This is a genomic window from Enterococcus sp. AZ035 (genome assembly GCF_050548325.1).
GTDB lineage: Bacteria > Bacillota > Bacilli > Lactobacillales > Enterococcaceae > Enterococcus > Enterococcus faecalis.
On the sequence record NZ_CP172958.1, the window covers coordinates 2,350,172 to 2,407,842 of the forward strand.

A 57,671-nucleotide genomic window follows, 5' to 3' on the forward strand; every position below is an offset into this window, starting at 1 on the left:
CTGGTGTTACCACAGAAGCATTCGGCGCATTAATGATTGAGTTAGAGCTTACATTTGCACGTTGAAAAAAATCTGCTCTCACTGTTTGTGGAACTTGTCCGCCTTCTTGCCCTTGAACCATCATTGGCATTGCCATGACTGCTAAAATGATTGTTGTTGCTAATCCTTGAATAATCGTTGTTTTCTTCAAAATATTTCCTCTTTTCATTATTATTTTTTTGTATAAAAAATAGCCACAGAATAATTTCTATCGCTTCATCACAGATTCATTCAATTAAATATATTAAGGTGCACGTTCTGTTTTCAACAAAACACCTAGCATTTGAAAAATTTAAAGCATCTCTTTTACTTTACCTTCCACAATTTCTCCTTCAAACCATTCTGCAAAGTCTTGTTTAAATCCATCTACACTATACACTTCTTGTAATCCAACTTCTTCTCCATCCGTTGGATCTAAATAAGTTGGTTTATCCTTTGGTCTAGCGTAAACCCCAATCCATCTTTCAAAATCACCTTCAAATGGACTGTCAACAATATACCCTTTCTTTTCTAACAATACTCGAGCTTGTTGTTTTAATTCTTCACTGTTTTTAGGTTCAAAATATTTATATTTCTCTTTAAAACTAGAAAATTCTGAAAGCTCTTTATCATATATTTTTTTTACACTAAAAAATTCTTCCCAAATTGCTTTCTCTTTAACCGTCATTAATTCTTCATAAGCTACATAAGTATAACTATATCTTGAAATTTCTTTTAAAAGCTCTTCATTAGATTCTAAAAGCTTTTCAAAGACTGTTTTTAAATAAGGAATAATCAATTCTCCTTGTTTATCTAATTGAATTATTTTTTCTTTTGTTTTTTGTATGTCATTTCTAGTTTGTTTCATTTTCCCAGTAATAGTAATTGCTACTTTAGTGTTTTGTTTAATACATTCTCTGCCCATATACATAAACTCCTTTCAACTACAATATTATCTATTAATAAAGAATCAGCATCAGAACGTTTTCTAAATTCTTCATCAACATTATTTAGCTTTTTTCTCTTTCTCATCGAATAGAGTGAAAAAATAAATATCTCAAAATTAAGTACTACTAAAACAAAAGTAATTAGCAATAAATCAATTGTATCCATATATCCCCCCTTAATCTTTAAAATGGATATGCTTCTTCTAAATCAAATTCTTGTTCCATATAAGACCGAACACTATTATTTTGATTAGTATCAAACAATAAATCTTTCGCATCAACACACACCATTTCAATAATTTCCTCGTGTTTCTCCTTTAGTTCTGCTAAATCGATACGTTCCATCAGCTCATTTGTTCCTAACAGATTATCAATCTCTTTAATCATCTTTAATGAAGGGGCTAAATAATTTGATAACCACCGAAGTGTTTTTTCAATAGACGGTTTTTCACCTTGAATAGATAATTTTAAGCCTTCCAATTTATCAACAACATCATACCAAGATTTACAATAGACCTTCATATCATCTTCAATGTCATATACAGTCAAAGATTGATTAATAATTTCTTTCACTAACCAGTCTAACGACTCACCGCTTGATAGAAAATATTCTACAAACAAAAACGCCTTTTCATCTGAAAGGCGAATTTCATATCGATTTTTAATTTCATATTTTTCTCTTGCTTCCTCAACACTTACACTTTCTTTTCTTGCTAACTCGTAATCTTTTTGGTAAAAGTTAAAATATAATGGCGATTGACGACTGCCAAAATAAAGAGACAAACCTTTATTTACCATTTTTTTATTTTCATAAGCAAAGCCCCCACTAAAATCAAAATTCTTAAATGTAGTATCTACAAGCCCTTGCTCCATTTTTTCTTTCAAAACATATAAATCAAAATTTTCTTGTCCTTTCACAATCAATTCATCAAGAGCAATATCAATTCGTGTAATTTTTGTATCTACCAAAATACCTTGACCGAAAATATCGTCATCATAAAGAGAGCGAAAAAATTCTGTCCACGATCTATTGTTATCCTCTTCAAAAATTTCTTCTAGTTGCCGACAACCTTCACCAGACAAGTCCAACATAATTCCCATATTAACGTTTTCTGGATTCCGAAAAATCCGAATAGAGCTATATGAAAATGTTTCTGTATAATGATAAAACCCTCTAGGTTCATAAGTAAACCAGTTCATATCCATGTGCAACAACTTCTCAATAACTGTCCGAACATCTAATGTTTTAAATCGTATTCTTAAAAAGTCAATTTTTGCTTCTACCGAAGCGTGCCCACCATCTAAGTTCAACACATCAATAATCTTTTGTTCTAACTCTTTAGAAATAACACGTTTTCCAGATTCTATTTTTGAAATTAACGAACGCTCAATTCCTAATTTACTTGCCAATTCTTGCTGTTTTAATTTTAGCTCTTTTCTATACCGCTTTAAATCAACACCTCTCACTGCTTTAAACCTACTTCCAAAAAATGTGACAACTTTAGTCGAAAAATGTGACAAAATTATAATCGCTCAATCCCTTGTGGGACATAGCGTTTAAGTAACTTTTTTATATGGTATATTAAATTCTACCCCCATGTTATAAAACGGGGGTAGAAACTTTCGAAGTGGGTCAAGCCCACCTCACGACTAGAAGTATTTGGGATATACGTTGCTACTTTTGTTAACGATAGAATAGGGGCGGGCGCCTTGGGGCGCCGCCCCTATTCTATCTACAAAGCACGCAACAATCCCTAGCAACTTCTAGTCTACTCTCCTACCATTCCTTGCTTCATTTCTAAAACTTTCAAGCGTTTTTTTATCTCTGCATTATCTGATAGTACATCCTTTACTAAATCGATTAGTTCTTTCACTGTTGCTTGATTTTCTCGAAAATCTGCTTTTGTCATTGAAATAGTTTCATTCTTCTTTTTCTCTTCTTCTGACATAAAAACATCTGAAATAGCTATATCTAAAGGAACATTTTTACTTCTTAGATCAATTAATTTAAAAAAAGATTCAACATCATTAGAACTGAAAACTTTAAACGAATAGGTATAACCTTTAGAATTTTTCGTATATTTCCTTTCAAATTTTTTATCTGTTAATCTCTCTATTTTATTCGCCCAGCTTTTTAATGTTTTTAGTGCAATCTTATTTTCAAGTTGTAAAATCACTTCCTCAAACGAAAACATACTTCACACCTACTTACCAAACATTTCTTTCCAAGCAGAATTCATATACTCCTTAAATCTTGTTTCTAAATACTTATCAACTTCTTGTGATGTTGAGAATTTCTTTTCCTCAACTGGTCTATCTTCATCATAAACCGCTTCTGCTTCTAAAATAGAAGTCACTAAAGACTTATAATCAAGCAATCTATTATCATCTGAAACTCCTTCTTTTTCTGCTCTTCGGTCAATTTCTTTAATTATTTTTTGTTCCTTCTCTTTTACATAACTTAGCATTTGTCCTTGCGATTTAAATTTCACTTTCTTTTTCCTCCTTTTTATTCAAAGCAAAGATTACTTCTTCAACAATTTTAGTTCCCTTATTTTCTATAAATTTTTCAAACTCAACAGGATCAGTTAATTTTTTTATTCGCTTTCCATTAGAAAATCGAACTAATTTTGCATAGCTTTCTGATTGTTCATAGAGAATGTCACGAATACGTGTATCTAAATCAGGCTTTTTATATCGTTTCTTGACTTCAACATATACTCGTTCTCTAACGTGTTTGATTATTTCATTAGAATCCAATAAAAAGCTCCTTTCTTATTATCCAAATTTTTCACTTAACTTTGCTAACTTTGCTTGCCCCGCTTCTAACTCTTCATCAATTTCAGCAAGGGCTTCTTTATCCACATGTTTTGATATTTTTTGAGATACTTCTTCTTGAACTTCTTTTGAAATATCTTCATATCCTAGTTCTTTAGAAATCTTGATAAATTCCTGAATGAAGTCAAAATCTTGTGGTACTTGCGGGCTATAAAATTCTCTTGCTACTGAACCTCCTTGTGCAACATAACCACGACCATAGACTTTTTGACCGTCAACTTTTTCAACATATTTAAAGTTTTTATTTTTATTTTCATCACCAAAAATCATCAAAATACCTGTTTCTGAAAGACGGCCAACTGACATTCGAAACATAAAATTATCACGTAAAGCCGTTTTGATAAATTCACCATCTGGACGTTGCATTGCAACGATAAAGAAAATCCCTGCTTGACGAGCTTTTAAAATAAGTTGGGTTAAATATTCATCTACATCGCCATCAAGCGCATAGTCATTCGCTAATTCTGCTTTAAATGCTGCAAATTCATCAATCACAATAAACTTAGGCTTTAAACCATAGTACGCATAATTTTTACCCATTTTGTAATCAGGGCTATTATTCATCATTTCAAAACGTGCATTCATTAATTCAACTGCATTTTTCAAGCAATTAACAATATCTATTTTTCCTGTATGCACTTTTCCTGCAAACATTGGTAACTTACCTAGTGCCATCAAGTCAGAATTTTTTGGATCACAAATTTCCATTTCACCCACACGGCAAAGTGCATAAATTAGAGATAAAATGGTAAAAGTTTTACCTCCGCCAGTTCCACCACCTAATAATAAATGTGGGTCTTTATCAAAGTACCAATACAACCCTTTCATTAATTGAACCTTTCCTTTATCAGCTTGCATATCCTTTATCCAAATACGCTTATTGTAAACATCAGAAGCTAGTTCATAGGTAATAAAGCCTTTTTCATCAATTTTATTTAAATTGTCCGCATGAAACGCTGTTTCCAAAAAACCACCAATGGTTTCAAATTTTTCCTGAAATTTATTACCTGCTGTTTCAAATGAAACGAAAATACTATTTTTTGCAGACTTATAATAAATTTTTGGGAACTTTATTTTTTCTTTTGTTTTACCATCACTACCTTTAACTTGCTTCTTCGTATAATAGCCATTGTCGATAATCATACGAGCTAACACTTGACGTTGTTCTACTTTAGAAAAATAGCCCGAATTGATAATTGAAGCCTTAACAAGCAATGTAATTAACACGATTGAGCCTATCGAGACACCTATAATGATTAACGCTGGTACAATATATATTTTCCAATCAGCTGGATTTGAAAGATATAAAGGATACATCCATTTATAGCCCACAAAATAGCCTAAACAAGCAAAAATTGGCATAAAAAATAACACTCTATAGAGTGCCAACAAATTTCTTGAAGAATAACGAATTCTTCTACCTCTATATCTAAATAATTTTTTTACCATTTACCTACCTTCTTTTTTTAACCGTGCTAATTCTTGTCTACAAAATTCTTTATACACTGGAATATATTCTGTAGCCATTCGAAAAATCTGACGTTCATTCATTGTGCTATACGAATGTGCAAACATATTCCTCATATTCCTAAGTCTTTTCCAATCAACTTTACCACTATTTTTCTCTTTAAATTCTTCTGAAAAGCCACTGTTCCCAACAGTATATTCACCAATTTGCATTAAACACATACTGATTGCATTAAAAAACACTCTATCATGATAGAAGGTTTCATAATCCCTTCCAAAACGATTGAGTGTCTGTTCTATATCTTCAATGTAGATCAGCGTTCCTCTTAACAAACGTAAATCCTTTGCTGTACTATCTCTCAAATACCTTTACACCTTCCTTTAAAATGGTAGCTAACAATTCTCTTCTTTCAGGTTTATCTTGTGTATCAACAAGAGTTTCTAGCTCCACTAAATCAATATCATGCGCTACAGCTTCTTTTAATTCTTCAAAGAAATCTCCATACAAATTCCAATAGGCTTCTTCCGATTGTCCTGTAATATCTACAGCAAAATCAATATCACTGGTTTCTTTCGCTTCATTACGTGCATAAGAACCAAAGACATAAACGACTGGTACATTGTGTTTTTCTGCTACAGGTTTCACACGCTCTTTAATTTCATTCATTGTCATCACCATTTTTCTCACCTCTTCTAACGTCTATTCTAAAGCCATTATAAAGCATTCAAATTTTACAATCAATTCACTTTACTTGTGTATTCCTCAAAGAAAACACCCTTATCAAAATCTTCATGCAGTTTATTATTATATGCTTTAACTAATTGTTCTAAAAAATTATCTAACAAGTTTAAAACAGCTTCATCACATTCAAAAAATAAATCATCTAACAATAAAAACTGGATAAGATACTCACTAGTTTCGTTATAAAGTTTTAAATACAATGTACTATAATAACTAAAACTTTGCCACATACGATAGACTCTAATTTTTCTCTCTAAAAACCTCCTATATTTTTCTTGTTTTACACCCATTCTTTCCGCCAAGTCTAACACTACTTCTCCGCCACCCCCTTTCAATAATAAATTTCCTTCAAATTACCACTTTCTTTATGAAGAAAAATCACACTACTCTTCAACCGTCTTTCTACTAACCAATTTGTTGGATTCAATCGGCAACTTTTCAACAACTCTTTTTCTTTCCTAACTAGGCGTTTCCCTTGTTTCATTTAACCTCTCCTTTTCTTTATTATTAATGTCTATTAACAAATCTTGTTAACACAAATTAATAGTAAAAAGGGCACTCGTTAGAATGCCCTTTTTAGCTGTTAAACGGTGCTACCGATTCCTCTGAATATGATATTTACTTTCGTTTCAATTCCCACATCCAATTAATTTTTTCAGAAATTTCTGGTTCAGTGGTAAAATATTAACAAAAGGAGGTGTCCTATAATAATGCTAAAAACAATTGAAAAAGCATGTGAAATAGACATGCAATCCGTAACAATTATTCTTGCCAACAACCAAAGACTCAAAATTGAAAAATTCCAATCAATTATTGATGATAAAATTTTAGAATTTATCAGCTCCAATATTCAATACTACATTCCTGAAAAAAGTATTCTCTATTTTACAACGTCTTAAGAGACACCATTGTTCGTTGCATTTCATGATCTAATTTAATCGAAAGATAATTTAGCGTTACTTTTGCTTGTTCAAAGGTAACGTTGTTTTGTGCCAAAACTTTATATAACTCATCACCTATTTTTTTTAATTCTTCCCTTTTACTCATTAAATCTACCTCAATCTAATATTTATTTTTGCTCATTTGCTTGATTCTTATTTTCTTTTTGTAGTGTAGGTTGCGCTGGTTTAACAGCTCCTACTTTTTTAATACCCACTGCACGGACTTTAAACGCTTGTTCTGTTTGTACATTGTCATTAAAACCTTTGTAAGCATTAAGCCATCCACGAGCTGTTACATTTCCAGTCAACTCGATTTCATCATCATAATTGATATCACTAACGTCATAGCCTGGATCAATCGCAATTTCTACTTGGTCATTTAATTTGCTAGAATAAACCGTTACTCGTTGTTCACGAACATCGTCAGTCACATTTCCTTCACCATCACGTTCATTAATTGCAACTACTTCTAAGAAATTCATCGTACCAAATGTTCCTACTACATCAAAATTTTCAATCGTGTTATTTTCAAATGATAATCCCATTATTTATTACCTCCAACTACTTCTAAACGTTTTGCATAAACTACCATGTCAATTGAGCGACTATTTCCAATGTTATTCCGTTTTACATTGATTCGTGCTACTGGATCAATTAATTTTACTTCTTCACGGCCATTCAACATTTGTGAATTTCGTAAATGAGGAACAAAAATCTCAAAATCACGTTGCTTTTCGCTTGAAGCGGTGAACACACGACCACGAACAGGTGCTCCATTTACATAAATATCACGTTCTGTTTTATAAACAGCTTTAATTTTACTTCCTAAATTTTTATCACTTAATGCAATTTCTTGAATTCTATTTGCCAAAATAATTTCCTTCTTTCACTAATTTTTATACAAAAATAAACAGTCAACCATTGACTGCCTTTCTCTCTTTATGCAATTCTTCTTATTAACTAAAAAATACAACTTGACAAGGTTTATGATAACCTGTCATTTTATATGTTCGTTGTAAAATCTGATTTTTTAATAATCGACTTTCAATTGTTAAGCGTTCCATGTTTGTTAACTTAACCGCACTCTTACCTAACTTCTTACGTTCTAAGTTATAGCTCTTTTCTATATCCGAAATAGAAAAAGTTTTTTTCTGTCGTTTCATACGTTCAACAAACTTCTCAACAAAAAGTAATAGCTCTTCTTTCATTTTTATCCTCCTTATTCACTTAATAACAAATTCTGTTCTTTCATTTAAAATAAAAAAGTACAACTAAAATAATACAGTTGTGCTTACTAAAGTTAATATTGAATATTCTTTTAGAAAAAATCTTTTCCACGCTTAAAAATAACAACTTTAATTGTATTTCAATTTTAGATTCTTACGTTCATCACAATACATAGAATCATCTTCAATGGCTAGTGACTCTTACATTACATCACATCACGGCACATTAGATAGTACTGTAATATACGGTGTACAGCTCTCCTCCTTTTATTGAGCTTGCATAGATTTTTTTATTCAATCTAGTTCAGCAACTATTTCCAACGTGTCTCACGACATGGTTATTGAAAATAATCTGACAGCTCTGCATTAATCTGTCATCAATATGGCTCTAGTTAAAGATACTACTGCCACCTTGCGTCCCATTCAACGGCTGGTACGCACCACCTCAACAAGACTTACAACCTCGAACAAAAATTTCATTCTTGTATTATTTCGTCAAATCGCTTAAAATAAATGTGTCTAGTATTTATATAAGTGTTTGCGAAACAGAAATTCATTTTCTCCTCGTGAACGCTTTTTGTTTATTTAATTATGATTCGTAAAAGAACCAATAGATTCTATTTCGAATCTTTATGAACATAGTGTAATATTCTATAAAAGAAATGTCAAGATTTATTTCAGATTTTTTTAAAGATTTATTTTAAATCCATGTTAAACTGTATTAAATCAATAGATTGAAGGTGACTATTATTAAAACAAATGAACGTTTGAAACAACTACGTGAAAATAAAGAATTAACTCAAAAAGAATTAGCTGATTTACTGCACATGGATAGAAGTGTTTATAATAAAATTGAATCAGGTGCTCGTCCCATTCGTGATAACGAACTAATTCAATTTGCGGATTTCTATAATGTATCAACAGACTACCTTACAAATAGAACTAACAATCCCATTCCCCCTGAAGAAAAAACAAATGTGGGACAAAATATCATCTCACATTTTCGTCTTAATACTTCTGATATGGACATAGAAGATATAGAAGAATTAGAAGAAGAATTAATCGACTTTCAAGATTTTCTTATAAAAAAAGCAAAAGAAAAAAAGGAACGTAACAAAAAAAATTGATTGGACTGTTGTTGGTGGATTTTATTAGTAAAGAACTCTATTTTGAAGCATTTAATTTTTCGAACGAATTAATAAAAGAAGTATCTTACTACTCTTCCAAAAATATTGAACAAGTTAAATGCTTTGATATTGAAAAATATGTAAAAGAAGTTGAAGATGTTGAATTTGTTGAATACACGTTTCAAAAACAACTTAAAAGACGGATGCTTGGTTCAATCTCTAAAGTAGACGATGAAGTCATTATAACAACAAACAAAGAATTAATGTTAGAACGAAAAAATTTCACTAAAATGCATGAGGTTATGCATTACTACATAGATATACCTAAAATTAATAATGCAACTCATACTTTTTCTGATATTCTTTTGAAAAATGGTTACTTGATGGAAGATTTTCCAAAAGAATATCGTGCTAATGTCGGTGCTAGTATGTTAATGGCAAATGATCAAGCATTGTTTTACGCATTAAAAAAATTTTATTCATTCGAAGAAATTGCACAATACTTTTTTATGAGCAAATCTGCATTAAGAAATAGACTCATCGAGCATCTTATGTATGTAAATAATTGTACTTTTGCACACGCTAATACACTTTTTAACAATTATTACTTTCATAAAGAAACTGATATCTACAGATTTATTTTCAATTAGTTTTTATTTTTAATGAATCATAAAAGGAGTGTTATATAATGGATAAAAACGTGGAAAAAAAATGCCCTGTAGAGGCTTTATCTAATATACTTGGAAAAAAGTGGGTTCCCCAAATAATAGAATCCCTAAACGGAGGATCTATGCGCTTTGGAGAAGTTTGCCGATTGCTTCCGAATAGTTCTCCAAAAATGATCAAACAACAACTAAAACTTTTGGAAGACAATGAGATTGTTAAGAATGAAAAAGAAGTTTTCAATAATACTACTTCGTCTACTTATTATTTGTCTGAAAAGGGAAAAGATTTAGCAACTATTGTTTTACAAATGAAACTATGGGGTCAAAGAGAATTAGATTGTACAAATCTAAAAAATTGAAGTTCATTTCTATGGTTATGAAATGAACTTCAATTTTTTATTTTAGTAAATCATTTAAAGATTCCGACATAGTAGGATGGGTATACACTCTATCACGTAATACTTTATAGTCCATATTAAAATCCATTGCCAACGAAATAAGATTTATTAATTCATGAGATTCTGCACCATATAAAGAAGCTCCCAAAATCTTTTCAGTTTCTGCATCTATTATTACTTTAAAAATTCCTACTGTCTGATCAATAATATGGGCTTTAGGTATAGCTTTTACAGGTAAACTAAAAACTTTATAGTTTACTTTGCTTTTTTCTAGCTCTTTTTCTTTTATTCCAACACTTGAAAAAGGTGGTGTTATAAATACACTGTACGGTATATTACCTCTATTCATAGTATTTCTCTTTTTGTCACCATAAAGATAATCCACTATTATTCTATAATCATCTAAAGAAATATAGGTAAATTGTAGACCCCCTTTTACGTCGCCTATTGCCCAAATATTTTCCACAGATGTTTTTAAAAATTCATCTACAACAATAGCCCCATGACTATCCGTTTTTATATTTGTGTTTTCTAATCCTAAGGCATCTGTATTAGGTTTTCTACCTGTAGCTACAAGCAATTTAGACACTTCTACTTTCTTTATTTTACCAGCTTGAGTATATATTACTTCAGTATAATTATCCTTATCTATGATATGGTTTATAGATACGCCTAACTGAATATCAATTCCCTTATCTAAAAAATCTTTATATATTAATGTTGAGATATCTTCATCTTCTCTAGGTAAAAATTCAGAGCTAGCATCTAAAATACTAACTTTGCTTCCATAAGAATTAAACATTGATGCAAATTCTAACCCAATGTAACCAGCACCTATAATAACTATTTTTTCTGGTGCTATTACTTGTTCCATAGCAGTTGTAGAATCTAAAACATTCTTACTTTTATTTAACCCATCTATAGGTAATTTGATAGCTTTTGAGCCCGTATTAATAAAAATACGTTCACCTTTAACTTGTATTTTCGTATTATCTGTCTTAGTGATTTGTATGATTTTATCTGATAAAAATTTAGCTTTTCCATTTAAAATAGTTATATTCTCTTCCTCAAAAAGGTTATTGTAATTTTTTTCTCTCAGCTTACTTGTCAAACTATTTTTTATTGAATGTGCCGTTGACATATCTACATGTTTTTCTCCATTAATTATTAAAGATTTTGATGGTATACATCCTACATTAATGCATGTCCCTCCATACATTAGTTCAGATTCTTCAATCATCAATACCTCTTCACCACGCATAGCAATTTCTTTTGCTAGTGTTTTCCCTCCCTTTCCAAAACCGATAATTATATTTTTATATTTGTTCATAACAATCACTTCCTTTCTAAAATAATTTTATAAGGTTTTATTAAAGCTAGCAATTAGTTACTTTAAAGTAACCATATGGACCTATCTTTTTAACTCCTTTAATCCACATTAATTTCAGTGTCTAGCATTCTATTCATAAACCATTCCACTTGCTGTGGTGCGTCATGATCAAAGAAAGCAGATTCTTTCATGTCTAAATTCGCTATCTTTTCAATGTCTCCTTTTGAAAGCTCAAAATCAAAAATATCAATGTTTTCAGCCATTCGTTCAGGATGGACTGATTTTGCTAAAGCTACAATCCCTCTTTGCATTAGCCAGCGAAGCACAACTTGACCAATTGACTTGCCATATTGCTCACCGATTTCTTCTAATACTGGATTTTTGAATAGTTCATGGCGGCCTTCTGCAAATGGTGCCCAAGCTTCAACTTGTACGCCATATTTTTCATGCCATTCCTGATCTTCAATTCGTTGATTCCAAGGATTCACTTCGATTTGATTGATTTGAGGTTTCACCTCATTCAACCCAATAAATTCAATCATTTTAGCTGATTTGAAATTTGAAATTCCTATTGCACGCAATTTCCCTGCTTTTTGAGCGGCAACCATTGACCGCCATGCACCATAAATATCTCCATATGGTTGATGAATAAGATAAAGATCAAGATAATCCAATCCCATTACTTTAAGAGAATGTTCAATCGTTTCCTTAGCTTTGTCCTCTGATGCTTGAAGAATAAACAATTTAGAGGTAATAAAAAGTTCATCTCTAGTGACCAGATCTTCATTGATGGCACGTTTGATTCCCTCACCTGTTTCTTTTTCATTTCCGTAAATAGAAGCTGTATCGATCAGACGGTATCCTGCTTTAATGGCTTGATAGACTGCTTCAGCTGTTTCTTCTAATGGAATTTGATACACACCAAATCCCAATTGAGGCATTTCTACATCATTATTCAAAGTAATTGTTTGCATATTGTTTTCCTCCTCTAATTTCTTTACATGTTCTATCCTAAACCTTAGAGTTAAATACATAAAAAGAAAAAAGTTTTATTTTTTTCGTTCCCATAGTTTTTCGACTTTATCAGGATCCAATTCACCAGCTTTAAATTTTGCAATATGATCCTCGTATGTTTCTATCTTGTACACAAGTAATTCTCTAGTTTGTTGCATTTCCTCTAGCTTTTTATCTAATTCTACTAACTGTTCTTTTAAAATATGCTTCTGCGCATTTTCTACATTTTGTTTATCTCTAAGTTGTGCTAAAGTTGAAAATTCAATCAAAGATTCTATAGATAAGCCTGCATTACGAAGATTTTTTACTAAATAAACCCAATTTAAATCTTTAGTTTTATAGTCTCTATATCCACTACTGTTTCTTGATACAGGAGGTATTATTCCCACTCGTTCATAATATCTTAACGTATCTACTGTTAAATTAAACATTTCTGCTGCCTGTTTTATATTCATTATTGTCTTTACCTCCTTACTCTAAATGTGAAAAATCATGATTAATAATCTCTTCTAAGTAAAACTGATCATTCTCAAAACAAAATTTCATAATACTACAGTTACCAATAGGAGCTTGCGGTGTAATATCACTTAAATGCGCCCACTCTCTTATAAATTGCCTACAAGCTGCTCCATGTGAGACTACTAAAATAGTTTTACCTTGTTCTTTCTGCATAATATTTACTAAGCATTTTGTTACTCTTTTTCTAAACTCTATTTCTTCTTCACCACCATATTGTACAAAAAAATCTCTATAAGGTAATGGTGGATTTAAATATTCATGCTCCGCTTCTAATCTGCCAAAATTCCATTCTTTTAAGCCTTTATGCCTCTCATAGTTTATTTCTGTAATTAATTCTAATGTATCTGAAGCTCGTTCAAGAGTAGAAGTGTGCGCACCATCAAATACAATACCGTTTTTTTCAAAAAATTCTTTAGCTATCTTAGCTTGTTCAATTCCTTGTTTTGTTAAAGGAGAATCGCACCATCCTTGAATTTTTTTTGTTGATTGAACAATGTTTGACCATGTCTCATTAAATAAAGTGTCTTTTTCATCTATCTAACTCCCTACTATCTATTTTTCATCATTATAAACCTTGAAGTTAACTTCAAGGCAACTGATTATGTTTTAAAATATATATCTATAATTTTTCACACAATATTAGCTAAAATAGAAAGTCTATTAATAAAATTTTATTAGATATTTCCGTTGAAATTATCTATAAATTTAATTTATACTATAGATAAATTAAAAATTCTATTCGGAGAACAAAATTATGAAAAAAAATCCACAATTACCTATTTGTGATGTAGAAACAACAGTTAAACTAGTTAATAGTAAATGGAAGGTCTTGATTATCCGGGATTTAATGACTGGTTCCAAAAGAAATAGTGAGTTAAAAAGATCATTGAGTGGAATTTCACAAAAAGTTTTGACAGCTAGTTTAAAGTCAATGATTAAAGATGGCCTTGTTGAACGTATTGATTTTAAAAAAAATCCACCCCATGTCGAATATAAATTAACTAAACTAGGAAATACATTATTACCTGTAATTGAATCTATGAGAGAGTGGGGAGAATTTTACAAAACACAAGTTAACATATAGTTACATTTTTGTACCTACTTCTCATTCTAAAAAAAATAAGCTATCCTTATATTATAGAAAATTAGGGAGCGTGAAAACATGGATATAGAAATGTTTGATTTTGAGCAAGTAAATGTAAATGCCAAACTTACTACTTTAAAAAAAGATATTGTTTTAAGAGTTGTAAAATCAAATAAAATAATGGAATTTGATGAAAATACCTACGCTAAAGTAACTAATTTTTCTTTTCATAATGGTATAATTGAAGTAAAAATGTTAAGTAGGTTATTGTCGAATGCTCCAAACTTTGCTCGAGGTTTTATCGGTATTGCATTCAGGATAAATGATGATGATTCTAAATTTGAATCTTTTTATATACGCCCTACCAATGGTCATAGCGAAGATCCTATAAGAAAGAATAGAGCAGTACAATATTTTTCATACCCCAACTATACCTTTGAATATTTTAGAAATCTTAATATAGCGGATTATGAAGGTTCAGCTGATATTAAGCTTAACGAATGGATTACTTTAAAAGCCATAATTCAAGAATCTAGAGGTGAATTTTATATAAACAATAATGAAACTCCTTCTTTGGTTGTAGAGAACATGAAACTTGGGGAGGCTGCTTCTGGTAGTATAGGATTGTTCGTTGATATCGGTACAGAAGCGTTTTTTAAAGATTTAAAAATTATAAAATTCGATTAAATAATAACAATTGCATGCAATAAAAAAGTCTGAAAAGCATTAACAATAATGTTCTCAGACTTTTTTTATAAACAGTTCAAAATATTCATTACATTGATTATTAACATTTAAATTACTTTAATGTTCTTACATTTTATGCTCTCTTTCAGGATTTTTTACTAAGTTAGCTCCTAATAATCCAAATAGGGAAGTAATAATTAAGCCAACGACCATTGCAACAAATCCCCAAATAGATGCTTTAGCTGTCGTGTTTGATGCATCCTCTGCCGCTTGTCTTGCTTCATCGATTGATTCTTTCAAATCATCTTTAGCTTTATCTAAATTAGTACGTGCAGTGTCAATTTGTTTTTGCGCTTCATCACTAGCTGTTTTTAATTCATTGTAAATATTATCTGTTGCTTGTTGAGCTTCTTCTTGAGATAAGTCGCTATTTTTCGCTACAGCATTCGCAATCGCGTTTTTATCTACGGAATCGCCAATTTTTTTCGCTTGGTCTTGTAAAGAATCCGCTGTAGAATCAAAAACCTTATCTGCATTTTCAGGATTTTTTATAATTTCTTTACCAGCATCTTTGATTTTATCAGTCGCTTCACTCATTTGATCTTTTAAATAATCTGGTTGAAGTTCTGGAACATCCGTATCTTTTAAATATTTATTTACATTATTTTGTAGTTCTTGTGTATTGACCGTGCCAATTTCATCAGTTACTTTATCAAAACCTTTTGAGATCGCATCGCCAGTAGTAGAAGCAACTGCCCCAACACTATCCCCTACACCAGAAGCAACATTTCCTAAAAGGGAACCGATTGCTGAAAATGTACTAACAGCTGTATAACTCACTAAAAGCATTACTACAATCATACTTGTTGCCCATGTTAAGAAACCGTGCAATAAACCAATTCTTTTAGCCGCTACACCAGATACAAATCCTGCAGCCATCAGAGATAACACAATAGTAATAATCGACCAAATAATGAGTCCAGTCCCAACTCCATCTAAAGGGTTACTTGATGTCGGTTTTAAAGTACCGAACCCAATCGCTGATCCAATAAGTCCAAGAGTCATAAAAATAGATAGAAATGTAATTACTCCAGCAAAAACTGATCCCCAAGAAATGTTTGTCCCCGCTTCATCGTCTGTAAAATAAGTTCTGAATCTTGTATTGCTTTTTTTCATTTTATATATCCTCCTAATTTTTATTTACAATAAAATTTTATAGGATGTTATTTATTTATACAAATATTTTGATTTCCTATAATTATAAACTATTATTTAAAAACATTTATTCAATTTGTTTTATGTGATAAATAACCTGTTATAATTTAATAAACTAATTACGCAAAAAAATTATCCAGTATAATTACTAGTTAATACTAGTTTGCATAAAGTTTTTTAGATTTTAATAATTCATTAATAGTAACTATTTATCATTCATGCTTAGATCCATATAATTTGTCATATCCAATCACAATTGTTTCATTTTTTTCTTTATGACCTTTGATGCTGTCCAATTCTATAATTGCTGAATTGGTCAATAAATCTTTTATCTTACCACTTCTTATTTCTTTTCTATACATAAAAGACACATGTTGATTTTCAGAAAATTGTTTACTACTTTCAGAAGGCACACTTGGTTTCCATCCATTAAATCCCATATAATTTCCTCTTTTCTGTAATTTCAAATTCTTTCATACAATAAATATTAAAAAATAACGGATCAAAAATTGATCCGTTATTACTCGTAATTAAGCTTTTGCGATATTAGTGGCTTGTGGCCCACGCGGACCTTCTTCAGTATCAAACGTTACGGTTTGTCCTTCATCTAAAGTTTTAAATCCATCTGTTTGGATAGCTGAAAAATGGGCAAATACATCATTGCCATCTTCACCTGTAATAAATCCAAAACCTTTGTCTGCGTTAAACCATTTTACTGTACCATTGTTCATGTATATTTCCTCCTAGTGCACTAAATCATGCAAATTATTGCAAAAAATGTTGAGTGGTAAAAGGAGGAGTATAGTTTTTAGATGTATAACTCAAATTACTTATCAAAATTGATTACTTGTTCACTATAACACATTAATAAGGAATAAACAAAACTAAGTCTTCTTGAAATAATTTAGATAGTACTTAATTCGAATTTATTAAGATTCAATTACATTTAGAAATAAAAGTAACTAATATGAAAATTAATGTTAGAATTTACTTGTATCAGAAAGTAGGTGTTCATATGAATACTAATTTTTTTCCAATAAAAGTTTACTCTTTAAACTACAATCTATATTCTTCACGTTCAAAAGCTTTTTTAACAAAAAAAATAAACAATAATCAAACAGTTGATCCTTTCTATGCCGTTTTAAATTTAAGGGAGATAAAAAATATTGAATTACGTTTATCCATATTAGATATTGATATTGATAAATATAAGAGCCTTGATCACGCAATTAATCGTTGCAAGGAACTCATGTATATGTATAAGTAGTAAAAAAAATTTTATTCACTAATCGAATAGATTTTGCTCTAAAAACACTATTATTTGCCAATAGTGCTTTTATTTTAGACTTCATTTATATTAATGGAATTAACTTTATTCAAATTATAAACAACTAAAATAAAAAGAAGACCAAAAATCGTAAAAAGATTTTCAGTCTTCTTTTTTATGATTTTTAACCCTTATGTCCTAATCTCTTTTACTCACTTAGTCGTAAAGCGTCCTAAGTAATCAACGTTGAAATCAAAGTTAATTCCAGGAACAAAATCAAAAGAGCCTTGACTACTCCATTGCCAAGCAGCTGTATCTGTGTGTAGTAAGTTATTAGCACTTGGGTTCGCCGGCCATTCTGCCACCCAACTATTTTCTTTACCTAAAACGTCATATTCCATCCAATTATTATTGAACCAACTAGCGCTAGAATAATGGACAACATTTTTGAAGCCACGTTTTGCTAATTGATCTCTAAAGTAGACAGAAACTTTTGTGGCATCTGCATTAATCATTGGCGTTGTTTCTGCATCATTAACCATGACACTATTTGGGGATATCCCTAATTCTTCTGCGTAATCCGCATAGTAATCGGCTTGATCAATTGCTTCTTGTTGATTTTCAAACCAAGAAAAATGATACGTTGAAACAGTTAGACCTGCTTTTTTGGCATTGGTAATTTGACTAGGGGCTAACGAGTTTTTGTAAGTTGTTCCTTCGGTTAATTTGACAACTACGCCTTTAATTCCCATGTTTTTCATCTTTTGAAATTGTTCTACAGAAATCTCTCCATTATGAGAAGAAATATCAATAAAATCTACTCTCGGAGGTGTTTCGCTGAAGCTACGTTTACTTCTTAACAAGGATTGGTTGACAGGGTCATTTTGAGCAAAACTTCCTAATTCATAGTTACTCGCCACAATATTTTTTGCTTCTGCTGGAACACTCGTTATAAGACCTCCAAAAGTTACTCCTATTCCTAAAATAAATAACTTAGCTGAACTTTTCATTTAACCATTCCCCTCTTTTTTGTTACATGTTAAATAATTTATAACACTTATAAATTATTTTGCACTTAATAGAACTCTTTCAGAGCCTGTGTTTGTCTTAACATTGATATCATACACTAATGTTCCGTCTTTTTTTTCTAATCGCCAATCCAATACTCGTGGAGAAATCCCTCCCACCTTATTTTTAGCTTCTTCTAGAACTTTTTTTGTAGATTTAATCCCTTCAATCTCTTTTGCATTAAATGTTTCTTTATTACTCTCTCCACCGCTAGTAATGCTTTCTTTTTTTACTTTTTCATTTTGTGGATTTATATATATTTTTTCAGTCTTGTTAACAAACATATACTCATATTCTTTAGAGCTCTCACCAATGTCAAAGTTAATAGACAGAATTTCTGAATTATTCGTATTTTTTTTGTAAATATTTGCTGCGTCTTCAACAGTTACCTTATAGTTTGTGTTTGTTACCTCATCCTTACCCAATCCACAGCCAGTAAAAACAACGATCCCTCCTAACATTGCTACGACAAAAAAGATTCTTTTTAAATTCAATACAGTCAGCTCCTAACCTATATTTATCATGATATTATATCTAAAAATGGTAATTAGTTTTATTAAAGTTTGATACTTTATAATTTGTAGTAATTTCTCAAACTATAATTGTCAATCATCATTGTAACTTCTTCTTTTGTCTTAGGATTCACTTCTTTTAATTCTTTAGCTAATTCCTCGAAATTTTTTATAGTTCTATAAGACATATTAGTGAATATAAGGAATGGATCTATCTCTTGTTTTACACGATTCCGATATTTGGATGCTGTAGTAGTAGATATTCGTCCATTAGACATTTTTTCAATAGAATAAGACGAGATCATTGGATTCCTGAGTAATTCAATAATATCTTTTTTCATACACATACTTTTTTAGTCCTTTCTTTAATAATCTAATTGGAAGTTTATATAAAATAAATTTTATTTATCTATTTTAAATATTTTCCATTTACTGGTGCCTGATAGACAAGATCACATACATCCAGAAGAGAAAATAAATTTCATATTTTTATAGTCACTTATTATTTAAGTTACTAATAATCAATACTCATTTTCAAAAATAGTCATCATGATTTTCGCAATGTGCCTTAATCCCGATGAAAATAATTGCTATCATCGAAACAAATTTTAATGATAGTATGAATAACAACCTAAGTTCTCCTTTATCTATTTATCTTTCAACATGTTTTATATCAACTTTCCTTAATTTCAAAGTACTTAATCTTATTAAAATATATTCAAGGTGCACTTGTCTATTGAACAATATGACATTCTGCTAACAAAAATGAAAGATTGACTCTAAGTCCATACTAATAGTTTTGCTACAATATTTTGAAATGAACTATTCCTTGATACTATAATTTCAGTAGAAAGTGGAAATACATGAAGTACATCTTTTATTGTTTTTCTCAAAAGTATTACCAATTTAGTTTAAGAATAATAACATATAAAATTCAGGATTTAACGACTACAGACACTCACTCATAGATTTCTTTATATGGGTTAACAAATTTTAATTCTGAACTGTTCCTATTGGCGAAGTAGAAAAGAAAGAATGGCAAATAAGATAATATGTGCAGGGTAAAAATAATAGAAGAAACTTTTTAACCCCTTTCCTTTTTCTCCGTTATATAAAATAATAGGAATTGCTGAGAAGAACATCATCCATTGATAGTTACTAGAAAATAAATCTGAAAAACCGTTTGCTGCTGCTGAAATAAAAGACACAATTCCTAATGATAAAACCTGAAAGTGTTTTTTTGCATGAAATATATAGAACAATACTCCTAATATTACCATCAAAAACCCACCTTCTGTAACAAATAAAGATGGTAAAAATAAGGTGTATAGTTGTAAACTAATCATCTTTATCGTACTCATTTCACCTATTGTAAATATAAATGAAATTAATCCTATTAAGATAGGAATGATGAACCAAAAGAAACTTGCAACAAATTTTCTTTCTTTAAGATATGCAATAGATTGCATATAAACTGTTCCTAAAAATAATGTACTAAAAACATTATTTGCTATAATTTCTCCATTAACCACAAAGTATTGATTCAATACTAGATTTATTAAATTCATTATCCAAAAGCCTACGAGTAATCGCAACATATATTTTTTTCGATTACTCGTATGAACAAAACCTTCAGAACTTTCAAATAAAAAAATAGGGGCGGTAATTCTTCCAACCCAATGGAACCATAATGGAACTCCTAAAAAATTGAAAAATTCTGCTAAGTGATCAATTACCATTGTAATCAATCCGATAATCTTTAATTGAAATCCTGTTAAATATTTCTTCATATTTACAAGCCTCACTATCAGTTTCTCAAGTCTATCAAGAAGTTGAAATTCTAACTTCTTGATAGCTTCTTTACTTACATTTATTTCAAAAATATATCTTTGTTCTTGATCATATATATTATTCGTTTAAATGATCTTTGTTTCTAAACCAAGTCGCCATTAACACTTTGTCCTGGTACATCTAGTAGTGTCCAATGCAATGTTGATTCATAATTGCCTTTTTTATTTTCTGGCGGAATGGACAAAGTTATTTCTTTTGTTTCCAATTTATTTTTCCAACGACCTTTACCTTTTGTTTTTGTTCCATGCATTAAAATACTCGCTTTTCCATTTGCTTCTAATTGACAGTCATATTGAGTAGGTTCCTCTGTTTCTAAATCAGATTCTAATTTTCCCTTCGGAATATACAAGCTCACTCCTTTCAAAATACTTTTACTATTCTTTTTATCTAAAAACGGAGATAGTTCAACTTGTAATTGCCAATCTTTTCCCATGATTGAAGGGGTTTCTAAGTCAATTGTTGGATTTTCTTTCTTATTAACTACTGATTTATTTATTGATACAAGAATGTGATCTTCAAAGTCAAAGTACGGCACCTGTTTAATAGTAAATGGCTCTTCTTTTACGGTTACTGTAATTTTATTACTATTGACCCACTTGTTGTATGCATTTAGTACCGCGATTTCTACAATATGCTTTCCCGGTTTACTAGTATCTATTTCTCTGACTTTTTCTTGACCATCTATCCAGATACATTCTACTTCTTCTGGTTTAATGGGATTTTCATCTTTGTCTACTACATTTTTGAAAACACTTCCTAAGTCCCATTTCTGCCCTACATATAACTCTGTGTCTTTTAATTCTGCTTTTGTTTGGTCTTTTTTTACTGTAACTTGAGCATAAGAATACACATTTTTCAATTTACCTTTAAAAGTATATTTAATTTTGTAAATACCTGGTTTAGATGTATCGACTTCATTAGCATTTTCAACAGTAACACGTGAGTCTTCATATGGAAAAAATTTTCCCTCTTCGTCCGTTGCAGTGACAAAATTATCTTTAGGATTCCATTTTTGACCAATATATAATGTACTAGATTTTGTGCTGATACTACTCCTGTCTTTCTTAACGGTTATCTTAAAGTACTGTGAATTAACCATTTTAAATTTCCCTTTAAGAAATAACACGGCACTATAAACACCAGGTTTTTCTTTATCCTGCCCAAACGTTCTAAAAGTAATACGTGGATCATTCCAATAGATAGGATTTCCTTCTTCATCTGTTGCACTTAGAAAACTATGTTTAATAATTGAATTCGGATCTCCTTCATACATTGTAATATCTTTTGCCTTAATACTTGTCCTATCTTTTTTTACTATCACTTTAGAAGATCCCTTTACATCACCTTCTGAATATGAATATGAATATGAATAGCCAACCTCTGCAGTACTGCCTACCTTGCTTGTATCGATGGAATTATTTATCCAGTAAAACTTTACTTTTTCAAAAGGTGCACTATTTCCATTTTCATCTATTAACCCAATAAATATATCTCTAAAACTAAACTTGTCTCCTTCAATAACAAAGTAAGGGTCCTGTACCGATATTACTGGAGTCTGTTTAAATATATTATAAGTACTGTCTTCATACTTCTCTGACTGTTCTGTAGTTATAATGTTAGCTGTTTCCGCAAAAGATACTGTTCCATAAAAAAAAAATATATAAATTAATATACTATATAGAGTCTTTCTCATCTTTCTCTTCACCTCAATTCAAACAACGAATAACTACAAAGTATTGATTCAATACTAGATTTATTAAATTCATTACCCAAAAGCCTACGAGTAATCGTAACATTATTTTTCCGATTACTCGTATAGATGAAATCTTTCTGAGCTTTCCAATAAAAAATAAGGGGCTTAATTCTTCCTATTCAATGAAACCATTGTGGAATTCCTAAAAAACAAAAAAATTCTGCTAAGTAATCAGTTACCATTGTGATTAATCCGATAATCTTTAATTGAAATCCTGTTAAATATTTTTTCACATTCAAAATACTCACTATTAATTTTTTATACAATATTTCATAACCGTAAATTGTAGATTGGACTAACTTCTCTAATTTTAATATTTAGTCTTAAATAAACTAGATGCTTCTTCCGGATTCCATGAACCATCTCCATAATTGTAATGGGTCACTAAAGAAATATAAATTTTACCTTTATATGAAACAATATCACCTTTTGTATATAATTCAGGTTTAGTGAATGAACCAACTTTAAACTCTCTTAAAGTTTCAGGATTAGAATTACTTGACGATTTTGTAGATACTGTAAGTTCGTTACTCATGTCAGATTCAATTCCGTCGTTACTGATTGCTTTTACTGTATATTTATATTTTGTAGTTGCATTTAAACTTTTATCTTTATATTGAATATCAGATGTTTTACCAATTAAGTTATCATCTCTGTATACTAAGTATTCTTTAATGCCAATCGGATGTGTCGACTTATTCCACATAAGCGAAATTGTACTATCTGTTTCACCCATCGAGTGCAATCCGCTAGGTGCAATTGGTTTCTCTTGAGCGTCTTCGCTAAGGGTTTTAGCAACAATCTGATCACTTTTCTCTGATAGTTTTTCTGCTTGACCAATTGCCTGAATTTTATATTTATATTCAGTTGATGCATTTAAATTGCTATCTTCAAATAGATTTTCTTTTACTGTAGCAATTTTAACTCCGTCTCTATAGACATTATACTTTTCTGCTGTAGTTTGAGCATCCCAAGATAATGAAACAGTACTCTTAGTGACATTTGTTACTTTTACATTTGTCGGTTTGCTAGGAAACACAGGAACTTCAGAATTTTTAACATTTACATCAATCACGTTGTAAAACGCATTAGACGTATCTGCGACGTCCCAAACGGCTAATATAACGTGGTATCCCATTCTGTTTTGAGGAACATTAATTGTATGGCTTAGATTGTTTGATGCGGATGATCCATCATGCTCAATTGTTCCAATAAGTTCAAGTTCATCTCTATTCAATGGTGCATTCTGATTCCACCCAGATTTAGTCATGTAGTAATGCCACTTTGTTGTTCTGTGAGGCGCTGTGTAGTGCCAAGTAAATGTATTAACTCCAGTGTTAATATCAGTTTTCTTCCATCTGTCGCTTGATTGGTTATCTAGTACAAAGTCTCCGATTTGTCCGAAGCCGCCATTGGCAGATGCAATACGGCCATCTGATGGTCCTTCTTTGGGAAATCCTTTAGGTGCTTCTAATGATTGTGGATTAGTAATAACATTTCCATACATATTAAGTGCAGCTGTCCACCCCACAGCTTCTTTGTCTAACTGACCTTGGTAACCTCGTGCTGGAGGGGTTTCTACATATCCATGTGCTAATGCAGATTCTGAATTTAAAATTAGCCCAGCACCCAATAAAATTGATGTTGCAAATAGACTGTTTAATAATTTTCTTTTGTTCATCTTATTTCTCCTTTTGATATTTGTTATAGTTGGTTTAGTAAATTATATCCAGATGAAGTAGTTATTTTTTTATTATCCAGGTACATCCAATAGTGTCCAATGTAATGTTGATTCATAGTTACCTGTTTTATTTTCTGATGGTATAGACAAGGTTATTCCTTTTGTTTCCAATTTATTTTTCCAACGACCTTTACCTTTTGTTTTTGTTCCATGCATTAAAATACTCGCTTTTCCATTTGCTTCTAATTGACAGTCATATTGAGTAGGTTCCTCTGTTTCTAAATCAGATTCTAGTTTCCCCTTTGGAATAAATAAGCTCACTCCTTTCAAAATACTTTTACTATTCTTTTTATCTAGAAACGGAGATAGTTCAACTTGCAAATGCCAATCTTTGCCATTAATTGAAGGGGTTTCTACTTCAATTATAGGTTCTTCTTTCTTATTAACTACTGATTTATTTGTTGATACAAGAATATGATCTTCAAAGTCAAAGTATGGCACCTGTTTAATAGTAAATGGTTCTTCTTTTACTGTTACAGTAACTTCATTACTATGTGCCCATTCATAAGCATGGCCAACGTCAGCTGCATTTCGTATAGCAATTGAAACAGTATGCGTACCTGGCTTATTAGTATCTATCAATTCTTTTGTTTTATTTTCACGTAAATCAATTTGTTTTCCGTCTATATATACCCAGGGTACTTGCTCGAGTTTAATTGGATTTCCGTCTTTATCTATCGCATATTTGAAGACACTTCCTAAGCCCCATTTCTGACCTACATATAACTCTGTGTCTTTTAATTCTGCTTTTGTTTTGTCCTCTTTTACTTTTACTGTAACTTCATTACTATATACCCACTCGTCATTTGCCTTCAATATAGCAATTTTTACAGTATGCTTACCCGGTTTACTGGTATCTATTTCTCTTGTCTTATTTCCATCTATCCAAACATAGTTTACTTTTTCTGGTTTTATTGGGTTTCCATCTTTATCTACTACATTCTTAAAGACACTTCCTAAGTCCCATTTCTGGCCTACGTATAACTCTGTATCTTTTAATTCTGCTTTTGTTTGGTCTTCTTTTATTGTTACTGTAACTTTATTACTGTAGCTCCACTCATTATTTGCCTTCAATACAGCGATTTGTACAATATGCTTACCTGGCTTACTGGTATCTATTTCTCTTGTTTCTTGATCATCTATCCAAACATGTTTTATTTCTTCTGGTTTAATGGGATTCCCATCTTTGTCTACTACATTCTTAAAGACACTTCCTAAGTCCCATTTCTGGCCTACGTATAACTCTGTATCTTTTAATTCTGCTTTTGTTTGGTCTTTTATTGTTACTGTAACTTTATTACTGTAGCTCCACTCATTATTTGCCTTCAATACAGCGATTTGTACAGTATGCTTACCTGGCTTACTGGTATCTATTTCTCTTGTTTCTTGATCATCTATCCAAACACGTTCTATTTCTTCTGGTTTAATGGGATTCCCATCTTTGTCTACTACATTCTTAAAGATACTTCCTAAGTCCCATTTCTGGCCTACGTGTAACTCTGTATCTTTTAATTCTGCTTTTGTTTGGTCTTCTTTTACTGTTACTTTAAATGTAGAGGACACTTCTTTATTTTGTTCTTTATTTTGTCCTTTCAAAGTATATCTGCGATAGTAGACACCGGGTACGTTTGTATCAATGGATGCATTATTAGTCTTAATTCGATCATCATTCCAATAAACAGGATCTGAATCTTCATCATTTGCTCTCACAAAGTTAGTCACTGGATCCCATATTTCTCCTTGGTATATTGTACTATTTTGTGTTTGCAAGATTAAATCATATGCAACTTTAATAGTTGCACGATAAGTTGTAATAGGGTCCTTTTCCCAATATAATAGAGCTACTGCTGTATTACCCTTTTTGCTTGTGTCAAGGGCTTTATCCTCCCATTTATATTTAATTTCACTAAAAGGAACCTTAAAACCTTCTTCATCCGTTGCATCTAAAACAACCTTTATGTGATTAAAAACCTCTCCTTCATCGATATAATACGGATTTATTATTTGCATATCATGAAGTCCATAACGAAGTGTATTGTCATAAGATTCTATTATTTTTGCTTGAGTAGATACGGTCTCTATTTCCGAAAAAACCACCTCTTCTTGTTTAATAGAAAAAATCAGCACAAATAGAAGTAGTATAAATTTTTTTCTCATATGAGTAGTTCTACCTCACTTTCTCTTAATTATTTTTAACAGTAAATAGATAATAATCCCTACAGTTAAAATAAGCATGAGCGCTAAAACATACACTATATAATTATTTTTATTGGTTGAATCTTTTATATTGACTGCGTCTTCATTATATTTTTTTACATTATCTTTTATCTCAAGCTCTTTAGTAAACGACCACTTGTGACCTACCTTATCAACTGCGTTTAATTTCAATCTATATTTACCTGGTTGGAATGCTTGATTGTCCCATGAAATTGGAAAGTTATAGTTTGAGTTTGGAGCCATTGATTGATTTTTTTTGACCGTTTTATGAAGGACTTCTGTACCATTTTCTTTATAGACTTCAGCGGTAACAGTCATATCTGTAATCATTGTCGCAGCCGTATTTTGAAGATTCGAAAACAATGTCGTTCGATAATTATTTAAACCAGGCTCCACTGTGTTTAGTTTTAATTCTGGCGTTACTTTTTTCTCTGTTTCTGTCAGCTGTAACCCGATGACATAAGAATAGTCATTTTTGATTTGAACTTTCTGATTCGTAGAAGCTTCTTTATCTTTCTTATGAATATGGAAACCGCCTAAAAGAATTCCTTCAAATTTTTGTTCAGGCATTGTGATAGTATAGGGTACTTCTTTTTTTTCTTTACTATTCAACTTTACGGTTTGGTCACCTGTGATAAGTTCTTTTAAATCGTAAGCTAAACTACTATCTTTTCTTTCTTTTGTTCCTTTATAATCAATGACACCATTGTCATTCGTTTGTGCTGCATGATAATTCACTTCTAATTCAATTGGGTTTTCGGAATGGTTTTCAAAGGTAATGCTGATTGTTTGCTTTTGTTTAGGTTGCATGAATAAATCGAAATACGTATGTTCATCGTTTCGCTGATTTTCTGGTAAGTTTGCCTTGACGCTATATGCCATATCCGCTGCATAGGCTCCATCGACCGGTAATATTGTAATAAAACAAATGATACAGAGTGAATAGATGATTTTTCTCATAAGTTATTCCTCCTATGTTTTCTTCTCATTGATAGAATAATAGCACTTAGAAAAAATGCTAACATACCCAATATAAATAATAGTCCACTCATTTTTGAACCCGTACTAGGCAAAAGTGTTTTTGAACTTCTATCAAAAGCCATCTTCTGAGAATTTTTACTTTCCGTCTGTTCTTGCTTCTCTGAGCTTTCTACAAATGTAATTGTAACTTGACTCTCAGCATTTGATTTTTGTTGTGTATTAGAAGCGTATCCATCCTCTTTGATTAAAAATCCACTTAATATAACTAAGAGTACTACTAGCTTTTTCATATTTATTCACCTCTAACTAATCTATATGATGTATGTAATTTACTCTCTAAAGCTAATAACTAGTTATTAGCTTTAGAGAATCTATTTTATTAAGCTGGTGCATCGGTTAATTCCCAACGGATAACGCTTGAATAGTTTTGTTTAGCTTTCGCTGAACCAGCTGGTACTTTTAATTGTACATTCGCATTATCATCTTTTGTTCCAGAAAATACATCTAGCCAGGTCCCCATGCCTTGATCTGTTCCCGCTTGCATAATTACTTGCATGTCTTTGTTCAAGTTGACATCATATCCTAGAGGTTTTTCAGACACATTTCCACTTATTGATTTAATGCTACCGTTTTTTAAAGAGAGTTCTGCTCCTTTTAATATTTTTGTCTTATCTTCATTGCTAAATTCATCAATAGATGCTTTTAGTGTCCAACCAGCTCCAGTGCCTCGCCGGTCAGTTACCTGTACATAAGGATGTTCTGTCTTCGCATTATAAATAGCTTCTTTCTCTTTAATTTCCTGTTCTCCGAAATCAATGCTAGAAACATGATCAATTGTAAGAGGTCCAGTATTTCCTGTACCAGGTACTTCTGGGTCTGGATTTGGTTTTTCCGGATCAGTGGGATCTACTGGGGGTATCGGTTCAGTAGTTTCACCTGCAACTGTCTTTACTGTACTTTTTGATTCCGCATCACTTTTCATTTCCGCATGTGTAGTTTGAACGCCAACGAAAAGTGAAGTAATAAGTAAACTGGTTCCTAAAAATAGTTTTTTCATACGTATATTTCTCCTCCTGTTTTGTTTGTCTTTTAAAAGTGCTAAATGGTTTTCACTCTTTCTTTGTATGGACAAGAATTATCCTCAAAATAACTTGTCTGTCATAGCATAGTTGTTCGCTACACATAATGACTTTTTCGTGTGTAATTTATTTTATTCCTCCTTTACTTTAATAAGATAACCAAACACATATGTCAGTTTGTACTTGCTTCAAAAATAAAAATAGGGGGAATTTTCTTATACATCTACTATGGATAGAGTAATATTTTGTGCTTACACACTGGACATATATGTTTGGTATACACCTATTTATCCTTATGAGATACAGTATTTAATGATAGTAACTGCCTAAAATCATAGTGTTGACTTATTATTTACTTGGTATATGAATCTTTATCCTTTATCAAACAGTTGCCTAAATAAATAGATGATTATGTGTATACTGATACCTCACAAAAAAAATAGCATCTTTTTCCGCCAAAGTCTTATCTTGTTTTTTTTAGTTTTGTTACTTTTTGGATAAAAACCTGTCTGATAGTCTAAGTCGAAAGACTAGTCTTCTGTGATAACTAGTAAGGTGCAGCTGTATATTGATACACAAAAAAACCTCAAATTTATTAATTGAGGTTTCGCTTAAATTTATTTAGTATTTAAAATACTGTTAACATATTCAACGATGGAAGAACACCAAGTATGTGGATCTAAAGCATGACGAATTAAAAAATAAGTTTTTTCTTTAAAAGAGATCGAAGGGGTATCAGAAATAATAATATCTGCCAATTCATAACTTTCCACTATTTCTAAAATTTTTGTACTATATCTGTGTTTTAATGCATTTACAACAATCATTCTGTCTTCTGAATGATGTTGGAATTCAACGTATATTTTTAGAGGCTGTTCCACAGCTAACTTCACATAACTAGTGACTAAAGGAATTAGGCTATATTTTAATTTTGCGTATGACCTTTCATTTTGATAACCATAAAAATATTTATCAAATAATACTTCAACACGCCTATCAACAACACCTTTAAATTCTACAGTATGTCTCTCAAACATAAACTGGTGCAACCCTAAATGATGAACAACAACTAACCTTTTACATAACGTATATAGCAGTTCATAGTAACAATCTTGAGATATCGAAAAGTTTTGTTTTATATCCTCTAGAAAATACATACACGTTTGTATGATTTCATTTTTTTCAAGTGTCGTATAATTCTTTCCAACTAGAATTTTCTGATTTCTATCACGTAATTCTTGTATGAAATAATGAACCATGAATAAGAAATGAAGGTTTCGATCATCATTTAATACGTCGATAGTTTGATTTATATAAAATGGAAATTCACCATCGTTATCCATCAGTTCACCTATTTCAATAATATTTTTAGATAGGAAAAATAAGGGGTCCTTAACGTGAGAGGTTATTTTATAGATTGCTAAAAGATTCAAAATTTTATCTCTATTACAGTCGCTGAGTAACTCTAAGCTATCTAAAATTTTTGTGGGCTGGTAAGACAACACCACTTCTTTTTCACTGTCTTGAAATACCCAATCATTTTCATGGGAAACCAACATGACTAATAAATAGTGGAAAATTATTTTAGAAGATTCCCTCCCCTCAAGATAGAGATCAGATTTATTAACTTTCACTAATTTTAAATCTGTTTCTAAGTAATAGAAAAAATTTTTCAATCTTTTTATTATTTTATAAGTATAAGAATCACTATAGAACAAGTGATCAGCTAATTCTTGCAAACAAAAATAGCGTTGCTCTAATACGAATAGCAATGCTTTGTAAACACTTGAAGAAAGTAAATATTTTTTTCTTAACTGCATAAGCAACATTGTATAAGTTGCCTCATTTATTTCAGAATTAAATGAAACAAACTTATCTTTAACTACTATTATATTGTTAACCTTATCAAAGAAGTGAAGGCTTTTGACTTCTTCATCCAATACTTTTAGGACTCTCTTTAATTCATTTTTAGAAACTTGGCAGAGGTTTTCCAGCTCATTCATTTGTTTGCCTCTAGGATACAGATTATAAACTACAACCAAGCTCTTTAATTGCGTTTGGCTTAATACAAGATTTTTTAATTTATCTAGTTTCATATAAATTCTCCTTCTTATCAGCTATATTTTGAGTTGTATATACCAAAAATAAGATTCCAATAAAGATAGGATTCAAATACGAAGTACTAAATCAACAAAATTTTAGAACATCAACCACTATACTTGATGTGTAGTCCTAATACAATAGATAAAAAGATTTAAACATATATCAATTTTGTAAGTTATTTAAATGAGACCTAATATTATTCATACTAAAATACACGATTGAACAAACATTAAGAGTGTATGTTTGTTCAATCGTGTACGGATGATTTATAGTTAATCTTCTTTTGAAAAAAGGAAAATATTTACATCCAAAAATTATACATAAAAAAACATTTAAACTAAATTAGAGAAATCATGATTTATCGCTTGTAAAAATACAAAACTATTATTTTTATACCCAAACTCTAAAATACAACAATTTGAAAATTTTATCTTCGAAACTTTTTCATACGCTAGCCATTTTTGAATAAATAGATACATAGCTCCCCCATGGCTAACTGCCAAAACGTTCTGATTGTTTTCTTGTTCCATAATTTTAGTAAGTCCTTCGTTTATTCTTTCCTGCACCACTTTTGAAGACTCTCCGCCATAAGGCACAAAAGAATCACCATATGAAGTTTCCCCAATAGGTCTTTTAGGGTTTAAATATTCTCTTTCTCCTTCAAATATACCAAAATTCCATTCTTTTAGTTCCTTCATTCGCTTATATTTTTTATTTCCTATAATTATCTCTAGTGTATCTGATGCACGCTCTTGTGTAGAGGAATAATAAGCATCTAATTTAATATTACGATTTTGGAAGTACTCTTTTGCAATTCTTGCTTGTTTTATTCCTACTTCAGTCAAAGGTGAGTCACTTGCTCCTTGAATTTTCCCTAATTTATTAAATAGCGTTTCACCATGTCGCATAAGATAAAGTTTCTTCATATTATCAGTCTCATCTGCTTTTGACTTTGTTGTTTTATCAATCATTACCATCCTCTTCCTTATCTATTAATTTTAGCATACGAGCGGGAACGCCACCTACTACAGTGTAGGGTGGAACATCTTTTGTGACGACCGCACCTGCTGCAACTACTGACCACTCACCAATCGTTACACCTGAAGTAATCGTAGCATTTGAACCAATCCATACGTTATTTTTTAACACAATTGGCGCATAATGATTTTTACGTTTATTCTTTGGAAATAGGTCGTGATTAATTGTAGCAAGTACTACATTATGTCCTATAAATACACCATCACCAATCACAATCCCACCTTGGTCTTGGAAATGCGTCCCTGAGTTTATAAAGACATTTTTGCCAAGTGTAATGTTTTTACCAAAGTCCGTATAAAAAGGTGGAAATATACGAAAAGTTTCATCTACTTTTTTTCCAATCAAGTAACTCATAATTTCTCGTAATTCCTCTTCTGAATGATACTTGGTATTCATTTCTATTCCAATTTTTATCGCTTCTTGATAAAGCTCCTCAGCATACGCATCTCGCTCTAAATCAACAGGAGCATCACTTCTGTACCCATTAATAACATCTTCAATACTTACTTTCATTATTAACACTCCTTTAGACTATCATAAAATTCATTTTTAACAGGCTCTAGCCATTCGTTTGATGTTTCTACCCCAGGCACTTCAATCGCTAAGTGGCTAAACCACTGATCTTTCTTTGCACCGTGCCAATGCTTTACATTGGCAGGTATTGTAATGGTATCCCCTGGCTTCAAGCTTTGTGCTTCTTTTCCTTCTTCTTGATACCAACCTTCACCATCTACGCATATCAAGATTTGGCCTCCTCCTGATTTCGCATGATGAATATGCCAATTATTACGGCAAGCTGGTTCAAACGTGACATTGGCAATAAACACTGTTTCTTTTGGATCAGTCAATGGTTTCAAATAACTTTGACCAATAAAGTATTCTGAATAAGCTGTGTTTAATTCCCCTTGACCAAACAATCCCCCATGTTCTTCTTTGTTATGGTCCTTCACATACACTTCTTTCGCCAATCGAAACGCTGCCCAAGCATTCGGCCATCCTGCATAAAATGAAAGATGTGTTAATAATTCAGCCATTTCTGTCTTAGTTACACCATTTTTCCGAGCAGTTTCCAGATGATAGTTCAAAGATGAATCGATAACTCCCTTTGAAATGAGCGCCGTTATTGTCACAATAGAACGCATTTTCAAAGAAAGTTTATCTTCTCTTGCCCATACTTGACCAAACAACACATCATCATTCAGCTCAGCAAATTTGGGTGCAAATTCACCTAAAACATCTCTTCCAGCAGTTTGTTTCTCAATCATTTACAAATTCCTCCTATCTTACTTCCAAATTTTGATAAAAAAATTCGGTCATTTTATCAAATGGAATGATGTCTATTTTGTCGTAGAGATCAGTGTGTGTTGCTTTAGGAATAATTAGCAACTCCTTGTTATCTCCTTGCAACTTCTTAAAAGCGTCTTCTGCGAAATATCGAGAATGAGCTTTTTCACCATGAATAATTAACACCGCACTAAAAATCTCATCACTATAAGACAGAAATTTAGTATTTAACAATGAAAGAGCAGACGTCATATTCCAACCTTCATTTGAGTTCAACGATCGCTTATGATAGCCGCGGTCTGTTTTGTAATAATCGAAATAATCTTTAATATAATAAGGCGCACTTTCTGACAAACTATCTGGAACACCACCCGAACGAGCATAATCCCCATTTTTGAAATCTTCAATACGTTGTGCATTGAGTTGTTGACGCATTTCATATCGACCATCTACATCAATAGAATCAAAATAACCATTAGCTGTTACACGAGACATATCATACATAGTCGAAACAACGGTTGCTTTTACTCTTGTATCAATTGCAGCTGCATTTAGTGCCATGCCGCCCCAACCGCAAATACCAATAATTCCAATTTTATCCTGAGCAACATTTTTTTGGACCGACAAGAAATCAACAGCCGCTTGGAAATCCTCAGTGTTAATATCGCCAGAAGCAACATTACGTGGGATCCCTCCACTTTCTCCAGTAAATGACGGATCAAAAGCTATCGTCAAAAAGCCCCGTTCTGCCATTGTTTGAGCATAAAGTCCTGATGATTGTTCTTTAACTGCCCCGAACGGACCGCACACAGCAATTGCAGGAAACTCTTCCGCTTGTCTTTTTGGTTCATATAAATCAGCAACTAGAGCTATTCCAAATCGATTAGTAAAAGTCACTTTACGATGATTAACCTTATCGCTTTTTTGGAATACCTTATCCCATTTTTGAATCATTGTAGTATCTTCTAGCATCCTTGCTTTCCCTCCTATAGTTGACATTTAATTTTTTTAATAATACAATCTTACTACCTAAACTTAACTTTAGGTCAAGTCTGATTATAAAAATTTTTCAGGAGGAGCTATGACAGCATATTCAATCGGCGAAATATCAAAAATGTTTAACATTCCAGTTTCAACTCTCCGCTATTATGATAAAGAAGGATTATTTCCTGAAATAACGCGTGTTTCCGGTATTCGAAAATTTTCTAATAACGAAATTGAAGCTTTAAGAGTGATTGAGTGTTTAAAGAAATCTGGATTAGAAATTAAAGATATTAAACAATTTATGAAATGGACAAAATTAGGGTCAGAAACTTTCAAAATTCGAAAAGAACTATTTGAACGACAAAAAGTAAGCGTAGAAAAAGAATTGCGACAAATGGAAAAAGTTCTTGATATGATTAAATTTAAATGCTGGTACTACGATGAAGTCCTTAAGCAAGGGAACGAGGTGGCTGTTAAATCAAAAATTCCAAATAACTTACCAAAAGAGGTAAAACTTTATTACGAAAACTCTCATTAATTTGAAACGATTGTACATTTAATGAGTTAATCTAAACAAAAAAACAAACGTTATTTAAATTAGTAGAGTAGATTTGTCACTAGCACTTTAATTTTCATAGACTACACTATTTAACTAAGTTCAAAAAGCAACAACTGCTAGCAGCAGAGCTAACAATCGTTGCTTTTTGAACTTATTTACTATACAAACAAAAACATTAAAAACCAGTATTATCTATACTTTCCAAAAAAACTACTATACAAAAACATAATTATTTTATATTTACTATAATTTAAACTACAGTCTGAGCTTATTATAATTCATTCTTTTATCGTACAACATTAAATATTCTAAAATGATGACACTACTTCTTACAGTTATATTTCAAAAACCTTGCTAACTGATTTTAATACTACTTCATCTTCTTCATGAGTAGTTAAAATAATACCCTTATCTTCTGATATCTTAATATCTATAATCTTATATAACATTTTTTTTCTTTTCTTATCTACAAAAGCAAACGGTTCATCTAAAATATACCATTCTCTTTCTAAAGACATCAAAATAAGAGCATAAAGGAACTTTTTTTCCCCTCCTGAAAGCATTCCCCATTGTTTTTTAAGCAACTTATCAATATCTTCACGCTTAAGAATTTTATCGCTTAATTGATAAAAAGATTGAATACTTTTTTTTCCGTCCAAACCATAACTAAATTTCAGAAAGTCCATTCCTGATAAACGATCAGAAAAATATATGTTTTGATTAATATATATAATACTTTCATTCCCCTTAATTACAGTTCTTTTTGCCTTTTTTACTCCTGAAATGTAATCTAATAGTAAGGTTTTTCCGTTACCATTATCACCAGTAAATAAATTATACTCTTTTAAAATATTCATACTTATTTTTTTATCTACATAAGGAATATTTAAATCCTTTATTTCGATCATAGCTTTACCTTCTTTCATTTGAAATCGGTTCAAATTTAACTATAGAATACATACTAATAAAAACTAAAAATATTGAAAAAGTAACATATTTGAAGACATCCATATTTTTATGTTCAATTAAAACATTAGATAAAATTGACAGAGGGTTATATTTATTTAACTCTATATTCGTATTTAACAATATAAATAAACCAAAAATTAGCATTGTAAATATTGAATTTATAGTATTAGCATGCACTTTTTTTATTAGAGTTAAATTGTAACTAAAAAATGCAACTGGTAAACACGCTATAATAGTAATAAAGCTATATAAAAAAAGACGGAGAAACGATAATGGTAGTAAAATAACCACAATTAAATTAAGTAAGTTTACACTGATAAAGCTAAACATAATTTGCGTCAATAGATTGCCTAAAAAAAATGCCCAAGGTGAATTATTTATTGAAAAAATTGTTTTTAAGCTTCCATATTCCTTTAATTGTAATGCGTAAACTCCTACTCCATAAACATAGGAACAAACAACAATATATACCCACCAATATGCCAATTCCCATTCATTTGTTACACTTCTATAATTCATAAAAAAAGTAATTACAGGTAAGGCTATTGACCACAATAAAGGGATTTTATCTTTCAGTAACATTTTAATATTAAACAATGCATATGATTTAACTGAGATAAACATTTTCACTCCTCCTTACGGAAATGGTAACAGTTCTGAAAAATTTTTTCTTTTTAATTTTAATATATTCTCTATATTTAATATTATTTCTTTCGAAAAATTTCTTGGTGCCATGTTGGGAAACCACTTTGGGTCAAATACCTTCACTACTTTCACATTCTTAGCATGATTATTTTCAAACATTGTAATATACGGAGACATATTAAGAGAATTGCTTATATTTTTGATAGTAAATGTATGACTTACTTTTTCTGTTTTCTCTTCATTATTCAGAATAACAAATTCACTACCTTCAAGATATGCATATAAATCTTTAACTTCTTTCGAGCTCAATCTATCAAAATAGTCATGATAAATGTCCTTATTGTCAATTACTAATCCAGAGCCTTGACTAACTTTTCCTTCTTTATATTTTGAATGCGATGTAGCAAAATATTGTAATATTTCTTTTTGTGATTTTATTACTGCTTTTCTTGCTGATTGACTAGTTCCCAATCCCACTGCTTTGTATTTTTCACCATATCCAACGGCAAGTACTACGTAAAGGTTCTTACTTAAAGATATATTATAATATTTGACATTGTCTAAATAATTAGTCAAATATCGATCTATTTTTTTTATTTCTTCTATCTTATCTATATTTAATTGCTGAGCCTTAGTATGAAACAAGAAGTTAGTAATATAGCTCTGTCTTTCAAAGAATTCTTTATAAGCTGTCCATATCAATGGCTTTGATTTTTTATGCGAGGCCATACCAGAAGAATCAACAAAACTATTCTTAAACAAAATCATATCAAGATTAACTTGTTTAATACTTCCATCAACTAAATTCGTAGCAATAACCGTATGCTCTTTTGGTGAATTTTCGTTGATGAGTGTTTCTCGCTCCAAATACTCTCCTAAAGTTGAAAGAATATGCTGCCTTTTATTCTTTAAATCAACCTCATAGGCTTTGATAGGTCTTTTAGAATATTTTTCTATATATACGTTATAGTGATGTGACATAAATAAATCCTCATTTAAAACAAAATTCACCTTATTTCTTAAAAAACCTTTCAAAAGTATTCTCCTTTCTATCATTGGATAGGACAATCAATAGAATAATCAATTAAATATCTCTTAATAATCTCTTTATCTTTTTGTCTTTCAATGTTTATCTTAATTGGTACAGAATTTAGTAACTGTTTGGATATACATTTTATTGTTTTAACTCCTCTATTTATGTCATCTCCAATTACGGATATCTCAACATGGTTAATCCAATCAGCAGTTTCAATGTATTTCGTAGCTTGTATAGAATCTTTTGTGATAACTTTGTATGTTTCATCCATAAACTTTACTTTTTTTAAAATTTGTTTATGCAATTTATCAGAAAATTTATTTGCTTTTGCTAAGGGATTATTAAAAGTTTGCCACTCTATTCCCTTAGCTTCTTTCAAGGCCAAAATTAGAGATTGTTCCATAGTAATACTACAACATACACCTGAGGTTAGTAATTTCCCTTCTAAAAACCCCATCACGATCACTGTTGAATAATTACTAAGTTCACGAACTACATAAATTTTAAACATATTTGAAATAAAATTATAATCATTAATTAAGTCATGAATTTCTTTATCTTGTTTTAACTTTTCCCCTTTCAAACCATACCAAAAACAAAATACTTCATTTTTCTCAATCAATTCTGTTAGTGCCTTTTGGATTATTACTTCTGAAAGTTTTCCAGATGAAGTTCCTGTCGTATCATTAAATCCGAACTCATGATTTCCATATCCAAATTCTGAATATTTTCTGCTACTTACAATATTTTTTTCTAAATTTACAGAAGAAATAGTTTTATTTGTACTTAATGGTATCCCTAAGAAAAGTCTTTCTAAATATTCATTATAACTTTTAATAAGTGATAACTGTTTATTTTCGTCAACTGAGAAAGCACTACCTGCTGTCGTTCCTTGCTTAATCTTGACACGTGAAAAATTCACATATCCAATATTTATATTTGATAAAAACATATCACTTTTCACACCGTAGGAACTTTTATTCGTGAATATCATTAGTTAACACCTCTAAAATTAAAGTTTCCATTAACAAGCATTTTCTCAAGTTTATACCTAATCCATTTGTCAGTTGTTGCTCTGGTACTAGCATTTCGTTTATTATTATGTTTTTTTCTTTACTAATCGCTAATTGACTGCTTTTAGAAACATAACCAATTTCTTTTATACCATTTGTGTACGCCTTTTTTTTATATAAACAAATTGCATCCTCTATGTTTAAAAAAAAAGCTAATATCAGTTTATCATTTACTATTTCTCTAATCTTAGTTACATCAGTTTCATATAGAATCAAAAAATTATTTTTAAAATCAAAAGAATAACAACCAGTATTTACATTCCCTATTTTTTTTGTTATGGCTAGTATTGGCATACTAACTTTATATATAAAGGAAGCATAATTTTTTTGTAAATCACTAACTAACATTTTTATAAAGACAGGTAACTCATCAAAAGGATATACCGCTAACCTAATATCCGAGTATTTCACATTATAAAGACCTAAAACATCGCTCAATTCATCTAAATTATTCTCTTCTACTTGTTTATTCACTACCCTTTGTTGATATTTTAACGTATCAATTAAATATGCTTCATCTAATAGTACATTCTTATATTCATTCCAATAATAATCACTCATAGCAATCACAATACCCCCAATGATAAGCAATATCTTTTGTAACTAAATGATTATTTAAATCAATAGATAAAACTTCATCTAAGTCACATTTCATTAAATCGCTATCCAAATTCCTCATTATGGTATAAACTATCGTAAAATAATCATCCTTTTGCAACGGGTATTCTATAGCAAAATTTTGTGATTTTGTATAAAGTAAATCTATAATTGTCTGAAAATTAGCTGTATCAGAAGTTATTTCTCCTCTTAATTGGCTTTCTAGTTCAGAAAAAAAACATATTGGACATGGATTGTACCATTCCCTTTTATAGAAATTCGAAAAATAAATATGATGATTATAGCTAAAAATTATTTTAATGACTACATTCTTTTCCTTGGCTATATTTACAATATTTTCGTATTCTTTAAAATTGAAAGCCTTTAAAAATACTATAAGCAATTTACCATCCATATTTTTAGATTCTAAGTGGGAAATACTGCTCTGATGACTAATTGTAAATTTTTCGGAAAACACGTAATCGAATAATTCAGAAAATTCAGAATCATCGGTATATACCAAAACCTCATTAACCTTATTATTTTCTATATCTAGCTTTTTAACTAATTTATTTTCTTCTAAAAAGACCAGTACATTATTAATCATGTTGCTCCTAAAATAATTGGATAATAGAGATTCCTCAAAATTTATTACTTCATTTTTTTCTAAATCTTTTAACATTCTAACTAAATTTTTATTAGTAATAATTATCGAAGATAGTTTTGTTTGAAAGAATGTTTCTTTTTCACTAAGATCATGCCATATAAAAGGGTTTACTTTATACATTTTTTCACTCCTTTTTACTTGATTATGTAAAGAGGTAAGTGCGTCCACTTACCTTATGAAGTTTCTATTCTTCTAATCCTGTGGCACCCCCACAACAACAGCAGCAACAACAACAGCAGCCACCGCCACCGCCTCCACCGCCGCCTCCACCTTTAGAGACAGTAATGTTCTCAACGACTGAACCATACCCAAACCCATATAATTCAGTTTCTTCATTAATTGCATTTGGGGTTTTTTGCGACACTACAACTTCTTCAACATTCATTTTAATACACCTCCGTTATAATTTTATCAATATTGATGAAATTATTTTACCACTATCCAATCGTTTTTCAAGCAAAAACTCATCTTATTCTAATTAAAAAACGTATATTTATACTGAAAAATCTAAAAATCTTTGATTAGACAACAAAAACGAAAAAATTAATAACAAAACAACTATCATTAATTTTTCTATTTTTATATCAATGAAAATTCTAACAAAAATAATTTTTAAAATAATTATTTTATCACATTGGAATTATAATATACAATGCATATTCGCATATTTTTGGATTTTACCTCTTTAATAACAATTGTGAATACCTAGTTTTATGAATTGATACTTACTATAAGGAAAGCATATTGTTTAATACCAAAACATATTTAAGTATTTAAAAAGCAACAACCGCTAACACAAGAGCTAACAATCATTGCTTTTTGAACTTATTTACTGTACGAAAAAAGACATTAAAAACCAGTATTCTCAATACATTTCAACAGAAACTACTACCTGAAATCATAATTTCTGTATACTTCACTCAATTAATTCCTCTCTGTTCCTGTATCTTCACAGGTCAATGTCTTTGCAAATTATACATCAAATAAGGGGCGTTTTTCTAGTGCTTAGTCGAAAAAAAATAGTTGATTCATAAGTTCATTGTCTTATGAATCAACTATTTGATAACTTTCTCTCTTACTTATTGCGCATTCAGGATCCACATGAATCCGACAAAAACAAAGAACAAGCCATACATAATTGGCGAAACTTCTTTCCCACGTTTTGCCGCAATCATTGTAATTGGATAGAAGATAAAGCCTAAGGCAATCCCATCTGAAATGCTGTATGTCAATGGCATTCCTAACAAGATTAAGAAGGAAGGAATCGCAATTTCCATCTCGTTCCATTTAATTTTGCTTAAGGATTGTGCCATCAAAACACCAACAATAATCAACGCTGGTGCTGTAACTTGCGAAGTGACAACTGCTAACAAAGGAGAAAATAGCAAGCTGAAAATAAATAAAATCCCTGTTGTAATAGCTGTGATTCCTGAACGACCACCCACAGCAATCCCCGCAGATGATTCTACATATGCGCCAACTGGCGATGTCCCTAGTAGAGAACCAGCTAACATCGCTGTTGAATCAGCGGCTAAAGCTTTCCCCACACGCGGCATTTTATTGTCCTTCATAAAACCTGCTTGATTGGCTAAGCCCACCAACGTACCAGCGGTATCAAAGAATGTTACTAATAGGAACGTTAAAACCACGACCCACATTTGAATCGTATTGATATCTTTCACATGTCCTAACGCCACTAAAAATGTTGGTTCTAAACTTGGCGCGCTTGAAATAATCTTATCAGGCATTGGAATAACGCCTGTCGCTAAACCAACAATCGTTGAAATCGCCATCCCAATAAAAATACCACCAGGCACTCGACGAACTAACAAAATTGCAGTTACGACTAAGCCGACAATGGTGACCCACGTTGAACCAACATTCAAAGGTCCTAAGCCAACGAGTGTCGCATCATTAGCCACAATTAAGCCACCTTGGCTTAAACCAAGAAAAGCAATAAACAACCCGATCCCACCTGAAATGGCAAATTTCAAGTCTGCAGGAATTGCATCAATAATTAGCTCGCGTAATTTAAAAATTGTAATTAAAATAAATATCAATGAAGCCACAAAAACGCCTGCTAATGTCGTTTGCCAAGGAATCCCCATACCAACAGAGACTGAATAAGCAAAAAATGCATTAATTCCTAAAGCTGGTGCTGTCGCAATCGGATATTTCGCCAACACACCCATTAAAATACAACCTAAGGCACTCGCTAAAGCGGTGGCAGTAAAAACAGCGCCTTCGTCCATGCCAGAAGCACCAAGTACGGTTGGATTAACGAACAAAATATACGCCATTGAGATAAATGTGGTGAAACCAGCTAACATTTCTCGTTTCATATTCGTATTCAATTGTTCAAGTTCAAAATATGAACTTATTTTTTCTTTCATGTTCCGTCCTCCTAAAATCTAAACATTTTACAATGTTCGTAAAATATTCAATTTATTAATGAAACAACGTGTTTAATCATATAATAAACCAACAAATAAGTAAATATCAAATTCTAAATTCTGTAAAAAACGAACAATCACGATTTAAAAAAAGTATTCCTTTCTAGGAATACTTTTTAAATTAAATCGTTTGTGTGGTCGGGCGAACAACCATTTCACTGATTGACATACGATCTGGCGTGTCTATGGCAAAGACCACCGCTTGCGCAATGTCTTCCGCCTTTAAGCCCCAACTTAACTGTTCTAGATGTAACGTTTCAGCTACTACTCGATTAGAAATTGTTTGATAAAGTTCTGTTTGTACAGCACCTGGTGAAATAATCGTTGATTTAATGTTATTCTCTCTTTGTTCTTGTCGCAATCCTTCCATAATTGCTCGAACAGCAAACTTTGTTCCACAGTAGACAGCCGAATCTGGATAAACGACATGTCCTGCCACAGAATCAGTAGCAATAATCTGCCCTGATTTTTGTTCAACCATAATTGGAAGAACTGCCGCAATGCCATTTAAAACACCCATAATATTAATATCTAGCATTTGACGCCATTCTCCTTTTGGTGCTTCAATAAGAGGCGCCGTTGGCATAACTCCTGCATTGTTAAAAAGAACATCAATTCGTCCATATTTTTCCATTGTAAGCTTGATTACACGCTGAACTTCCTCTTCTTTCGTTACATCTGCTTGTTGCACGAGAATCGTTGCTTCAGGAAGTTCTTTTTTTATAGCAATTAAACGTTCTTGTCGACGTGCTGCAATGACTAACTTCGCTCCTTTTCTGGCAAGTAAACGGGCTGTTGCCTCACCGATGCCACTGGAAGCGCCCATGATAACAATAACTTTTTCTGATAATGATTTCATTATATTTACTCCTTATCTTCCTGAATCCAACGAATAATTTTAGCTGGTGTTCCTGCAACAATAGCGTTAGCTGGCACATCTTTAGTTACAGTCGCATTAGCTGCTACGATAGCATTTTCACCAATCGTAATACCTGGTAAAACAGTGACACCCGCGCCTAACCACGCAAATTTTTTAATGGTAATTGGTGCTAGCAATACACCTCGCCGTTTCATTGGCAGTTCCGGATGATTGACACTTAAGAGATTAACGCGCGGACCAATTAAAACATTGTCTTCAATTATAATGCCCCCTAAATCAACAAACATAGCTGCCCGATTAATAAAAATATTTTTACCAAAATGTATATTGCGTCCAAAATCTGTATAAAAAGGCAATAAAATCGTAACGGTTTCGTCAATTTTGTCTTGGATAATCGTGGCAAGAAGATTCCTTACTTCATTATGTGTATAGGCTTGTTGATTTAATTCTATTAAATAGCGACTATTTTCCTCTTGAATCTGATGAATAAGTTGAAATAGTGGTTCATCTTTATCAATGCTACCTGTTGCAATTAGTTCTTGGAGATTTTTTGTAAGCATTCCTAATCGCCTCCTTTTGCTAAATTTATCGTAATACGTGACAACTCCTCTGTCTAATACTTATAATAAATAGATAAGTATGCGTTTTAGTTATAGGAGGGAAAGTAATGGAATTACGAGTGATTCACTATTTCTTAGCAGTGGTCCAAAAAAAAACGATTAGTGGCGCAGCCAAACAATTGCATGTAACACAACCAACATTATCTAAGCAATTAAAAGAATTAGAGGAAGAATTAGGCGTGACATTATTTATACGAGGAAATCGACAAATACAATTAACACCTGAAGGAGAATATTTAGCTAAACAAGGGCAAGATATTTTAAGCTTAGCGAATAAAACAGTCACCAACTTGTCGCAAAATGAATTCATTAATGGCGAAATCACGATTGGTGGTGGCGAAACAAAAGCTATGTCTTTTTTAGCGAATGCACTACAACAAATAACAAGCCAGCACTCAGCTGATATTCACCTTCATTTATACAGCGGGAATGCAGATGATGTAATAGAACGGCTAGACAAAGGATTATTAGATTTTGGTTTAATTATTGAGCCTGCACCTAAACAAAAATATAGCTATTTAACATTACCAGTTGTAGATACATGGGGCTTAATTACTGTAAAGGACCATCCCTTAGCCACTAAAAATGTTATTACTGCAGCCGATTTAAAAGAAGAACCTTTATTTATTTCTCGACAAGCACAAGTTCCGAGCCAACTCTCTGATTGGCTCGAAGCAAGTCTAGATCAGTTCCGAATCGTTGGGACCTACAACTTACTTTACAACGCTTCACTGATGGTAGAAGCTGGGCTAGGTAGCGCCCTAAGCATTGATGGTATTCTAGAAACAAAGCAAACAAATTTACGTTTTATCCCGCTATATCCTGCTTTAACAGCCAAAATTAGTTTAATTTGGCGCAAAAATACGGTTCTTTCCACAGCTGCTGCATTATTTTTAGAACAAATAAAAAAAAGTATTCAACGCCCTGAATAATAGGTCGTTGAATACTTTTTTAAATCATCACTGTGATCGTAGCTGCTGCCAAAATCAAAACTAAGCCGATAATCGTTACGGTCATTTCCTTGGCTGTTTTCTTTTGACCTAAGAACCAAATACCTGTCAACGTTGCAAGCACAACTGATGTTTGGGATAGAATAAAGCCAGTTGCCAAGCCGTTCATATCTGGCTGCGCTGAAATTAAATAAGTTAACGCTGCAAAGGCGAAGAAAAAGCCTGAAAAAATTTGTTTGTAAGAAACAGCTTCTATAAATGGGGATGTTTCCCCACCCTTAACAGTGACAACCGCTGAATAAATAACTGCGACAATTACCATGCCTATTGCTTGTGGTAAAAAGGCATGCATGCCATCAATTGCCGTCGCTTGGGGTGCTGCAGAGTACGCCCAATAGCCGATTTCACCAACGGCTAATAGAAGAACTGCTTTTTTCATAATCCCAGCACTCTCAGCGGACTCCGTTTCCGACCAGACCGTCATTTTGGCACCAATCATGATTAACACTAAGGCAAATGCGCCTAACAATTTGGCTGTCGCACCTGGCCAGTTTCCTAAGAAAAAGACACCCCAGAGAGAAGCACCTAAAAGTTGGAACGCGGTCGTTACTGGCATGGCACGTGATGAACCAATCATCGTGAAGCATTTAAACGTAATGATTTGCGCACAGGCCCAACCGACACCAGATAAAATTGAAAAGAATAAATCCATGCCCGCTGGAAAAGCCAAACCATTAATCATTGAAAAAATAGCGGCAAAAATCAATGTTCCTAAACTGGTACCGAGAATTTGATTCACTGGACGACCACCAATTTTGGAAGCGATTGTTGGGAAAAGCCCCCAACCTAGAAGCGGTCCTAAACCGATTAATAATGCAGTCGCATTCATCTCTATTTCCCCTCTCTCGTTTAAAAGACAACGTTACTTTCTAATAAAATATTTGCATAAGGGGTCATTTCCCCTGTCCGAATAAATGCATGGCAGTTGTTTAATTCTTGTTTCATTTCTGTATGAGGAATAAAACTGATGGGAGTTTCTGGTAAACGAGTTTTAATTGCTGTCAACATGTCAGGATTTTCTGTTTTAATTTCTTCTGCTAAATAAATTCGTTGAACTGCCAATTCCTCAAGGACATTGTTTAAAACTTCCATAAAACTAGGTACGCCATTGGTAACTGCTAAATCAATTTTTTCTGTAGTCCGAGGCACTGGCATGCCTGCATCACCAATACTTAATTTATCAAAATGACCCATTTGTGCGATAACGCGGGAAATATCTGAATTAATAACTTTTGTTTTTTTCATGTCGCTCGCTCCTTTTTATTTGTCTGCCAATTCGTGTTGATAAGGAATCGAAGGTTGGGCTCCAAAACGTTGAACAGTCAACGAGGACGCCTTGTTTCCATAGCGAATAGCTTCTTCCAAATTGCTAAAATCTTTCTCTAATATACTACTTAATGCGCCAATAAAAGTATCGCCAGCAGCCGTTGTATCAACCGCTTTCACTTTAAAAGCAGGCACAATACCACTTCGTCCATTGACGTCATAAAAGGCGCCTTTACTACCTACTGTAATAATTACTGCTTCAATCCCTAATTGGTGAAGTGCTTCTGCGGCTTTACGCATACTCGCTTCATCTGTGATTTTAATGCCTGTTAAAATTTCAGTTTCTGTTTCATTTGGTACAATCATATCTGTCACGTTTAGTAATTCTTCAGGAACTTGTTCTAACGCAGGTGCGGGATTTAAAATCGTTTTGACGCCTGCTTTTTTAGCAATTTTAAACGCTGCAATCGTACTATCAATCGCACTTTCAAATTGGGCAATCACAAAATCACTTTTTTCAATAATTTCTTGATGTTCCTGTACTTGTTTTGGCGTAAAGGCGTTATTGGCTCCCGCGTAAATCATAATGCTATTTTCACCAGCGTTATCTACCATAATAAAGGCTTGGCCAGTAGCTGTTTTCTCTAAAGTGGTGACTCCAGTTAAATTAATTTCATCTTGACTCATTAAATCAGTCATCATAGCTCCAGCGCCATCATTTCCCACAGCACCAATAAAATATGTTTCTGCGCCTGAACGTTTCGCTGCGACTGCTTGGTTTGCTCCTTTACCACCACCCGCTGTAAAATGTTCAATGGCGTGAATTGTTTCGCCTGGTTTAGGCATTTCTTTGACTCTTAATGTTGTGTCTAAATTGATACTTCCGATAATTGTAACCGCGTTCATTTTCATCCACCTCAATAAAATTTATTTTTTCATTCTAATTAAAACGTTTTAGTAAAACGTTTTAATTCCACAACAAAAATATAGCACACCTTGAAAGCTATTTCAAGGGTGCTGTCGAAAATCGTTCAATCAGTTGAACCGGCAAGGTTTGCTCCTCCCAATCTTTTGCAGGCTGATGGATTCTTTCCAATAATAAAGTCGCCGTAGTTTGCCCCAATTGAAAAACAGGTTGAGCAATTGTTGTTAGCGGCGGCGAAACATACTCGCACATATCAACATTGTCATAACCAATAATACTATAATCCTCAGGAATTTTTTTGCCCGCTTCTGCTAATCCTCGATATAAACCAAAAGCAATTTCATCATTGATAGCAAAAATTCCGGTGCTCTCTGTTTTTAAAATTTCAGGGACAGCTTGGTAGCCGCCGGTTTTTGATAATTCTGTTTCGATCAACTGGACCTTTTCCGTATAAACAGAACAAAAACCTTTTAACCGTTGCTGAATATTGACTGGCGCATGTGGTGGCATTACCACGACGACCTGTTCATGTCGTTGCTCTTGTAAATGCTTTGCTGCTAGTTGCCCACCTCTATAATCGTCTGTCAAAACAGCGTCGCTAAAGCCTTCTGCTTTTTTTTGGTCAAGTACAATAAACGGAATCTTTTTCGCACGTAGCGTTTCATTAATCGTTTGATTGGAAATTTCAGAACTTGCAATCACAAAACCATCGACACTACGACGAATCAACTCTGTTAAATATTCATGTTCTCTTGTAACATCTTGGTCCGCATTGCATAACATCAGTATAAAATTTTCTTTGTATAAAACACTTTCAATTCCTCGAATCAATTGCGCGAAAAATGGGTTGGTAATATCAGGTACGATTACGCCAATCGTCTTACTTTTTTTCATCACCATACGTTGCGCAAAATAGTCGGGCTGATAGTTTAATCGCTCTTTTGCAGCCAATACTTTTTCGACCGTTTTCCCACTAAACCGTGCCCCATTCCCGTTTAAAATTTGTGAAACGGTAGTAATGGAGACACCTGAATCATTGGCAACATCTTTAATTGTAACCTTTTTATTTGTCATCCTACTTCTCTCCTTGCCGTGAACGCACCCATTCACCGGACCTCTTAATCTCATTTAATTTACTACAATCATTTACTTTACGCAACCACAAATAAATACGTACATTCGTTTAAACCGTCCTTTCATCCCTTCAACAAATTTCGTTGTTCTACTTTTAAAATGTTATACTGTAAAAAAAATGATTTACTTTTTGCTGAATGGAGGGCTTTAATTGAAAAAGAAATCGATTGGTTTGTTGTTAGCTAGCGCATATTTGTTTCACGCACGTTCTCGTCAAAAATCCTTAAAAGCCTGTCTTTTTGAAGATTCTTTACGTCTTTCCCAAATTGCTCGTCTTGAACGAAATCCGAAAGTCACCAAGGCTTTTTATCATTGGCAACGATCATTAAATGAACAAGTAACTTTGCCAAAACATTTACGTCATCTTTTTCCTCTTCAAGAAATGACTCAATTTCCTACGATGTATCGCATGTCAAACTCCGTTATTGCGCCTACCAAGAAAGCTGTACTATACCTGCACGGTGGGGGCTTTACATTGAATCTTGCCTATAGCCAATTAGACTTTAGTTATAAACTAATTGAAGATCTCCCTTTTGCAACAGATTATTTTATCCCTGTATATCCATTAGCACCAAATAAGTCTTTTGCTGATATTTATAATCATTGCTATGCTGCTTACCAAGAAATTTTACAGCATTATGATCCCGAAGATGTTATTTTATTAGGTGATTCTGCTGGTGGTACATTGGTTTTAAACGTATTGCAGAATTTAGCCATCGATTTCCCTGAACGCTTACCCAAAGCTGCTGTTTTAATTTCTCCTTGGTTAGATGGACATTTAGACATTCCCGTTGCCAAAAGTTATCAAAAAAAGGACAAAATGATTGGCATGAACTATTTACAATTAATTGCCCAAGAGATTGACGACACAGCCAATCACTCCACGCTTTCTTTAAATTGCTTGTCCTTTGATTATCAAAAATTTCCGCCACTTTTTTTCGTGGGCGGCACACATGAAGTTTTTTGCCCTTCCTATCACCAATTTTTAAAACAATTAGGGCCACGACCACAAGATACTTGCCGATTGGTGCCTGGCATGCAACACGTTTTCGCAATGAAACAATACTTGTCAGAAGGACGACAAGCGCGGAAACAAATTGCACAATTTATCCAAGAACAATGGTAAAAGGCAAATGGGACAGAAGTCAAAACGACTTCTGTCCCACTTGCCTTTTTAGAACAAAACACTTAGTTTTCTTCGGCGACTTTTTTCTCCCGCATAGTCAAAACAGCGCTAGCCAAAAGGACAACCACTACAAAACCAATGATTCCTCCTACTAAAAGACTCGGACCTGCCTCACCTAATTTGCCTAAAAATAGGCCTGGGATTAAATAATCTGTATCCGCAAACGTTGAGGATGCTAACTGTAGATCACCCAAGACTGGTAAAATGAATAACGGTAACCAACTAATTAATAAGCCATTAAACGCAGCCCCTAAAATCGCTCCCCGACGTCCCCCTGTGGAATTTCCAAAAACACCTGCCGCGGCACCACAGAAAAAGTGCCCGACAACGCCTGGTATAATCACAGTGGTATTCAGACCAACCATCGCTAACATTGAAATAGTTCCCACAATAAAGCTCACAAAGAACCCAATCAAGACAGCATTTGGCGCATAAGGAAAGATAATGGGAACATCAAGTGCTGGTTTAGAATTAGGCACTAATTTTTTAGCAATTCCTTGGAAAGCTGGCACAATTTCTCCTAAAACCATCCGCACACCCTGTAAAACCACAACGAAACCAGCCGTAAAGGTTCCTGCTTGAATTAATGAAAAGATAATCGCATTTTCGCCATTGCTTAACTCATGCTCGACATAACCTGTCCCAGCCAGCAAAGCCAAAATCACATAGACAATCGACATCAAAATCATAATTGAGATGGTTGAGTCTCTTAAAAAACCAAAACTTTTAGGAATTTTAATATCTTCCGTTGACTTTTCTTTATTCCCAAAGACTTTTCCAATAAAGCCACTTGCCGCATAACCAATATTCCCTGTATGCCCCATTGCTACTTTATCATTTCCAGTAATTTGTTTCATAAAGGGCTGACAAAGAGCAGGTGTCACTGTTAATAAAGTTCCTTCAAATAAACCACCTAAAAGAATCATTGGCAAACTAACGCTAAAACCGGCCCCCACTAAAATAACGGCTGTCAAACACGAAACGTACATCATCGCTTGACCTGTCAAAAAGATATATTTAAAACGTGTAAAACGCGCCAACAGAATATTAACAACCATGCCTACCAACATAATCAGAGCAGTTGGTGTCCCATATTGTTGCAAGGCAATCGCTACAACTGCTTCATTACTAGGTACCACGCCTTGTGTATTTAATGCGGTTTGGAACATCTCCGCAAAGGGCGTTAATGAGTTCGCTAATAGCCCTGCGCCACCAATTAAAACTAAGAAGCCGACGAATGTTTTCAACGTTCCTTGAACAACATCAGAAAATTTCTTTTTCTGTAAAACTAATCCCAACAAAGCAATTAATGAAACCAGAATCGCTGGTTGGCTAACAATTGAAACAAATAAATTCAATAAAGTTTCCATGTTTTTCCTCCTTCTTATTGATGTGCAATGCCATTGTCATCTAAAACTTTCAAGACTTTCTCCTTCGTTTCATCGTAATCAATAATCGCATTTAAAGGAATGATTTTTTCATCAGGAATTGACCCTAAAGCATCTTGCAATGTTTTTTCGACAAAGAAGTAATCAGCCATATCGCCACTGGCACTCCCGACATCTGTGTGATCAATTTGAAAACTATCTGTATCAACACCGACTTCCTCTAAAATTTGTTGGATATTCATTTGCACCATAAAACTTGTTCCTAAACCACTTTGACAAACTGTAAAAATCTTCATCTTATTTCTCTCCTTCTTGGATAATTGATAGTATTTCTGGGACGGTTTCAGCCGCCACTAAGCGATGTAATGATTCTTTTTTTGATAGAATTTTTGTCAGACTAGATAAGGCCCGTAAATGTGTTTCGTTATCTGAAGCAGCTAAACAAATAAAAAGGTGAATTTCATGCTTAGGATCTTCTAATAAATCGACACTTTTTTGGATTTTTAGTAATGACATGCCTAACTGATTAACGCCATCTTCTGGTCGCGCATGAGGCAATGCTACGTCTGGACAGATATGGATAAATGGCCCAAACGATTCAACTTTTTGAATCATTGCATCAATGTACTTTTCCGTAATACTGCCATTTTTTAATAACGGCTTGGCAGCTTCTGTAATTCCCGCTCGCCAGTCTGCAACTTCAGGCAGGACTTGGACTGTTTCTGTTGTTAATAATTCCGATAACATTGGACGCAGATCCTCCTCTTTTTCTAAAATTTTGTTCATTTTACGATGCAAGACACGATATAACTGCGCTTCTGTGACTCCTTTTTTTAAGGAAATATAAGGTTTTAACGCATCTAAAATATCTTTAACATCTGGCATGGAAATACCTGGCAATAGCCAATCTGATTGTACTTGGTGCATCAATTGATTTTTCTCCAAAGAGCTCATAATGGGCTTGGTAAGATAAACCTTTTTGGCTGTTTCAATAGGGACCGTTGAGAAAATGATGTCATAGCTTTTTTCAGATACATTCTCTATTTCCCTCACCGCATTTGTTTCTTTAAATTCAATCATTGGAAATAGCCGACGCAATTCCGATTGCAAAATCAACGAAGAACTGATGCCACTGGGACAAACAATTAGCGCTTTTAGCTTTTCTTGCCGCTGTTCATTTTTTTGCCCGAAAATTTCTCCACCAAATAATATGGTAAAAAAACCAATTTCCTCTGACGGGATTGACCGTTTCGTTAATTTTTCTAAAGGAGCTAACGCTTGTTCACAAAGATGATAAAGCGACCGATACGATTGTCGAATATCCTTGATTAAAACATTCGGCAAGTAAAAGCCATAGTTAATTCGAAAATAGGCAGGAACCAGATGATAATACACATTCATGAGCAATTCACGAGGCTGCTCAAATTGAACGACGGCCAATAATTCCATTTTCCGAATAATTTCACCAGAAATATCTAATAAAAACTCTAACTTCGTATCTCGCAATTCTCCTTGCAAGGCTGTCATTAAACAAATCGTGAAAAAAAGACTCTCGGTTTCTACATTCGCCACTGGCCCAACTAAATCACTTAAAATACGACGACTGACGGGATAAGCCCGTAAGGACTGAATTAACTGGTTCTCAGGCCAGACGACTGTTCCATATTTGCCTAATCTTTTTTGAGAAAAAGCAAGAAAGTAACTAATTTCATCCAATCTGCTGGGTACTAGTTGAAGCTGCGCTTCCTGGACGGCTAATTGAATGCCGTCACGCATTTTTGCGTATTGGCTCATTTGATGCTGACTGAGCCAGCAAAATAAAGCGAAGGTGCCCGACTTTTGTTGTAAGAGGCGGGCAAGCCAATTTTTCCCGAAACGACGAATCCGAAATTCATCTCCTTCTAGGTAAAACCCTCGTTTTCGTTCGTAGGATAAAGCAATGTTTTCAGTTGCTAGTTGGTGTCGGACTTTTTTGATGTCCGCTAAAATAGTGCCTTTCGAAACGTCTAAAAAATTTTGGTAATGATAAACTGATAGTTCTTCGATCTCTGAATAAGTGAGTAAAAAAATGAGTGCTTGTCTTTCTGCTTCGCTATAGATCACTTGACGTTGTTGAAAAAGTTGCTTCCCCCATTCATTTGCGGAAAGACTTGGAATGCTGACAGTATTCTGTTGAACTTCTCCGCCTATTGTCGAAAGTTGCGTCACTAATTCTCGTTGCGAAAGATCGGTTATTTGTTGAGCCAAAGAGAGCGCAATTTTTTGCCCTGCATACTCGTCAAGGAGATAACTTATTTTATAATTCACAGCCTGTGTCCTCCTCCTGTAATCATCATATAATGGTAGCGCTTTATTTTCTATCTAAGTTGGGTACAAATGTCTACTATACTTTTTTGATAAATTGTACCGTTCTTTATTTTAAAGTTAACAAAAACCCGTTGCAAGTTTCTTAAAAACTTACAACGGGTTTTCTTTATGTTAATTGTGTTTGTAATGCGATATTCAGTAAAATAGCCACCGCTACCCAGCCGCCACACATCACCAGAAGCAGCCAACTAAACATTGATTGTTTTACTAAAGACTGCTTATGCTTTGCTTGATGAACAAAATTCATGCTACTTACTAAGAATAGTAAAAATAAAGCAAAACAAAGGACGGCCAAGCCGGCACAAATCCAAATCCACATCGTAATCCCCATCAATACGCCTCCTTTTCAAATTGATTTTATTTATAGAAACGGCAATCTATTTTTCTTTTTTCCTTTTTTTATTCAAATAATACAAAGTTATTATTACTATGAGCAGACAGACAATACCAAGACTGTAAAGCCACCTGCTATTTCGTTCACCTGTCCTTGGTAAGGACATCTGGGCATCAGCGGGATTTGTTTCGGCAGTGTTTTTCTTAGTCACCTCTTCTTGGTGTTGCGCCGCTTTTTTATCTTTGTTAGTAATTGGCTGTTCTGTTGACTTAGTGATATCTTCTGTTTCTAGTGGTGCCTTCCCACCATAAAACGTCACACCGATATTCGTTTGTCCCGCTTCTTCTGCAAAGCTCTCAGAAGAAGCGGTCAGACTCACGATGGCGATGGTTAAAAGCATTCCTAATGTCAGCAGAAGTGACCCTTTACTTCTTGCTGTCATCATCGCGCACTCCTTGTCTATTTTTCAAGGCTGCCTGTTTTTCTTGTTGTAAATAGGCTTGCTGTTTCAGTGTCGCTTTCTGTTGCGTAAAACGCCAAATAGCCAGAATTACACTCACAATTGTTGCAGCTAACAATCCATAGAAAGCTTGATTCCACCAAGTCGGTAGGACCAATTTCACTACTGCTTCTTTGTTTAATTTTTTAGCTTCTTGACTACTGATGGTAAATTCTTGCTTAAACGGCCACACTTGTTGTTCATCTTCTTTCAAGACCGCTTCTCCTTCAAAAATATAGGTTCCTGGACGTACATCTTCTTTTCCAAAATCTAAGTGGAAGTTCATCGTTGAATTCGGTGCAAAACGAACACTTGGTAAAATCCGTTTAGCATACTCTTTCGTTTCACCTTTTTTCGTTACTTTTCCTTCTAAACGTACTTCAGGAAAAATAGCGGATGTCGGATTCTGAATAATCGCTTGGACCGACTTATTTCCTAAAGCAATGGTCGGAACTAATTTAACTAATTGAAGAGTCTCTGCTAGATACATTGGCGTATCTTCTGACGTTCGCAAAGCAATCGCTACGTTAAACCCATATCGACTGGTTAATCCCGTTGAATTTCCTTTTTCTTCCTTTTCATCTTCTGCAAGCGAAGCGTAAACACCACCTAAGACTAATCCCTGAAAACCATTTTCTGGAATTTCGACAGTCATTTTGGCTGCTACGGTTTTCTTAGCGGGAACTTTCACGTGTTCCTCAGGCAATTTGATCAATGTTGTCAAGGGTACTTTCAAACTTGCATCTGGTTTTTTCTCGAAATCATTGTACACAATTAAACCATTGTCATTCGTCGTAGCATTTGCCAAATTTAAATCAATCGTTAATTCTTCATTTGTTTTATTAATTAATGACAGTTCTACTTCTTGTTTTTGTCCTGGTTTCACAATGAGATCGTAGTAGGATTGCGTATTTTTCGCTTGATTCTCTGGAATATTGGGTTTAACTGTAAATTTTGTATTCATGTTGTCATCCGCTTCTTCTGCTTGTACAGCAGAAGGGATGCTTAATGCCATCACACAAATAAAAACTGTGACGATTAGCCAGCGCATTGTCTTCATTATTTGTTCCTCCTATGTATCGAAAAGGAGCCGTGCACCACTGCGCAGCTCCTTTTCTAGTAATGCAGTATTCTCGTTAGTAACTTTTTATGGCGCAGCCACTAATGTCCAAGTTACGTTACCTGTATACGCACCATTTGTAATTTGTGAACTAGGTGTTGTAATGTTTAATTTTACATTTGATAATTCAGAATCCCATGTACCTTGACCTTTACCAACTGCTGCTGTAGCAATTGATACAGCTGCTCCACCTACTGGAATAGTTGTTCCAGCAAATTCAGGACTTCCTGGATCTGCTGCAAAGGCAGCTACATCACGGGAGTATGTTTTTGCTGTTTCATCGTATTTCGCTACTGCTCCTGTTTGTGCAAAGGTAATTGAGCCTTCTAAAGTAGCAGTGCCATTTTTCATTTCAGCAACGCCGGCAGTAACTGACCAACCCGCTTGTGTTCCACGAACATCCCCAACTCCATAGCGTTTTGTTTGTGTACCAGTTGCATCTAATGAAATCGCTGATAAATCAGAACTAACTTCTGTCGCAGCAAATTTGAATTCTGTTGGAACATATAATAAATCAAAGTTAGTATTCGGATTTGTAGGATCTGGATCTTGTGTATCTCCATCACCATCACCAGTTCCATCAGGTAATGAACCACTTGTCATTTCTACGTTTGCTGGCGTTGTACCAGTCGTTGTTGCATGTGCCGCTGCGGGAGCGATGCTTGCGCCTAAAATAGCTGTTCCTGCAAATAAAGTTACCAATGTTTTTTTCTTCATTTTACTCTCTCCTTTAGTATCTTGGTTGATTAATGAATAAAAAAGTGAAAAACTTTTCTATCTCGGTAGAACGTAAACTAAGTATAGCGAAAAAAAGCCTGCTTGTGATTTCAAATTTTAAACACCTCATGCAAAAAAAATGAATTTACTATAACAGCAAGGTTCCAACGACTTTTTGTGTCTTTGAAAACGTAATTTTCAAAAAATATATTGTTTTTTTTCACATATAAAGTAGTAATTTTATAAAAAAACAGCGAGAAAACGTCAAAACATTAGTAACAAACACTAACATTTTGACGTTTTCTCGCATTTATTAAATCAAAATTTCCTCAATATTTTTAAAAAAAATAGTGAAAACTAAAATTATATCGTTTTCATAGACAAAACGTACATTTTTTCTTACGAAAATTGATAATCACTCGCTGACTATTCTCTAATCAACGCTTGCGTTGTACAACGGAAAGAACCACCTAACATTCTAGAAACATGGTAATCAATTGCCTCAACTTTGATACCTTTTGCTTCTATTTGAGGAATTAAGGTTGTAAACGATTGGTCCGTTATATACGTTTCTTCGTTAAGCGGTAGACCATTTGTCACTAAATACGCTGCTTCTTGCAAAGTAACGTGAATTTTTTCCCAGTTGGCTAACTGCGCAGGAAGTCCATCCAAAAAGGCCTCTTCACAAACAATCATCAAGCCTTCTCTCAACAAGCTTAACGCACAATCTAAGTGGAGAATATGCGGATGTAACCGAACCGGCACCACTTCATAACCAAAATGACCAATCATATTGGCTAACCACTGAATTCCTGCTAGGTTACTTGCCAAGCCAGAGTAGCCCACAAAAATTGTTTTTCCTAGAACTAAAACATCGCCGCCTTCAATAAAGGGACCTGCTTCACTTAAAGCCCCTTCAGAAATGTCAGGTTGTGGCGCAGCAAAATAATAGCCTTCTGCTTCTTGTGTCCACTGCTGAATAATCGGACGAATTGGTAAAATTTCTTGTCGACGGTGTTGAAATCTTAAGTTTCCTTCTATTAAGAGATTGCCAATTGTAAAAAAAGGGTCTCGTGAAAAGAAGTTACTATATCCTACGCCCAATTCCTTGCCATGTTCTTTTTCATAGGTTGTCAATAAACGTGGACGAAATACTTCTACGCCATAAGATTCTAATACTCCTTGCATGACTTCTTTTTCTTTTTCCCAACGCACTTGTTGTTCTGGTGCAAAGTCTGCTAAATCACGCCCTTCATTATTCTGTGTTAAACGGGCATTTTCCTCTGTTAAAAAAGTCGTATCCGCTTCATCAAATTTATCTGGTAAACAAAATTGCGATTGTGCTAAAACAACTGAACGCAACGGTGCAAATTCACTTTCAACATGCATTTTTTTCATTATTTGACCTCACTTTTATCTGGTTACCTTCATTATAACAGAGATAAAATTTTTATGCCTTCAATGAAGAAAAAGCAGAGCTTCTATACGCTCTGCTTTTTCTTCATTTTGTTATTTACCAATACCTTTATCTTTAATCTCAGCTTTTTGCCCGGTGCCATCTACTAAGCCAAAAATAATCTTCGCTTGGTCTGTATTATCAATTTGTCCTGAAAAAGCTTCTGCTTGTGGGCCATAAGCATAGACATTTACATCTTCTCCTGTGTGTCCGCCTGTAGTCCAACCAGTATTCGAACGTTCATCAAAAATCTTTCTTAATGCCTGAGCGATTTTTTCAACATCTTTTGACTCCGCCGCTGTTTTCACTGCTTTCAATTCAGCCTCACTTAATTGAAAATCAATATACTCAGTCACTGTTTTTTCCACATTACCATTTTTAATAATTTCTTCTGCCATAAAATCAGGCGTGCGTTTTGCCGCATGTAAAGGCTCCGTCAACCAGTTGTATTGATCTCCTTTGCCTAAAGACAAGCCCCCTGTTGAATGATCTGCAGTTGTAACCACCAATGTTTCACCATCTTTTTTGGCAAAATCGATGGCCTTTTCAAACGCCGCTTCGAAGTCTTGCATTTCGCTCATCGCGCCAACAATATCATTGCTATGCCCGGCCCAATCAATTTGACTACCTTCAACCATTAAAAAGAAACCTTTTTCATTTTTATCTAACCGTTG

The 57,671-nt window shown here is 33.0% G+C and carries 68 protein-coding genes and 1 pseudogene (2 of these 69 running past the window's edge); 9 read left to right on the forward strand and 60 right to left on the reverse strand.

The window, feature by feature from the left end; genetic code table 11:
* The 12 genes from IGL32_RS11245 to IGL32_RS11300 all read right to left on the reverse strand — a co-directional run.
* Positions 1 to 208, reverse strand: the 5' portion of a protein-coding gene (locus IGL32_RS11245; RefSeq protein WP_025189428.1) for an isopeptide-forming domain-containing fimbrial protein. The gene continues 1,790 nt to the left of window position 1, outside the view; only the first 208 of its 1,998 coding nucleotides appear in the window; it begins with the start codon at positions 206 to 208; the stop codon falls past the left edge of the window.
* A 123-nt stretch (positions 209 to 331) separates the two neighbouring features.
* Positions 332 to 943 (reverse strand): hypothetical protein, encoded by a 612-nt coding sequence (locus IGL32_RS11250; protein ID WP_002394260.1) that lies wholly within the window; start codon positions 941 to 943, stop codon positions 332 to 334.
* Complete coding sequence (locus tag IGL32_RS11255) at positions 907 to 1,131, reverse strand: hypothetical protein (protein WP_002394261.1); 225 nt, start codon at positions 1,129 to 1,131, stop codon at positions 907 to 909. Before IGL32_RS11255 ends, IGL32_RS11250 begins: the two co-directional genes overlap by 37 nt.
* Before the next feature lie 17 nt (positions 1,132 to 1,148).
* Positions 1,149 to 2,432, reverse strand: a complete 1,284-nt coding sequence (locus tag IGL32_RS11260) for a replication initiation factor domain-containing protein (RefSeq protein ID WP_010712808.1) — start codon at positions 2,430 to 2,432, stop codon at positions 1,149 to 1,151.
* Positions 2,433 to 2,734: 302 nt separating this feature from the next.
* Positions 2,735 to 3,160: a hypothetical protein gene (locus tag IGL32_RS11265; RefSeq protein WP_010712809.1), complete on the reverse strand. Its 426-nt coding sequence runs from the start codon at positions 3,158 to 3,160 to the stop codon at positions 2,735 to 2,737.
* A gap of 9 nt (positions 3,161 to 3,169) precedes the next feature.
* A complete protein-coding gene (locus IGL32_RS11270; protein WP_010712810.1) occupies positions 3,170 to 3,457 on the reverse strand; it encodes a hypothetical protein in 288 nt (95 codons plus the stop codon).
* Positions 3,447 to 3,725, reverse strand: coding sequence for a hypothetical protein (locus IGL32_RS11275; protein ID WP_002371427.1), 279 nt, complete (start codon positions 3,723 to 3,725; stop codon positions 3,447 to 3,449). Before IGL32_RS11275 ends, IGL32_RS11270 begins: the two co-directional genes overlap by 11 nt.
* 18 nt (positions 3,726 to 3,743) lie before the next feature.
* Complete coding sequence (locus IGL32_RS11280) at positions 3,744 to 5,252, reverse strand: cell division protein FtsK (RefSeq protein WP_010712811.1); 1,509 nt, start codon at positions 5,250 to 5,252, stop codon at positions 3,744 to 3,746.
* A complete protein-coding gene (locus IGL32_RS11285; RefSeq protein WP_002402315.1) occupies positions 5,253 to 5,633 on the reverse strand; it encodes a HepT-like ribonuclease domain-containing protein in 381 nt (126 codons plus the stop codon).
* The gene (locus tag IGL32_RS11290; RefSeq protein ID WP_002394268.1) at positions 5,623 to 5,949 is read right to left on the reverse strand and encodes a nucleotidyltransferase family protein; all 327 of its coding nucleotides are present in this window, start codon (positions 5,947 to 5,949) and stop codon (positions 5,623 to 5,625) included. Before IGL32_RS11290 ends, IGL32_RS11285 begins: the two co-directional genes overlap by 11 nt.
* Positions 5,950 to 6,008: 59 nt before the next feature.
* Positions 6,009 to 6,302, reverse strand: coding sequence for a hypothetical protein (locus IGL32_RS11295; RefSeq protein WP_029655860.1), 294 nt, complete (start codon positions 6,300 to 6,302; stop codon positions 6,009 to 6,011).
* A gap of 41 nt (positions 6,303 to 6,343) precedes the next feature.
* Complete coding sequence (locus IGL32_RS11300) at positions 6,344 to 6,496, reverse strand: DUF6906 family protein (protein WP_002371433.1); 153 nt, start codon at positions 6,494 to 6,496, stop codon at positions 6,344 to 6,346.
* 226 nt (positions 6,497 to 6,722) lie between these two features.
* On the opposite strand from IGL32_RS11300, the gene IGL32_RS11305 reads away from it, so the two are divergent.
* Positions 6,723 to 6,911, forward strand: coding sequence for a hypothetical protein (locus IGL32_RS11305; RefSeq protein WP_002371434.1), 189 nt, complete (start codon positions 6,723 to 6,725; stop codon positions 6,909 to 6,911).
* On the opposite strand, the gene IGL32_RS11310 is transcribed toward IGL32_RS11305, so the two are convergent.
* From IGL32_RS11310 to IGL32_RS11325, 4 genes are all read right to left on the reverse strand, one after another.
* Entirely contained in the window at positions 6,898 to 7,059 is a 162-nt protein-coding gene (locus IGL32_RS11310; protein ID WP_002380875.1) for a hypothetical protein, read from the reverse strand. The two genes, IGL32_RS11305 and IGL32_RS11310, sit on opposite strands and share 14 nt — an antisense overlap.
* A gap of 22 nt (positions 7,060 to 7,081) precedes the next feature.
* The gene (locus tag IGL32_RS11315; RefSeq protein WP_002380876.1) at positions 7,082 to 7,498 is read right to left on the reverse strand and encodes a DUF961 family protein; all 417 of its coding nucleotides are present in this window, start codon (positions 7,496 to 7,498) and stop codon (positions 7,082 to 7,084) included.
* A complete protein-coding gene (locus IGL32_RS11320; protein ID WP_002365226.1) occupies positions 7,498 to 7,824 on the reverse strand; it encodes a hypothetical protein in 327 nt (108 codons plus the stop codon). The genes IGL32_RS11315 and IGL32_RS11320 overlap by 1 nt, the downstream gene beginning before the upstream one ends.
* An 85-nt stretch (positions 7,825 to 7,909) precedes the next feature.
* Positions 7,910 to 8,161 carry a hypothetical protein gene (locus tag IGL32_RS11325; RefSeq protein WP_002365227.1) on the reverse strand — a complete coding sequence of 84 codons (252 nt, stop codon included), beginning with the start codon at positions 8,159 to 8,161 and terminating at the stop codon, positions 7,910 to 7,912.
* Between the two features lie 758 nt (positions 8,162 to 8,919).
* On the opposite strand from IGL32_RS11325, the gene IGL32_RS11330 reads away from it, so the two are divergent.
* The 3 genes from IGL32_RS11330 to IGL32_RS11340 are packed head-to-tail and all read left to right on the forward strand — an operon-like array spanning position 8,920 to position 10,330.
* Positions 8,920 to 9,306 carry a helix-turn-helix domain-containing protein gene (locus IGL32_RS11330; RefSeq protein WP_002371437.1) on the forward strand — a complete coding sequence of 129 codons (387 nt, stop codon included), beginning with the start codon at positions 8,920 to 8,922 and terminating at the stop codon, positions 9,304 to 9,306.
* The gene (locus IGL32_RS11335) at positions 9,303 to 9,956 is read left to right on the forward strand and encodes an ImmA/IrrE family metallo-endopeptidase (RefSeq protein ID WP_002365229.1); all 654 of its coding nucleotides are present in this window, start codon (positions 9,303 to 9,305) and stop codon (positions 9,954 to 9,956) included. The genes IGL32_RS11330 and IGL32_RS11335 overlap by 4 nt, the downstream gene beginning before the upstream one ends.
* Positions 9,957 to 9,994: 38 nt before the next feature.
* Positions 9,995 to 10,330, forward strand: coding sequence for a winged helix-turn-helix transcriptional regulator (locus IGL32_RS11340; protein ID WP_002365231.1), 336 nt, complete (start codon positions 9,995 to 9,997; stop codon positions 10,328 to 10,330).
* A 37-nt stretch (positions 10,331 to 10,367) separates the two neighbouring features.
* Here IGL32_RS11340 and IGL32_RS11345 read toward each other — a convergent pair whose 3' ends face one another.
* The 4 genes and pseudogenes from IGL32_RS11345 to IGL32_RS11360 form a co-directional block, all read right to left on the reverse strand.
* Positions 10,368 to 11,699, reverse strand: coding sequence for an FAD-dependent oxidoreductase (locus IGL32_RS11345; protein ID WP_002365232.1), 1,332 nt, complete (start codon positions 11,697 to 11,699; stop codon positions 10,368 to 10,370).
* Positions 11,700 to 11,797: 98 nt separating this feature from the next.
* Entirely contained in the window at positions 11,798 to 12,673 is an 876-nt protein-coding gene (locus IGL32_RS11350; RefSeq protein WP_231435731.1) for an aldo/keto reductase, read from the reverse strand.
* Between the two features lie 75 nt (positions 12,674 to 12,748).
* On the reverse strand, positions 12,749 to 13,168 hold the full coding sequence (locus IGL32_RS11355) for a MerR family transcriptional regulator (RefSeq protein ID WP_002371441.1): 420 nt from the start codon (positions 13,166 to 13,168) through the stop codon (positions 12,749 to 12,751).
* Between the two features lie 16 nt (positions 13,169 to 13,184).
* Positions 13,185 to 13,765 (reverse strand): annotated as a pseudogene (locus tag IGL32_RS11360) (histidine phosphatase family protein).
* Between the two features lie 221 nt (positions 13,766 to 13,986).
* Between IGL32_RS11360 and IGL32_RS11365 the strand changes: the two are divergent.
* Together IGL32_RS11365 and IGL32_RS11370 are read left to right on the forward strand one after the other, a co-directional pair.
* Positions 13,987 to 14,316 carry a winged helix-turn-helix transcriptional regulator gene (locus IGL32_RS11365; protein ID WP_002365236.1) on the forward strand — a complete coding sequence of 110 codons (330 nt, stop codon included), beginning with the start codon at positions 13,987 to 13,989 and terminating at the stop codon, positions 14,314 to 14,316.
* Positions 14,317 to 14,394: 78 nt separating this feature from the next.
* Positions 14,395 to 15,003: a hypothetical protein gene (locus IGL32_RS11370; RefSeq protein ID WP_002371732.1), complete on the forward strand. Its 609-nt coding sequence runs from the start codon at positions 14,395 to 14,397 to the stop codon at positions 15,001 to 15,003.
* Between the two features lie 126 nt (positions 15,004 to 15,129).
* Here the strand turns inward: IGL32_RS11370 and IGL32_RS11375 are convergent, their stop codons facing one another.
* The 17 genes from IGL32_RS11375 to IGL32_RS11455 form a co-directional block, all read right to left on the reverse strand.
* Positions 15,130 to 16,179, reverse strand: a complete 1,050-nt coding sequence (locus tag IGL32_RS11375) for a hypothetical protein (protein WP_002394282.1) — start codon at positions 16,177 to 16,179, stop codon at positions 15,130 to 15,132.
* Positions 16,180 to 16,430: 251 nt separating this feature from the next.
* The gene (locus tag IGL32_RS11380) at positions 16,431 to 16,658 is read right to left on the reverse strand and encodes a hypothetical protein (protein ID WP_002380886.1); all 228 of its coding nucleotides are present in this window, start codon (positions 16,656 to 16,658) and stop codon (positions 16,431 to 16,433) included.
* 90 nt (positions 16,659 to 16,748) lie between these two features.
* Entirely contained in the window at positions 16,749 to 16,949 is a 201-nt protein-coding gene (locus tag IGL32_RS11385) for a cold-shock protein (RefSeq protein ID WP_002371724.1), read from the reverse strand.
* Positions 16,950 to 17,697: 748 nt separating this feature from the next.
* Positions 17,698 to 18,495, reverse strand: coding sequence for a GH25 family lysozyme (locus tag IGL32_RS11390; protein ID WP_172760964.1), 798 nt, complete (start codon positions 18,493 to 18,495; stop codon positions 17,698 to 17,700).
* A 54-nt stretch (positions 18,496 to 18,549) separates the two neighbouring features.
* Positions 18,550 to 19,047 (reverse strand): PepSY domain-containing protein, encoded by a 498-nt coding sequence (locus IGL32_RS11395; RefSeq protein ID WP_002380888.1) that lies wholly within the window; start codon positions 19,045 to 19,047, stop codon positions 18,550 to 18,552.
* A 1,028-nt stretch (positions 19,048 to 20,075) separates the two neighbouring features.
* Entirely contained in the window at positions 20,076 to 20,855 is a 780-nt protein-coding gene (locus IGL32_RS11400) for a TraX family protein (protein WP_010777939.1), read from the reverse strand.
* A 143-nt stretch (positions 20,856 to 20,998) separates the two neighbouring features.
* Positions 20,999 to 22,609: a bacterial Ig-like domain-containing protein gene (locus tag IGL32_RS11405; RefSeq protein WP_430600042.1), complete on the reverse strand. Its 1,611-nt coding sequence runs from the start codon at positions 22,607 to 22,609 to the stop codon at positions 20,999 to 21,001.
* A gap of 370 nt (positions 22,610 to 22,979) precedes the next feature.
* Entirely contained in the window at positions 22,980 to 24,350 is a 1,371-nt protein-coding gene (locus IGL32_RS11410; RefSeq protein WP_202255093.1) for a lytic polysaccharide monooxygenase, read from the reverse strand.
* 72 nt (positions 24,351 to 24,422) lie between these two features.
* Complete coding sequence (locus tag IGL32_RS11415) at positions 24,423 to 26,567, reverse strand: bacterial Ig-like domain-containing protein (RefSeq protein ID WP_202255094.1); 2,145 nt, start codon at positions 26,565 to 26,567, stop codon at positions 24,423 to 24,425.
* Positions 26,568 to 26,582: 15 nt separating this feature from the next.
* Positions 26,583 to 27,587, reverse strand: a complete 1,005-nt coding sequence (locus IGL32_RS11420; RefSeq protein ID WP_202255095.1) for a DUF916 and DUF3324 domain-containing protein — start codon at positions 27,585 to 27,587, stop codon at positions 26,583 to 26,585.
* Positions 27,584 to 27,898, reverse strand: coding sequence for an LPXTG cell wall anchor domain-containing protein (locus IGL32_RS11425; protein ID WP_202255096.1), 315 nt, complete (start codon positions 27,896 to 27,898; stop codon positions 27,584 to 27,586). The genes IGL32_RS11420 and IGL32_RS11425 overlap by 4 nt, the downstream gene beginning before the upstream one ends.
* 89 nt (positions 27,899 to 27,987) lie before the next feature.
* Positions 27,988 to 28,665 (reverse strand): WxL domain-containing protein, encoded by a 678-nt coding sequence (locus IGL32_RS11430; RefSeq protein ID WP_010815605.1) that lies wholly within the window; start codon positions 28,663 to 28,665, stop codon positions 27,988 to 27,990.
* A gap of 639 nt (positions 28,666 to 29,304) precedes the next feature.
* On the reverse strand, positions 29,305 to 30,783 hold the full coding sequence (locus IGL32_RS11435) for a helix-turn-helix domain-containing protein (protein ID WP_202255097.1): 1,479 nt from the start codon (positions 30,781 to 30,783) through the stop codon (positions 29,305 to 29,307).
* A gap of 339 nt (positions 30,784 to 31,122) precedes the next feature.
* A complete protein-coding gene (locus tag IGL32_RS11440) occupies positions 31,123 to 31,761 on the reverse strand; it encodes a histidine phosphatase family protein (protein ID WP_010712825.1) in 639 nt (212 codons plus the stop codon).
* Positions 31,754 to 32,341, reverse strand: coding sequence for an acyltransferase (locus IGL32_RS11445; protein WP_202255098.1), 588 nt, complete (start codon positions 32,339 to 32,341; stop codon positions 31,754 to 31,756). Before IGL32_RS11445 ends, IGL32_RS11440 begins: the two co-directional genes overlap by 8 nt.
* A 2-nt stretch (positions 32,342 to 32,343) precedes the next feature.
* The gene (locus tag IGL32_RS11450; protein ID WP_202255099.1) at positions 32,344 to 33,093 is read right to left on the reverse strand and encodes a carboxymuconolactone decarboxylase family protein; all 750 of its coding nucleotides are present in this window, start codon (positions 33,091 to 33,093) and stop codon (positions 32,344 to 32,346) included.
* A gap of 13 nt (positions 33,094 to 33,106) precedes the next feature.
* A complete protein-coding gene (locus IGL32_RS11455) occupies positions 33,107 to 34,111 on the reverse strand; it encodes an alpha/beta hydrolase (RefSeq protein WP_373465613.1) in 1,005 nt (334 codons plus the stop codon).
* Between the two features lie 82 nt (positions 34,112 to 34,193).
* Here IGL32_RS11455 and IGL32_RS11460 point away from each other — a divergent pair, with 82 nt between their 5' ends.
* Positions 34,194 to 34,634 (forward strand): MerR family transcriptional regulator, encoded by a 441-nt coding sequence (locus IGL32_RS11460; protein ID WP_002401936.1) that lies wholly within the window; start codon positions 34,194 to 34,196, stop codon positions 34,632 to 34,634.
* A gap of 356 nt (positions 34,635 to 34,990) precedes the next feature.
* On the opposite strand, the gene IGL32_RS11465 is transcribed toward IGL32_RS11460, so the two are convergent.
* From IGL32_RS11465 to IGL32_RS11510, 10 genes are all read right to left on the reverse strand, one after another.
* Positions 34,991 to 35,581, reverse strand: a complete 591-nt coding sequence (locus tag IGL32_RS11465) for an ATP-binding cassette domain-containing protein (RefSeq protein WP_002394296.1) — start codon at positions 35,579 to 35,581, stop codon at positions 34,991 to 34,993.
* Complete coding sequence (locus tag IGL32_RS11470; protein ID WP_002365261.1) at positions 35,568 to 36,248, reverse strand: hypothetical protein; 681 nt, start codon at positions 36,246 to 36,248, stop codon at positions 35,568 to 35,570. Before IGL32_RS11470 ends, IGL32_RS11465 begins: the two co-directional genes overlap by 14 nt.
* 12 nt (positions 36,249 to 36,260) lie before the next feature.
* Positions 36,261 to 37,304: a YcaO-like family protein gene (locus tag IGL32_RS11475; RefSeq protein ID WP_228759610.1), complete on the reverse strand. Its 1,044-nt coding sequence runs from the start codon at positions 37,302 to 37,304 to the stop codon at positions 36,261 to 36,263.
* A gap of 17 nt (positions 37,305 to 37,321) precedes the next feature.
* A complete protein-coding gene (locus IGL32_RS11480) occupies positions 37,322 to 38,299 on the reverse strand; it encodes a hypothetical protein (protein ID WP_002399541.1) in 978 nt (325 codons plus the stop codon).
* Positions 38,283 to 38,939: a hypothetical protein gene (locus IGL32_RS11485; protein ID WP_202255100.1), complete on the reverse strand. Its 657-nt coding sequence runs from the start codon at positions 38,937 to 38,939 to the stop codon at positions 38,283 to 38,285. The genes IGL32_RS11480 and IGL32_RS11485 overlap by 17 nt, the downstream gene beginning before the upstream one ends.
* The gene (locus IGL32_RS11490) at positions 38,932 to 39,762 is read right to left on the reverse strand and encodes an McbB family protein (protein WP_153829568.1); all 831 of its coding nucleotides are present in this window, start codon (positions 39,760 to 39,762) and stop codon (positions 38,932 to 38,934) included. Before IGL32_RS11490 ends, IGL32_RS11485 begins: the two co-directional genes overlap by 8 nt.
* 64 nt (positions 39,763 to 39,826) lie before the next feature.
* Positions 39,827 to 40,027, reverse strand: a complete 201-nt coding sequence (locus tag IGL32_RS11495) for a hypothetical protein (protein ID WP_033627020.1) — start codon at positions 40,025 to 40,027, stop codon at positions 39,827 to 39,829.
* Positions 40,028 to 40,721: 694 nt separating this feature from the next.
* Positions 40,722 to 42,035: an NCS2 family permease gene (locus IGL32_RS11500; protein WP_002355107.1), complete on the reverse strand. Its 1,314-nt coding sequence runs from the start codon at positions 42,033 to 42,035 to the stop codon at positions 40,722 to 40,724.
* A 181-nt stretch (positions 42,036 to 42,216) separates the two neighbouring features.
* Positions 42,217 to 42,954: an SDR family oxidoreductase gene (locus IGL32_RS11505; protein ID WP_002359155.1), complete on the reverse strand. Its 738-nt coding sequence runs from the start codon at positions 42,952 to 42,954 to the stop codon at positions 42,217 to 42,219.
* 5 nt (positions 42,955 to 42,959) lie between these two features.
* Positions 42,960 to 43,535 carry a DapH/DapD/GlmU-related protein gene (locus tag IGL32_RS11510; RefSeq protein WP_156210280.1) on the reverse strand — a complete coding sequence of 192 codons (576 nt, stop codon included), beginning with the start codon at positions 43,533 to 43,535 and terminating at the stop codon, positions 42,960 to 42,962.
* A 107-nt stretch (positions 43,536 to 43,642) separates the two neighbouring features.
* Between IGL32_RS11510 and IGL32_RS11515 the strand changes: the two genes are divergently transcribed.
* Entirely contained in the window at positions 43,643 to 44,527 is an 885-nt protein-coding gene (locus tag IGL32_RS11515) for a LysR family transcriptional regulator (RefSeq protein ID WP_156210279.1), read from the forward strand.
* Between the two features lie 19 nt (positions 44,528 to 44,546).
* Here the strand turns inward: IGL32_RS11515 and rbsU are convergent, their stop codons facing one another.
* The 4 genes from rbsU to rbsR all read right to left on the reverse strand — a co-directional run bounded on the left by rbsU (position 44,547) and on the right by rbsR (position 47,870).
* A complete protein-coding gene (gene rbsU / locus IGL32_RS11520; RefSeq protein WP_002367326.1) occupies positions 44,547 to 45,434 on the reverse strand; it encodes a ribose/proton symporter RbsU in 888 nt (295 codons plus the stop codon).
* A gap of 20 nt (positions 45,435 to 45,454) precedes the next feature.
* The gene (rbsD, locus tag IGL32_RS11525) at positions 45,455 to 45,850 is read right to left on the reverse strand and encodes a D-ribose pyranase (protein WP_002355102.1); all 396 of its coding nucleotides are present in this window, start codon (positions 45,848 to 45,850) and stop codon (positions 45,455 to 45,457) included.
* Between the two features lie 15 nt (positions 45,851 to 45,865).
* The gene (rbsK, locus tag IGL32_RS11530) at positions 45,866 to 46,783 is read right to left on the reverse strand and encodes a ribokinase (RefSeq protein ID WP_002381157.1); all 918 of its coding nucleotides are present in this window, start codon (positions 46,781 to 46,783) and stop codon (positions 45,866 to 45,868) included.
* A 91-nt stretch (positions 46,784 to 46,874) separates the two neighbouring features.
* Positions 46,875 to 47,870: a ribose utilization transcriptional repressor RbsR gene (rbsR, locus tag IGL32_RS11535; RefSeq protein WP_002359151.1), complete on the reverse strand. Its 996-nt coding sequence runs from the start codon at positions 47,868 to 47,870 to the stop codon at positions 46,875 to 46,877.
* A gap of 211 nt (positions 47,871 to 48,081) precedes the next feature.
* Here rbsR and IGL32_RS11540 point away from each other — a divergent pair, with 211 nt between their 5' ends.
* Positions 48,082 to 49,056 carry an alpha/beta hydrolase gene (locus IGL32_RS11540; protein WP_156210278.1) on the forward strand — a complete coding sequence of 325 codons (975 nt, stop codon included), beginning with the start codon at positions 48,082 to 48,084 and terminating at the stop codon, positions 49,054 to 49,056.
* Positions 49,057 to 49,118: 62 nt separating this feature from the next.
* Here the strand turns inward: IGL32_RS11540 and IGL32_RS11545 are convergent, their stop codons facing one another.
* The 9 genes from IGL32_RS11545 to IGL32_RS11585 form a co-directional block, all read right to left on the reverse strand.
* Complete coding sequence (locus IGL32_RS11545) at positions 49,119 to 50,486, reverse strand: PTS ascorbate transporter subunit IIC (RefSeq protein WP_002381155.1); 1,368 nt, start codon at positions 50,484 to 50,486, stop codon at positions 49,119 to 49,121.
* Positions 50,487 to 50,500: 14 nt separating this feature from the next.
* Positions 50,501 to 50,800: a PTS sugar transporter subunit IIB gene (locus IGL32_RS11550; protein WP_104855609.1), complete on the reverse strand. Its 300-nt coding sequence runs from the start codon at positions 50,798 to 50,800 to the stop codon at positions 50,501 to 50,503.
* Between the two features lies 1 nt (position 50,801).
* Positions 50,802 to 52,811: a BglG family transcription antiterminator gene (locus tag IGL32_RS11555; protein ID WP_202524682.1), complete on the reverse strand. Its 2,010-nt coding sequence runs from the start codon at positions 52,809 to 52,811 to the stop codon at positions 50,802 to 50,804.
* A 166-nt stretch (positions 52,812 to 52,977) separates the two neighbouring features.
* Entirely contained in the window at positions 52,978 to 53,202 is a 225-nt protein-coding gene (locus IGL32_RS11560; protein ID WP_104855606.1) for a hypothetical protein, read from the reverse strand.
* A 46-nt stretch (positions 53,203 to 53,248) separates the two neighbouring features.
* Complete coding sequence (locus IGL32_RS11565; RefSeq protein WP_002367336.1) at positions 53,249 to 53,650, reverse strand: LPXTG cell wall anchor domain-containing protein; 402 nt, start codon at positions 53,648 to 53,650, stop codon at positions 53,249 to 53,251.
* A complete protein-coding gene (locus IGL32_RS11570; RefSeq protein WP_202569309.1) occupies positions 53,631 to 54,764 on the reverse strand; it encodes a WxL protein peptidoglycan domain-containing protein in 1,134 nt (377 codons plus the stop codon). Before IGL32_RS11570 ends, IGL32_RS11565 begins: the two co-directional genes overlap by 20 nt.
* Before the next feature lie 87 nt (positions 54,765 to 54,851).
* Entirely contained in the window at positions 54,852 to 55,541 is a 690-nt protein-coding gene (locus tag IGL32_RS11575; RefSeq protein WP_104855605.1) for a WxL domain-containing protein, read from the reverse strand.
* A gap of 426 nt (positions 55,542 to 55,967) precedes the next feature.
* Entirely contained in the window at positions 55,968 to 56,939 is a 972-nt protein-coding gene (locus IGL32_RS11580) for a dimethylarginine dimethylaminohydrolase family protein (protein WP_002359145.1), read from the reverse strand.
* Positions 56,940 to 57,050: 111 nt separating this feature from the next.
* Positions 57,051 to 57,671, reverse strand: the final stretch of a protein-coding gene (locus IGL32_RS11585) for an alkaline phosphatase (RefSeq protein ID WP_002392525.1). It continues 825 nt past the right edge of the window; 621 of the gene's 1,446 nt are visible here — the last part of the coding sequence; its start codon lies beyond the right edge, outside the window; it ends in the stop codon at positions 57,051 to 57,053.

Coding starts and splice junctions, on each gene's coding strand:
- rbsK (WP_002381157.1), bottom strand. CDS start 46,783: ATGAAAATGAACGCGGTTACAATTATCGGAAGTATCAATTTAGACACA.
- IGL32_RS11495 (WP_033627020.1), bottom strand. CDS start 40,027: ATGAATGTTGAAGAAGTTGTAGTGTCGCAAAAAACCCCAAATGCAATT.
- IGL32_RS11445 (WP_202255098.1), bottom strand. CDS start 32,341: ATGAAAGTAAGTATTGAAGATGTTATTAATGGGTACAGAAGTGATGCT.
- IGL32_RS11460 (WP_002401936.1), top strand. CDS start 34,194: ATGACAGCATATTCAATCGGCGAAATATCAAAAATGTTTAACATTCCA.
- IGL32_RS11575 (WP_104855605.1), bottom strand. CDS start 55,541: ATGAAGAAAAAAACATTGGTAACTTTATTTGCAGGAACAGCTATTTTA.
- IGL32_RS11290 (WP_002394268.1), bottom strand. CDS start 5,949: ATGGTGATGACAATGAATGAAATTAAAGAGCGTGTGAAACCTGTAGCA.
- IGL32_RS11365 (WP_002365236.1), top strand. CDS start 13,987: ATGAAAAAAAATCCACAATTACCTATTTGTGATGTAGAAACAACAGTT.
- IGL32_RS11295 (WP_029655860.1), bottom strand. CDS start 6,302: ATGGGTGTAAAACAAGAAAAATATAGGAGGTTTTTAGAGAGAAAAATT.
- IGL32_RS11440 (WP_010712825.1), bottom strand. CDS start 31,761: ATGATTGATAAAACAACAAAGTCAAAAGCAGATGAGACTGATAATATG.
- IGL32_RS11455 (WP_373465613.1), bottom strand. CDS start 34,111: ATGTCAACTATAGGAGGGAAAGCAAGGATGCTAGAAGATACTACAATG.
- IGL32_RS11390 (WP_172760964.1), bottom strand. CDS start 18,495: ATGAAAAGTTCAGCTAAGTTATTTATTTTAGGAATAGGAGTAACTTTT.
- IGL32_RS11375 (WP_002394282.1), bottom strand. CDS start 16,179: ATGAAAAAAAGCAATACAAGATTCAGAACTTATTTTACAGACGATGAA.
- IGL32_RS11310 (WP_002380875.1), bottom strand. CDS start 7,059: ATGAGTAAAAGGGAAGAATTAAAAAAAATAGGTGATGAGTTATATAAA.
- rbsD (WP_002355102.1), bottom strand. CDS start 45,850: ATGAAAAAAACAAAAGTTATTAATTCAGATATTTCCCGCGTTATCGCA.
- IGL32_RS11480 (WP_002399541.1), bottom strand. CDS start 38,299: ATGATATTCACGAATAAAAGTTCCTACGGTGTGAAAAGTGATATGTTT.
- IGL32_RS11385 (WP_002371724.1), bottom strand. CDS start 16,949: ATGAACAATGGTACAGTAAAATGGTTTAACGCAGACAAAGGTTTTGGA.
- rbsU (WP_002367326.1), bottom strand. CDS start 45,434: ATGAATGCGACTGCATTATTAATCGGTTTAGGACCGCTTCTAGGTTGG.
- IGL32_RS11510 (WP_156210280.1), bottom strand. CDS start 43,535: ATGCTTACAAAAAATCTCCAAGAACTAATTGCAACAGGTAGCATTGAT.
- IGL32_RS11470 (WP_002365261.1), bottom strand. CDS start 36,248: ATGTTTATCTCAGTTAAATCATATGCATTGTTTAATATTAAAATGTTA.
- IGL32_RS11570 (WP_202569309.1), bottom strand. CDS start 54,764: ATGAAGACAATGCGCTGGCTAATCGTCACAGTTTTTATTTGTGTGATG.
- IGL32_RS11250 (WP_002394260.1), bottom strand. CDS start 943: ATGGGCAGAGAATGTATTAAACAAAACACTAAAGTAGCAATTACTATT.
- IGL32_RS11340 (WP_002365231.1), top strand. CDS start 9,995: ATGGATAAAAACGTGGAAAAAAAATGCCCTGTAGAGGCTTTATCTAAT.
- IGL32_RS11410 (WP_202255093.1), bottom strand. CDS start 24,350: ATGAACAAAAGAAAATTATTAAACAGTCTATTTGCAACATCAATTTTA.
- IGL32_RS11355 (WP_002371441.1), bottom strand. CDS start 13,168: ATGAATATAAAACAGGCAGCAGAAATGTTTAATTTAACAGTAGATACG.
- rbsR (WP_002359151.1), bottom strand. CDS start 47,870: ATGACAAATAAAAAGGTTACAATTAAAGATGTTGCCAATGATTCAGGT.
- IGL32_RS11305 (WP_002371434.1), top strand. CDS start 6,723: ATGCTAAAAACAATTGAAAAAGCATGTGAAATAGACATGCAATCCGTA.
- IGL32_RS11420 (WP_202255095.1), bottom strand. CDS start 27,587: ATGAGAAAAATCATCTATTCACTCTGTATCATTTGTTTTATTACAATA.
- IGL32_RS11425 (WP_202255096.1), bottom strand. CDS start 27,898: ATGAAAAAGCTAGTAGTACTCTTAGTTATATTAAGTGGATTTTTAATC.
- IGL32_RS11485 (WP_202255100.1), bottom strand. CDS start 38,939: ATGAGTGATTATTATTGGAATGAATATAAGAATGTACTATTAGATGAA.
- IGL32_RS11580 (WP_002359145.1), bottom strand. CDS start 56,939: ATGAAAAAAATGCATGTTGAAAGTGAATTTGCACCGTTGCGTTCAGTT.
- IGL32_RS11265 (WP_010712809.1), bottom strand. CDS start 3,160: ATGTTTTCGTTTGAGGAAGTGATTTTACAACTTGAAAATAAGATTGCA.
- IGL32_RS11300 (WP_002371433.1), bottom strand. CDS start 6,496: ATGAAACAAGGGAAACGCCTAGTTAGGAAAGAAAAAGAGTTGTTGAAA.
- IGL32_RS11370 (WP_002371732.1), top strand. CDS start 14,395: ATGGATATAGAAATGTTTGATTTTGAGCAAGTAAATGTAAATGCCAAA.
- IGL32_RS11345 (WP_002365232.1), bottom strand. CDS start 11,699: ATGAACAAATATAAAAATATAATTATCGGTTTTGGAAAGGGAGGGAAA.
- IGL32_RS11505 (WP_002359155.1), bottom strand. CDS start 42,954: ATGAAATCATTATCAGAAAAAGTTATTGTTATCATGGGCGCTTCCAGT.
- IGL32_RS11415 (WP_202255094.1), bottom strand. CDS start 26,567: ATGAGAAAAAAATTTATACTACTTCTATTTGTGCTGATTTTTTCTATT.
- IGL32_RS11545 (WP_002381155.1), bottom strand. CDS start 50,486: ATGGAAACTTTATTGAATTTATTTGTTTCAATTGTTAGCCAACCAGCG.
- IGL32_RS11350 (WP_231435731.1), bottom strand. CDS start 12,673: ATGCAAACAATTACTTTGAATAATGATGTAGAAATGCCTCAATTGGGA.
- IGL32_RS11400 (WP_010777939.1), bottom strand. CDS start 20,855: ATGAAGAAATATTTAACAGGATTTCAATTAAAGATTATCGGATTGATT.
- IGL32_RS11490 (WP_153829568.1), bottom strand. CDS start 39,762: ATGTATAAAGTAAACCCTTTTATATGGCATGATCTTAGTGAAAAAGAA.
- IGL32_RS11515 (WP_156210279.1), top strand. CDS start 43,643: ATGGAATTACGAGTGATTCACTATTTCTTAGCAGTGGTCCAAAAAAAA.
- IGL32_RS11465 (WP_002394296.1), bottom strand. CDS start 35,581: ATGAAAGAAGGTAAAGCTATGATCGAAATAAAGGATTTAAATATTCCT.
- IGL32_RS11435 (WP_202255097.1), bottom strand. CDS start 30,783: ATGAAACTAGATAAATTAAAAAATCTTGTATTAAGCCAAACGCAATTA.
- IGL32_RS11405 (WP_430600042.1), bottom strand. CDS start 22,609: ATGAGAAAGACTCTATATAGTATATTAATTTATATATTTTTTTTTTAT.
- IGL32_RS11315 (WP_002380876.1), bottom strand. CDS start 7,498: ATGGGATTATCATTTGAAAATAACACGATTGAAAATTTTGATGTAGTA.
- IGL32_RS11500 (WP_002355107.1), bottom strand. CDS start 42,035: ATGAAAGAAAAAATAAGTTCATATTTTGAACTTGAACAATTGAATACG.
- IGL32_RS11430 (WP_010815605.1), bottom strand. CDS start 28,665: ATGAAAAAACTATTTTTAGGAACCAGTTTACTTATTACTTCACTTTTC.
- IGL32_RS11560 (WP_104855606.1), bottom strand. CDS start 53,202: ATGGGGATTACGATGTGGATTTGGATTTGTGCCGGCTTGGCCGTCCTT.
- IGL32_RS11450 (WP_202255099.1), bottom strand. CDS start 33,093: ATGATTGAGAAACAAACTGCTGGAAGAGATGTTTTAGGTGAATTTGCA.
- IGL32_RS11255 (WP_002394261.1), bottom strand. CDS start 1,131: ATGGATACAATTGATTTATTGCTAATTACTTTTGTTTTAGTAGTACTT.
- IGL32_RS11550 (WP_104855609.1), bottom strand. CDS start 50,800: ATGAAGATTTTTACAGTTTGTCAAAGTGGTTTAGGAACAAGTTTTATG.
- IGL32_RS11565 (WP_002367336.1), bottom strand. CDS start 53,650: ATGATGACAGCAAGAAGTAAAGGGTCACTTCTGCTGACATTAGGAATG.
- IGL32_RS11325 (WP_002365227.1), bottom strand. CDS start 8,161: ATGAAAGAAGAGCTATTACTTTTTGTTGAGAAGTTTGTTGAACGTATG.
- IGL32_RS11280 (WP_010712811.1), bottom strand. CDS start 5,252: ATGGTAAAAAAATTATTTAGATATAGAGGTAGAAGAATTCGTTATTCT.
- IGL32_RS11380 (WP_002380886.1), bottom strand. CDS start 16,658: ATGGGATTTAATGGATGGAAACCAAGTGTGCCTTCTGAAAGTAGTAAA.